The sequence below is a fragment of the Sphingobacterium sp. UBA1498 genome (genome assembly GCF_002325125.1).
Classification (GTDB): domain Bacteria; phylum Bacteroidota; class Bacteroidia; order Sphingobacteriales; family Sphingobacteriaceae; genus Sphingobacterium.
This window is the reverse complement of sequence record NZ_DCRG01000017.1, coordinates 57,672-115,342: the sequence shown is the minus strand read 5'-3', so window position 1 is coordinate 115,342 and position 57,671 is coordinate 57,672. Positions and strand designations below refer to the sequence as shown.

Annotated in this window: 50 protein-coding genes (2 of these 50 cut by a window edge); 33 read left to right on the top strand and 17 right to left on the bottom strand. The window is 38.9% G+C overall.

Annotated features, from left to right (window positions below; translation table 11 throughout):
- Positions 1–411, bottom strand: the 5' portion of a protein-coding gene (locus B3139_RS10110; RefSeq protein WP_293882495.1) for an NADPH-dependent FMN reductase. Its footprint begins 114 nt before the window's first position; 411 of the gene's 525 nt are visible here — the first part of the coding sequence; it begins with the start codon at positions 409–411; the stop codon falls past the left edge of the window.
- A gap of 519 nt (positions 412–930) precedes the next feature.
- Here B3139_RS10110 and B3139_RS10105 point away from each other — a divergent pair.
- From B3139_RS10105 to B3139_RS10090, 4 genes are all read left to right on the top strand, one after another.
- Positions 931–1,413 (top strand): hypothetical protein, encoded by a 483-nt coding sequence (locus B3139_RS10105; protein WP_293882493.1) that lies wholly within the window; start codon positions 931–933, stop codon positions 1,411–1,413.
- 226 nt (positions 1,414–1,639) lie between these two features.
- Positions 1,640–2,197: an RNA polymerase sigma factor gene (locus B3139_RS10100; RefSeq protein ID WP_293882491.1), complete on the top strand. Its 558-nt coding sequence runs from the start codon at positions 1,640–1,642 to the stop codon at positions 2,195–2,197.
- Positions 2,187–3,008, top strand: coding sequence for a hypothetical protein (locus B3139_RS10095; protein WP_293882489.1), 822 nt, complete (start codon positions 2,187–2,189; stop codon positions 3,006–3,008). The genes B3139_RS10100 and B3139_RS10095 overlap by 11 nt, the downstream gene beginning before the upstream one ends.
- Before the next feature lie 96 nt (positions 3,009–3,104).
- A complete protein-coding gene (locus tag B3139_RS10090) occupies positions 3,105–4,037 on the top strand; it encodes a DUF4097 family beta strand repeat-containing protein (RefSeq protein ID WP_293882487.1) in 933 nt (310 codons plus the stop codon).
- A gap of 27 nt (positions 4,038–4,064) precedes the next feature.
- On the opposite strand, the gene B3139_RS10085 is transcribed toward B3139_RS10090, so the two are convergent.
- The 3 genes from B3139_RS10085 to B3139_RS10075 all read right to left on the bottom strand — a co-directional run bounded on the left by B3139_RS10085 (position 4,065) and on the right by B3139_RS10075 (position 7,576).
- Entirely contained in the window at positions 4,065–4,766 is a 702-nt protein-coding gene (locus B3139_RS10085) for a class I SAM-dependent methyltransferase (RefSeq protein WP_293882485.1), read from the bottom strand.
- The gene (pncB, locus tag B3139_RS10080; RefSeq protein ID WP_293882483.1) at positions 4,759–5,940 is read right to left on the bottom strand and encodes a nicotinate phosphoribosyltransferase; all 1,182 of its coding nucleotides are present in this window, start codon (positions 5,938–5,940) and stop codon (positions 4,759–4,761) included. Before pncB ends, B3139_RS10085 begins: the two co-directional genes overlap by 8 nt.
- A gap of 160 nt (positions 5,941–6,100) precedes the next feature.
- A complete protein-coding gene (locus B3139_RS10075; RefSeq protein WP_293882481.1) occupies positions 6,101–7,576 on the bottom strand; it encodes a DUF6600 domain-containing protein in 1,476 nt (491 codons plus the stop codon).
- A 254-nt stretch (positions 7,577–7,830) separates the two neighbouring features.
- Between B3139_RS10075 and B3139_RS10070 the strand changes: the two genes are divergently transcribed.
- From B3139_RS10070 to B3139_RS10045, 6 genes are all read left to right on the top strand, one after another.
- The gene (locus tag B3139_RS10070; RefSeq protein ID WP_209579062.1) at positions 7,831–8,589 is read left to right on the top strand and encodes an MlaE family ABC transporter permease; all 759 of its coding nucleotides are present in this window, start codon (positions 7,831–7,833) and stop codon (positions 8,587–8,589) included.
- 6 nt (positions 8,590–8,595) lie between these two features.
- Entirely contained in the window at positions 8,596–9,369 is a 774-nt protein-coding gene (locus tag B3139_RS10065; protein WP_209579063.1) for an ABC transporter ATP-binding protein, read from the top strand.
- A 5-nt stretch (positions 9,370–9,374) separates the two neighbouring features.
- Positions 9,375–10,379, top strand: coding sequence for an MlaD family protein (locus tag B3139_RS10060; RefSeq protein ID WP_209579064.1), 1,005 nt, complete (start codon positions 9,375–9,377; stop codon positions 10,377–10,379).
- Between the two features lie 87 nt (positions 10,380–10,466).
- Positions 10,467–11,168: an RluA family pseudouridine synthase gene (locus B3139_RS10055; RefSeq protein WP_293882476.1), complete on the top strand. Its 702-nt coding sequence runs from the start codon at positions 10,467–10,469 to the stop codon at positions 11,166–11,168.
- 27 nt (positions 11,169–11,195) lie between these two features.
- Positions 11,196–11,459 carry a hypothetical protein gene (locus tag B3139_RS10050; protein WP_293882474.1) on the top strand — a complete coding sequence of 88 codons (264 nt, stop codon included), beginning with the start codon at positions 11,196–11,198 and terminating at the stop codon, positions 11,457–11,459.
- A gap of 31 nt (positions 11,460–11,490) precedes the next feature.
- Positions 11,491–11,919 (top strand): DUF983 domain-containing protein, encoded by a 429-nt coding sequence (locus tag B3139_RS10045; RefSeq protein ID WP_293882472.1) that lies wholly within the window; start codon positions 11,491–11,493, stop codon positions 11,917–11,919.
- 20 nt (positions 11,920–11,939) lie between these two features.
- Here the strand turns inward: B3139_RS10045 and B3139_RS10040 are convergent, their stop codons facing one another.
- On the bottom strand, positions 11,940–12,230 hold the full coding sequence (locus tag B3139_RS10040; RefSeq protein WP_209579067.1) for a DUF4286 family protein: 291 nt from the start codon (positions 12,228–12,230) through the stop codon (positions 11,940–11,942).
- A gap of 171 nt (positions 12,231–12,401) precedes the next feature.
- Here B3139_RS10040 and B3139_RS10035 point away from each other — a divergent pair, with 171 nt between their 5' ends.
- From B3139_RS10035 to B3139_RS09995, 9 genes are all read left to right on the top strand, one after another.
- The gene (locus B3139_RS10035; RefSeq protein ID WP_293882470.1) at positions 12,402–14,288 is read left to right on the top strand and encodes an alpha/beta hydrolase family protein; all 1,887 of its coding nucleotides are present in this window, start codon (positions 12,402–12,404) and stop codon (positions 14,286–14,288) included.
- Between the two features lie 12 nt (positions 14,289–14,300).
- The gene (locus tag B3139_RS10030) at positions 14,301–15,959 is read left to right on the top strand and encodes a sensor histidine kinase (RefSeq protein WP_209579069.1); all 1,659 of its coding nucleotides are present in this window, start codon (positions 14,301–14,303) and stop codon (positions 15,957–15,959) included.
- Between the two features lie 103 nt (positions 15,960–16,062).
- The gene (locus B3139_RS10025; RefSeq protein ID WP_293882468.1) at positions 16,063–16,761 is read left to right on the top strand and encodes a response regulator transcription factor; all 699 of its coding nucleotides are present in this window, start codon (positions 16,063–16,065) and stop codon (positions 16,759–16,761) included.
- Positions 16,762–16,904: 143 nt separating this feature from the next.
- Entirely contained in the window at positions 16,905–17,378 is a 474-nt protein-coding gene (gene greA, locus B3139_RS10020; RefSeq protein WP_209579070.1) for a transcription elongation factor GreA, read from the top strand.
- A 240-nt stretch (positions 17,379–17,618) separates the two neighbouring features.
- Positions 17,619–18,035, top strand: a complete 417-nt coding sequence (locus B3139_RS10015) for an HIT family protein (RefSeq protein WP_209579071.1) — start codon at positions 17,619–17,621, stop codon at positions 18,033–18,035.
- Positions 18,036–18,177: 142 nt separating this feature from the next.
- A complete protein-coding gene (locus tag B3139_RS10010; protein WP_209579072.1) occupies positions 18,178–18,828 on the top strand; it encodes a DedA family protein in 651 nt (216 codons plus the stop codon).
- Between the two features lie 7 nt (positions 18,829–18,835).
- The gene (locus B3139_RS10005) at positions 18,836–19,378 is read left to right on the top strand and encodes an inorganic diphosphatase (protein WP_209579073.1); all 543 of its coding nucleotides are present in this window, start codon (positions 18,836–18,838) and stop codon (positions 19,376–19,378) included.
- Between the two features lie 8 nt (positions 19,379–19,386).
- Complete coding sequence (locus tag B3139_RS10000; protein WP_209579074.1) at positions 19,387–20,700, top strand: hemolysin family protein; 1,314 nt, start codon at positions 19,387–19,389, stop codon at positions 20,698–20,700.
- Positions 20,701–20,717: 17 nt separating this feature from the next.
- Positions 20,718–21,434 carry a 16S rRNA (uracil(1498)-N(3))-methyltransferase gene (locus B3139_RS09995; RefSeq protein ID WP_293882461.1) on the top strand — a complete coding sequence of 239 codons (717 nt, stop codon included), beginning with the start codon at positions 20,718–20,720 and terminating at the stop codon, positions 21,432–21,434.
- 85 nt (positions 21,435–21,519) lie between these two features.
- Here the strand turns inward: B3139_RS09995 and B3139_RS09990 are convergent, their stop codons facing one another.
- From B3139_RS09990 to B3139_RS09980, 3 genes are all read right to left on the bottom strand, one after another.
- Positions 21,520–21,996, bottom strand: coding sequence for a hypothetical protein (locus B3139_RS09990; RefSeq protein ID WP_293882459.1), 477 nt, complete (start codon positions 21,994–21,996; stop codon positions 21,520–21,522).
- 177 nt (positions 21,997–22,173) lie between these two features.
- On the bottom strand, positions 22,174–23,574 hold the full coding sequence (locus B3139_RS09985) for an ABC transporter permease (RefSeq protein WP_293882457.1): 1,401 nt from the start codon (positions 23,572–23,574) through the stop codon (positions 22,174–22,176).
- Between the two features lie 46 nt (positions 23,575–23,620).
- A complete protein-coding gene (locus B3139_RS09980) occupies positions 23,621–24,262 on the bottom strand; it encodes an ABC transporter ATP-binding protein (RefSeq protein WP_293882455.1) in 642 nt (213 codons plus the stop codon).
- Positions 24,263–24,710: 448 nt separating this feature from the next.
- Between B3139_RS09980 and B3139_RS09975 the strand changes: the two genes are divergently transcribed.
- From B3139_RS09975 to B3139_RS09965, 3 genes are all read left to right on the top strand, one after another.
- Positions 24,711–27,503 carry a TonB-dependent receptor gene (locus B3139_RS09975; protein WP_293882453.1) on the top strand — a complete coding sequence of 931 codons (2,793 nt, stop codon included), beginning with the start codon at positions 24,711–24,713 and terminating at the stop codon, positions 27,501–27,503.
- Between the two features lie 85 nt (positions 27,504–27,588).
- A complete protein-coding gene (locus B3139_RS09970; protein ID WP_209579080.1) occupies positions 27,589–28,977 on the top strand; it encodes a hypothetical protein in 1,389 nt (462 codons plus the stop codon).
- Positions 28,978–29,092: 115 nt separating this feature from the next.
- Positions 29,093–29,530 carry a hypothetical protein gene (locus tag B3139_RS09965; RefSeq protein ID WP_293882451.1) on the top strand — a complete coding sequence of 146 codons (438 nt, stop codon included), beginning with the start codon at positions 29,093–29,095 and terminating at the stop codon, positions 29,528–29,530.
- 107 nt (positions 29,531–29,637) lie between these two features.
- Here B3139_RS09965 and B3139_RS09960 read toward each other — a convergent pair whose 3' ends face one another.
- Both B3139_RS09960 and B3139_RS09955 read right to left on the bottom strand, forming a co-directional pair.
- On the bottom strand, positions 29,638–30,837 hold the full coding sequence (locus B3139_RS09960) for a hypothetical protein (RefSeq protein WP_293882449.1): 1,200 nt from the start codon (positions 30,835–30,837) through the stop codon (positions 29,638–29,640).
- A 380-nt stretch (positions 30,838–31,217) separates the two neighbouring features.
- Positions 31,218–31,913, bottom strand: a complete 696-nt coding sequence (locus B3139_RS09955) for a hypothetical protein (RefSeq protein ID WP_293882447.1) — start codon at positions 31,911–31,913, stop codon at positions 31,218–31,220.
- A 101-nt stretch (positions 31,914–32,014) separates the two neighbouring features.
- Between B3139_RS09955 and B3139_RS09950 the strand changes: the two genes are divergently transcribed.
- Positions 32,015–33,865: a DNA polymerase III subunit gamma/tau gene (locus tag B3139_RS09950; RefSeq protein ID WP_293882445.1), complete on the top strand. Its 1,851-nt coding sequence runs from the start codon at positions 32,015–32,017 to the stop codon at positions 33,863–33,865.
- A 77-nt stretch (positions 33,866–33,942) separates the two neighbouring features.
- Entirely contained in the window at positions 33,943–34,731 is a 789-nt protein-coding gene (gene rlmB, locus B3139_RS09945) for a 23S rRNA (guanosine(2251)-2'-O)-methyltransferase RlmB (RefSeq protein ID WP_293882443.1), read from the top strand.
- A 60-nt stretch (positions 34,732–34,791) separates the two neighbouring features.
- On the opposite strand, the gene B3139_RS09940 is transcribed toward rlmB, so the two are convergent.
- Positions 34,792–36,555: an AMP-dependent synthetase/ligase gene (locus tag B3139_RS09940; protein WP_293882441.1), complete on the bottom strand. Its 1,764-nt coding sequence runs from the start codon at positions 36,553–36,555 to the stop codon at positions 34,792–34,794.
- A gap of 180 nt (positions 36,556–36,735) precedes the next feature.
- On the bottom strand, positions 36,736–38,568 hold the full coding sequence (locus tag B3139_RS09935; RefSeq protein WP_293882439.1) for a DEAD/DEAH box helicase: 1,833 nt from the start codon (positions 38,566–38,568) through the stop codon (positions 36,736–36,738).
- A 263-nt stretch (positions 38,569–38,831) separates the two neighbouring features.
- On the opposite strand from B3139_RS09935, the gene B3139_RS09930 reads away from it, so the two are divergent.
- The 6 genes from B3139_RS09930 (at position 38,832) to B3139_RS09905 (ending at position 46,730) form a co-directional block, all read left to right on the top strand.
- Positions 38,832–39,446: an RNA polymerase sigma factor gene (locus tag B3139_RS09930; RefSeq protein ID WP_209579088.1), complete on the top strand. Its 615-nt coding sequence runs from the start codon at positions 38,832–38,834 to the stop codon at positions 39,444–39,446.
- 128 nt (positions 39,447–39,574) lie between these two features.
- Positions 39,575–40,537, top strand: coding sequence for a FecR family protein (locus tag B3139_RS09925; protein ID WP_209579089.1), 963 nt, complete (start codon positions 39,575–39,577; stop codon positions 40,535–40,537).
- Positions 40,538–40,657: 120 nt separating this feature from the next.
- The gene (locus B3139_RS09920) at positions 40,658–44,053 is read left to right on the top strand and encodes a TonB-dependent receptor (RefSeq protein WP_293882435.1); all 3,396 of its coding nucleotides are present in this window, start codon (positions 40,658–40,660) and stop codon (positions 44,051–44,053) included.
- 215 nt (positions 44,054–44,268) lie between these two features.
- The gene (locus B3139_RS09915; protein ID WP_293882433.1) at positions 44,269–45,624 is read left to right on the top strand and encodes a hypothetical protein; all 1,356 of its coding nucleotides are present in this window, start codon (positions 44,269–44,271) and stop codon (positions 45,622–45,624) included.
- Between the two features lie 55 nt (positions 45,625–45,679).
- Positions 45,680–46,483, top strand: coding sequence for a hypothetical protein (locus tag B3139_RS09910; RefSeq protein ID WP_293882431.1), 804 nt, complete (start codon positions 45,680–45,682; stop codon positions 46,481–46,483).
- Positions 46,484–46,550: 67 nt separating this feature from the next.
- Positions 46,551–46,730, top strand: a complete 180-nt coding sequence (locus tag B3139_RS09905; RefSeq protein ID WP_209579093.1) for a hypothetical protein — start codon at positions 46,551–46,553, stop codon at positions 46,728–46,730.
- Between the two features lie 48 nt (positions 46,731–46,778).
- Here the strand turns inward: B3139_RS09905 and B3139_RS09900 are convergent, their stop codons facing one another.
- The 5 genes from B3139_RS09900 to B3139_RS09880 form a co-directional block, all read right to left on the bottom strand.
- A complete protein-coding gene (locus B3139_RS09900) occupies positions 46,779–48,137 on the bottom strand; it encodes a S41 family peptidase (protein ID WP_293882429.1) in 1,359 nt (452 codons plus the stop codon).
- Between the two features lie 181 nt (positions 48,138–48,318).
- Positions 48,319–49,644 (bottom strand): OmpA family protein, encoded by a 1,326-nt coding sequence (locus B3139_RS09895; RefSeq protein WP_293882427.1) that lies wholly within the window; start codon positions 49,642–49,644, stop codon positions 48,319–48,321.
- Between the two features lie 146 nt (positions 49,645–49,790).
- Positions 49,791–51,140, bottom strand: a complete 1,350-nt coding sequence (locus B3139_RS09890; protein ID WP_293882425.1) for an OmpA family protein — start codon at positions 51,138–51,140, stop codon at positions 49,791–49,793.
- A 90-nt stretch (positions 51,141–51,230) separates the two neighbouring features.
- Complete coding sequence (locus B3139_RS09885; RefSeq protein WP_209579097.1) at positions 51,231–52,073, bottom strand: universal stress protein; 843 nt, start codon at positions 52,071–52,073, stop codon at positions 51,231–51,233.
- A 12-nt stretch (positions 52,074–52,085) separates the two neighbouring features.
- Positions 52,086–52,934 (bottom strand): universal stress protein, encoded by an 849-nt coding sequence (locus B3139_RS09880; RefSeq protein WP_209579098.1) that lies wholly within the window; start codon positions 52,932–52,934, stop codon positions 52,086–52,088.
- A gap of 421 nt (positions 52,935–53,355) precedes the next feature.
- On the opposite strand from B3139_RS09880, the gene alaS reads away from it, so the two are divergent.
- The 3 genes from alaS to B3139_RS09865 all read left to right on the top strand — a co-directional run.
- Positions 53,356–55,971 carry an alanine--tRNA ligase gene (alaS, locus tag B3139_RS09875; RefSeq protein ID WP_293882421.1) on the top strand — a complete coding sequence of 872 codons (2,616 nt, stop codon included), beginning with the start codon at positions 53,356–53,358 and terminating at the stop codon, positions 55,969–55,971.
- 59 nt (positions 55,972–56,030) lie between these two features.
- Complete coding sequence (locus B3139_RS09870) at positions 56,031–57,128, top strand: TlpA family protein disulfide reductase (RefSeq protein ID WP_293882419.1); 1,098 nt, start codon at positions 56,031–56,033, stop codon at positions 57,126–57,128.
- Positions 57,129–57,231: 103 nt separating this feature from the next.
- Positions 57,232–57,671: the 5' portion of a response regulator transcription factor gene (locus B3139_RS09865; RefSeq protein WP_209579101.1), read on the top strand. The gene runs 256 nt beyond the window's last position; 440 of the gene's 696 nt are visible here — the first part of the coding sequence; the start codon lies at positions 57,232–57,234; the stop codon falls past the right edge of the window.

Below are 57,671 nucleotides of genomic sequence, written 5' to 3'. Positions count from 1 at the left end.
GTTTCTTTTTTCATCAATTTGGGCTCCTAATCCGCGCATGATGTGTTGCAGTTCGACGTGTGCATGTTCACCTTGTGCAGCGGCGGTGATGATACCTATGGGCTTATCGTTGAAAACTGTTGTTGCTGCGCACCACTCAAGTAGATTTTTTAATCCACTGGGCACACTGAAAATATATTCGGGACTGCTGATCAAAACAATGTCTGCTTCTTGAATAATTTGGCGTAATGCAATAATTTCAATAGGTGGATGGGACTGGCTCTCATCTGGATCAAAATGCGGCAGTTCTTTCAGACGATCAAATAGCGTGAAATGGATATCGCCATTAATCTCTTTTTGTAGGTGCTTTATAATATGATGATTGGATGAATGGGTACTGGCGCTACCTACAATTGCAAAAATAGTTTTCATGTGAGTCTAAATCTAATCAACGGTTGTGTATATCCGCTGTGTTTGTATTTTTCTTATATGCTGAATGAAGAAACTAAATTACAATATTCGATTCAAACGATTTACTTTATTCTCCGATTCGCTGTAATTTTTAGATTGGTTTGTTTTTGATCCAACTTTCCTCAGTAAGGATAGCCGATTTCAGGTGAAATTATAGAAGACGGTGATTGGATCAGAAAATAAAAAAAGGATGGTGGACCAACACCATCCTTCATTGAAAAAATGATTAATTAAAAGCATCAACATGCGTTATGCATTGCTTTATATTAATTTTAACCATCGCTAAAATAGGATTAAAAATTGCTTATTGCAAATGGGGGAATGGATATAGCATGCCTTGTTGATGGAGTATCCAGATGGAACTAAACTGAAGCTTGACTATTGGTGGTGTGTTTAGTTTGGTCAGCTAAATAATTAGCGTAGTTTGTTTTGATTGAGCCTGAACTTTTGTAGTTTGGCTGCTATAAACCTTTTATAAATATGATGAACCTAAAAAATCATTTGCTATTTGTGGTATCGACTTCCTGTTTGTTTTTTTCATGTAAAGGAAACGGGGACAAGAAAGAAATGCATGCGTTAAAATCAAAATCTTTGGCCGGTACGTATAAGTTAATTGACAGCAAGACAATTAAAGGAAAGGATACTGTGACAGCTTTTACAGACAGCAGCAAAACAGAGATGTTTAAAATGTTTAATGATGACCACTTTTCTTTTTTTAATCATGATAAGGAAAAAGGCAAAGGGAAAGAACCTTTGTTTGTAGCGGGCGGCGGGACCTATTCCTTTGATGGTGTTAAATATCAAGAAAGTTTGCAATATTGTTCTATACGTGATTGGGAAAGGAATACATTTAATTTTCAACTCAAGATAAAGGGGGATACATTGATTCAAACAGGCGTGGAAAATCTGCCAGAATTAGGAGTTCACCATACTATTGTAGAAACCTATCTTAAAGTCAGATAGTCAATATTGGTATAAAGGAGTTATAGCATCGGTATCAAGCTATTTTAATCATGCAGATACTTAAGATCATTGTTCTGTTTTTTTTTTGCAGTACAGGATCGTCTAAACGGCATTTTAGGTACTTTTAAAATTATTTGTAAAAAAAGTGAAATTATATTGCAACATTTTCGGGAGGGTGTCGACTACATAGTAGAAACATAAGAATTAACAGAATTAATTTTACAACGTGCAAAATCAGCTTAGCGATAAAGATTTATTAGCGATGTGCCAAACGGGTAATGAGTCTGGGTATGCGCAGCTTTATCATCGCTATGCAAAAAAGATCTTTAATTCTATTTATCGGATTTTGGCCAATCAGGAAGAGAGTGAAGATATTTTGCAGGAGACTTTTGTTGACTTTTTTTCAAGATCGGAAAAGTGGCATTTGGTTCTCAGTGTGGAAGCTTGGTTGAGAAGGATGGGCGTGAATAAGGCCATTTCACTGTTAAGGAAGAATAAACAGTATTTTACGTCGGTGGACGATTTGGAAATTCAGGATGATGGCGAAGATGAATTACTGGAAAAGGAATGGCGTGAATGTCGTTTAACGGATTTGGAGCAGGCGATCGACCAGCTGACGGGGGTGCCCAAGATGGTCATTAACCTTTATCTGTTTGAAAATATGAGCCATGACGAAGTCGCGGAAGCATTGGGAATGACAGCAGTTGCCGTCCGTAGCCAATACCATCGCGCAAAAAAGAAAATTTACGAACAATTGAAGGAAAGGTATAATTATGCGGGATAATTTAAAAGATTTTGTGAACGCTAATCGGGAATCATTTGATCAGAGAGAACCTTCGGCTGACTTATGGAATAAAATAAGACCGCAAGTAGTTCCACCTGTTCAGCAAAGAAAGATTAAGCCTCTTTGGAAGTGGGCTAGTATTGCTGCAGCGGTCTTATTGGTAGGAACAGCAGCATTTATCGCTTTTAACAGACCGGGCGACTTAATGACTGAAAAACCTGTGGCTGCTGTACGTCCTCATGTTGTTCGTGAAAATGAAGGCGATAAAAAAGCCGTTAACGAAACAGTAGGACGCGCTGATAACGATAATTCAACTAAATTGACTTCGTCTATGGCAATAGCGGGTAGGCAAACCAAAAGAAAGCAGTTGGCAACAGCAAACATAACGACCTCTGGTTTAGGTAAAATGCAAGAGAAAATTGATTACGTTGAGATGCTTCAGGATTCGAGTTCCGCAAGCGCACGTCTAAGTGCTGTCTTAGCGTTGAAAGATGAAGGTAGGTTAGATCGGAATAGTAGAGGAGCATTGGAAAGGACTGCTGTATCGGATCAAAATAGTAATGTGCGTATAGCTGCAATCGAAACGATATTAAGTGGACTGAGCCAAGAAGAACGTCAGCAGAAAGTTCAGGACTTCTTTGTGGTGCAAAATGATCCCACGTTGCAAATGGAGCTTATGCAAATGATGGTTCAGCAAGATGATCCAAAGATGAAAGCGACAACAAAAGAAAAGTTAACTGAAATTGTGGAGGATCCCTTCACCTTGAAATTTGTGAAAGAACAGGCGTATGCGGTATTATTAAATCAATAGATGAATAGATTCAAGAACGTCCACTTGTGTAGGCTCGCTTACGAGAAGGTAGAGCAGATGGCTTGGTTAATAATAAGGAAGAAAAAATAAATTGAGATGAAAAAGTTAAGGATAATGATGATTGGGATAGCACTTATTTTTGCAAGTGCATTACAGGCCCAGGTAAATGAAAGTGTGGAAGGAGTTGCTGCGCCAAAGCCTCCTAATCCTCCTAAAAAGGCTAGAGCGGTTTCAGGCGTTGCCGTAAGTAATAGTACTAATTTTACATTCAATTCTTCAGGATTCGGCGGTTCTAATGGACCCAAAAGCTGGAAGGAAATTAAAGTGCCTAATTTAGGAAGTAAACTCCTGTTAAAGTTGGATAATGTTTATATCGAAGGGTATAAGGGGAAGGATGTGCTGATTACCGCTAAGGTTGAGGATAATGAGGGAAATGATCGTGCAAAAGGCCTACGTGTCGTTAATGGTTCTGGATTATCGGATAATTCGGGACTTGGAATGAATATCAAAACAGAAGGTGGAGTGACCGAAATAAGCATGGTCGGGATGCCCCTAGAGGATTCTATCCGAATCAAGATACCTATGGATCTACCGTTGACGATAAAAGGGGGGCGTGGTGCGATGTTCAATGCTGGAGTGATCGAATTGAAAGATATGCGCGCTGAGGTGGAAGTTTCCAATACGATGGGAAATGTGAATTTGTTGAACGTAACGGGACCAATCAATGTGAAGGTTGCACAGGGAGATGTAACAGCCAAGTTTGTTCAACCGGTCAAAGGACCTATTTCTCTTGTCGCTGCAATGGGCGCTGTAGATGTTGCTTTTCCCAAGAATTTTGGGGCAAATGTGGATGTGAAATCAGCAATGGGAAATATCTATGCCGCAGATGAATTCCAATTTGAAAAAAGCGCTGAGGAGCCCCAGTCAATCCCTATGGGTAATGCAGTGAAGGGCAAAATGAACGGCGGTGGACAGGACGTGATTTTGAAAACATCCCTGGGAGATATTTATATCAGGACGCAGAAGTAGTAAAAGTAGCCTGTTGTAGATAACAGGCTACTTTTTTATTTCCATACGTACGAGATACTGATCATTCTCATCTTCATATAAAATTTGGACTACCCAACCCATTTCGTGCGAAATTTTAATCAATAAATCCTGATCTAAATACAGCCATTTGAAGAGATCGCCTCGGGAGCCTTTGTATTCATACTGATATTGGATTTCCCCGAAATAGTGGGCCGGCTCCTTGACGTTGTAATCTTTATACAAATAACTGATATCGGACGAATCAAAAATCAGCTGCCCATTTTCCGTCAATATTTCTTTACTATGCGCTAGTAGTTTTCGAAAGCCCTCCACATCTCCAGCAATACCAATCCCGTTCATCAGCAGCAAAAGCGTATCGTATCGCTGCCCTTTAAATTTATAAAAGTCTTCGCAGATAATATGTTGTACACCGCGTTGCTGCATGATATGGCAAGCGGTTTGGGATTGTTCCAATGCATCCACTTCAAAGCCTTTTTCTTGTAAATATAGACTATGGCTGCCTACTCCAGCGCCCACATCCAATACACGTCCATCGCAGAGCGATAGACCAATAAATTCTAGCTCAGGGAAATCATCAGGTTCCCGAAAGAAAATCTCTACCGGCATTTCGTCTTTATCGCCATAGCTGGTATGGAGTATGAGGGGGAATTTTTCTTCTTGATGTACAAAGTAATCATCAAGGGCTTCACCGTATACGTCTCTATGCATGGTCATCATCAATCATTAATACTTTCTTTGCAATATAAATGGAGTCTTCATCTCCTGTATGTTTCATCGGTTCGTCAGATAATTTGATGACGGGACTCCATTGATCATCTTCTGGCAAAGCATCTGTCATCTTGATGACAATATTCATTGGTTTAAGACCTACATCATTCGTAAAATTGGTGCCAACGCCAAAGGAATGTAAGATTTTACCCTCACAGTAGCCCGCAATTCTTTCGACTTTTTCATAGTCTAGGCCATCAGAAAATATAATGGTCTTTGAAAGCGGATTGATTCCATTTTTGTTATAGTGTGCAATAACTTTATCTGCAAATTCAAGAGGATCTCCACTATCATGTCGGACTCCATCAAATAATTTGGTTAACTTTTTATCGAATTGCTGAAAGAAGACTTCTGTTGTATAGGTGTCCGATAGTGCTATTCCGAGGTCGCCCCGATACACATCAGACCAATGTTCCAGTCCCAGGAGGTTGGCCATTTTGTAGCCATATTTAGCGGCGTGAAACATAAACCATTCATGGGCATGGGTGCCGATGGGCTTCGTTTCATATTTCATTGCTAAATAGACATTGCTGGTGCCAATAAATGTTTTTTCGCCATATTGCTTGAGTGTACGAACGACCAAATCATGCACTTCATGAGAATGGCGTCTTCGGGTGCCAAAATCAGCAATAGTAATATTGAGTTTTTTATATTTTTCGATTTTATCTTTCGCTGTGGCGATTACGTCTGCATCGGAGGAACGTTGTAAGCCCTGGGATTCATAAAAAAGTTCACAGATAAGAGACATCAACGGAACTTCCCAGAGGATAGTGCGATACCAGTACCCTTCGATAACGACTTCTAGATCGGGACCATCCTGAAATATTTTGACTTCTTCGGGATCATATCGGTAACCTTGGAGAAAGTCAAAATAGGTTGGGTCGATATAAGGACAAGTTCTGGCAAAAAAAGTCTTTTCGGCTTTTGTTAGTTTCAAATTAGCCATTTCGTTAACAGCCTGCTTCAAGAGGACATCAAAACCCTCAGGAAACTTGTGGTGTCCCCGATTGATAAAATGATAACGAGCCTTGGCCTTTGGAAACAACTTGACTACAGCATGCTGCATCGTGAATTTATAGAAGTCATTATCTAATATAGAGGTAAATGAAGCCATCCTTATCGATCTGTTTTTTTGTTTGAAGCGGTAAATTTACTAATTAACGTGAAATTGTGTGGATTGTTCATGATAAATATCAAAAGACACATATGTAAAAGGCGGGTGAAATTTGTTATTTCATCCGCCTTTTATGAATTATCATGTTATTCGGTCATCCTTATCTTGTTCTAGATCTTTCAGAACCTTGTGAAGAACGTCCGGAGCTACGCTCACCTGAGCTTCCAGAATTTCTTGATCGCGATACAGACGATGAATTATCTGTATTGGATCTGCTTCTGGTGTTTTCATAACTCCGATTTTGAGACGGTTGGGCCACTGGTTGAGACACCGGTTGGTTCGAACGCGTCCGGCTATCGGAATTTCGACTTTGTACCGGCTGAGACACGGGTTGGCCCGAACGTGTGCTGTTACCATCATAATTTCCGTTCCGTTGCGGTGCTGTTGTAGGTTGAACTACGCGTGGCGGTACAGTCTGATCGGAACCGTTCTGCCTCCCTCTACTGGTAGATGTAGGGTTATTGTTGTTTGGAGCATCCGATTGCCGACCTGATCGCGTCCTAAAATCATAGTTACTCGAATTAGGTTGTGTACCATTCGTATTTCTATTTGTCGCCCCGTTGTCTCCGCTTCTAGTGTTATTGATTGAACTGCGGCTCGAGCCTGTACTGTTGGCATCATTACGGGATCTTACAGAAGCATTTCCACTGTTGTCAATATACAACTCACGACTTCCAGATCTTGAATCGATGTTATCGCGGTTACTGATAACGCGATTGGTACGATCGGATATCTCGCTATTGTTATTCCGTGTTCGGGTAGAGGCATCCACTACCTTCGTTGGACGTGCAGACGACCGCGTATTACGATCTACAGCCGGACGGTACATACTGATTTCATTGCTGCGATTGCTGCTACTACGAACCGATCCAGGTCTATCCGCATTTGCTATCCTATTTACTGTGATGTTTCTTCCTGTTGAGCGCTCGATGTCTGCTCTTCGTGGGCCGCCAACATAATAGTTGTTGTTAATGATCGTTGTATTGTTGATAACTGTGGTTCTGTTATAAATGTTATTGTAATTTCTACGATTCACATAATAACGATCCATATCCCTGCTCATGAAATGATTGACTCCCACAAATGTCCAGAAGTTCATTGGAATATTGACGGATACATTGATATTCATACCTGGTCCCATGGGGGCCCAGCCGTAATAGTCGCTACTTTGACGCCAATTTACCCATGCCGGTCCCCATTCATAGTCAGGAACCCAGCCCCATCCATAGCGATCATTGTAATTCCAGCGACCGTAGTGAAATGGTGCCCAGCCCCAGTCATAGTTGGATACCCAGGTATTTCCATAGTCAGTCATCGTCCAATAACCATTTGTGGCATAGGGTTGAAAGTTAGGGCCAACGTCCGGAATCCAAACGTAACCATAATTCGGGTCATTAACCCATTGTCCATAAGGCGATAGTTGATCATAAAACAGCTGGAATGAGACGCCAGCGTTGTTATAATGGTCATAATTATTATATCCACCGCGTTGGGCCATCGAGGTGGCACAGCTTGAGAAAGAAGCGATACCAATAAACCCCAGTACCCAATATTTTATGTTGCCTAAATTTTTCATTTCTGTAATATTTTAAAGTGTGACAAAACTCTATGCCGTAGTCTTTGTTATTATGACAGCATAACGAATAAAATGGTTTAATCGGTACATTGGAAATCTGATTATTTTTACGTGAAAGTCAAATTGATGATCTTTTTACATAAACGACAATTTGGATACATATTTTTATTTACCTTTACCGCTCGAATTGCTACGTGTTTGTTCAGCATAAGACGTGTTTTAAGACACATTAATTTGAAATAGACATCATTTAAATGGCTAAAAAACTTCAGACTTTTTTTCTAGAATTCGCAAATATTCACCGTTTTTTGCTACGGTTTTGGCGCGAATTGGTAACTCCACCATATGAATTCAAAGAAATTGTCCGCCAATGCTATGAAATAGGCTACAAATCTTTGCCTTTGATCAGTTTAACGGGATTTATTGTGGGCTTTGTTTTTACAAAACAATCACGTCCTTCTTTGGAGGAATTTGGGGCAACTTCGATGTTGCCTTCGTTAATTTCGATCGCTATTGTTCGTGCATTGGCACCATTAGTTACGGCTTTAATAGCTTCGGGCAAAGTGGGGTCTCAAATTGGTGCGGAATTAAGTTCGATGAATGTTACAGAGCAAATAGATGCCATGGAAGTTTCTGGAACCAATCCTTATAAATATCTTATTGTAAGTAGAATATTGGCTACAACGATCGGAATTCCTGTGCTCTGTTTTTATGTTGCCGGCATCGGTCTTTTAGGTGGCTATCTCAGTATGATGAGTAAAGATGACTTGAGCTTTTTGAGTTTTTTTACACAGGTTTTTGAAACGATAGCATTTAAAGATTTAGGAGCTATGGTGTTGCGTGCTGTTATATTTGGTTTTACGATAGGCGCTGTAAGTTGTTATTGTGGTTATTTTTCTTCCAAGGGGACAGAGGGTGTTGGTAAAGCTGCCAATGCGGCCGTTGTGGCGTCGATGTTCCTTGTTTTTATTGAGGAAATAATTATTGTTCAGATTTTATCGTTCTTTGGATAGTGAGCTATGGAAAAGATTCAATCAAGCATTGACCATTCGAAGCCGGTCATTGAAATAAGGAATGTTAGCAAGTCTTTTGGTGATAACCATGTGCTTCGGGGCGTTAATTTGGATTTATATAAAGAAGAGAACCTTGTTGTATTAGGACGTTCGGGTACAGGTAAATCTGTGTTAATCAAATTAATCGCAGGATTGTTGAGGCCGGATGAAGGTACGATTAATGTACTCGGAGATTCTGTGACAGAACTAAATGATCGTGAACTGCGTGAATTACGGCTAAAAATAGGGTTTTCTTTTCAGAATAGTGCGCTTTATGATAGTATGACCGTACGTGAAAATCTAGAGTTTCCGTTGGTTCGTAATAAGCGTAATTTGACGCGATCTGAAATCGATCATGCTGTAGAGGAGGTGTTAGATGGCGTTGGACTTTCTCAGGCCATCAATCAGATGCCATCGGAGCTTTCTGGTGGACAGCGTAAGCGAATTGGTATTGCGCGCACGTTGATTCTGAGGCCAGAAATCATGATGTATGATGAGCCAACGGCAGGATTAGATCCGATTACTTGTCTGGACATTAATGGATTGATCAACGAAGTTCAGGAAAGATATAAAACAGCATCAATTATTATCACGCACGATTTGGCTTGTGCAAAAGAGGTGGGAGACCGTATCGTGATGTTGTTAGACGGTAAGTTTGAGAGACAGGGGTCTTTTGAAGAGATTTTTGATACAGAGGACGCTCGCGTAAGAGCGTTTTATAATTATAATTTTATTCTATAATATACATGAGTAAGGCAGAAAATAAAAGAGCAATCATTGTTGGTGTTTTTGTTTTTTTAGGCGTATTGATTTTATTGGCGGGTATTTTCATTTTGGGTAGCCAACAAAAGAAATTTACTAAAAATATCGAGATTACGACTTCGTTTCCTGACGTCGCTGGGTTGAAAGTAGGAAGTAATGTATGGTTTTCTGGAGTCAAAGTAGGTATTATTAAGAATATCCACTTTAAGAGCGTGCAGGATGTTGAGGTGGTATTAACGATTGAGGAAAAATCTGCTGAGTATATTCGGAAAGACGCTGTGACAAAGTTAGGCTCGGATGGATTGATCGGCAATAAGATTGTTGTTATCTCTGGAGGGTCGCAGAATGCCCCTACTGTTGAAACAGGTGATTTTTTGCGTTCAGCAAAAACCGCAGATATGGAAGCAATGATGGAAACATTGCAGGTTAACAATGAAAACCTGGCTAAGATTACCACTGACTTCGTGGAGATATCACGAGGATTGGCCGATGGCAAAGGAATGGTTGGTGCCATGTTGACGGATACCTCCATGGTGAATACTTTACGTGCTACACTATTGTCCATCAGTGCTGCTATGAATAATGCAAATAAGGCTTCTGCAAATCTAGTTACCCTGACAAATTCTTTAAATAGTAATAAGGGACTGATTCATGATTTGACGACTGATACCGCTATTTTCTCTAGTTTACGTCAATCTGCTGCACAATTACAGGGGGTCTCTCAGACAGCAAATGCATTGATAAATAATTTGAACAACGCTTCGGGACGATTAAATGATAAAGATAATGCAGTGGGCGTTTTGTTGAATGATCCTGAATCGGCAAATCAAATCAAATCAGCAATTAATAACTTGAATTCGAGTACATCAAAGCTGGATGAAAATATGGAAGCGCTGCAGCATAATTTCCTGCTGCGCGGTTTCTTCAAAAAGAAAATGAAAGAAGATGCGAAAAAGGCTGAACTGCTTAAATCAGATACAGCGAAGTAAGTTGAATGATAGAACTATGAAAAGGCTTTACGCTTGCGTAGAGCCTTTTTTTAATCATATTGGGGGAGCCCGTTTAGAATTGAAAATATGAATCACACTGAAATTGCAGAGAAGGACGTTATTTACGAAGACAATCACCTCATAGCGATAAATAAGAAGGCGGGGGATATTGTGCAAATTGATGAAACGGGAGATATGTCGATGGAAGATATGGTGAAAGCGTATTTAAAGAAGAAATATGATAAACCAAATGAAGCTTTTGTCGGTGTTATTCATCGTTTAGATAGACCGGTAAGCGGTATGATACTTTTCGCCAAAACGAGCAAGGCTCTTGAGCGGATGAACAAGTTTTTTCAGGATAGAGACGTGAAAAAAACTTATTTGGCAATAGTCAGACAGCGACCACGAAAAACCGAAGGGAAACTTATTAATTGGCTGATCAGAAATAGACAAACACGGGTAACCAAGGCGTTTCCACGCGAGGTGAAGGGAGGAAGTTATGCGGAGTTAGATTATACGTTGGTAGGTGAATTAAATGGTTTTTATTTATTGCGCGTAGAGCCGCTGACCGGTCGTACCCATCAGATTCGTGCCCAACTCGCTGCTATGGGCTGTCCTATTGTTGGCGATAATAAGTATGGATATCCAAGAGGCAGTTCTTTGGGGAGTATTTGCTTACATTCTCGTTCATTAGCGTTTACGCATCCAATCAGGAAAGATAAGATGGAATTGGTTGCTTTATTGCCTAAAGATGGCTTTTGGGATAAATTTGAATCTTTGGCGGGGTAGTGGTTAAAATTTCAGTATCTTTGTACTATGAAATGGTTTAAATATTTACTCCTGATATTTACCTTAAGCTGCTCAGCTACATCTGTTTCTTATGGACAATGTGCCATGTGTACGTTGAACGCTGAGAATGGAACGAAGGAAGGAAATATGCAAGGAAAGGGGCTGAATGATGGTATTTTGTTTCTGCTGGTCATACCTTATCTGGCAGCTGCAGGACTTGGCTATTTATGGTATAAAAAATACCGCAAGAAGAATCCTGTAACAAAAAAGTTTTTAAACGAAATAAAATAGATTTTTAATGCCTACATCTAAATTCCATGCAATGATACATTCCAAATGTCCTAAGTGTCATATTGGTGATGTATTTGTAGGAAAGGTATACAGCTTGCGCAAGCAGCACATGAATGATATATGCCCCTATTGTGGTGTTAAATACGAGGTCGAGCCTGGTTATTTTTATGCTGCAATGTATGTGAGCTATGCTTTGTCAGTCGCTGAGATTGTTACTGTATCGGTTGCTATTGCAATTCTGACAGGAAGCGAATCTCCCTGGTTTTATCTGATTGGCCTTGCGGTAACCATTTTGATCTTTGCACCTTTTAATTTTAGGTATGCGCGCTTAATTTTGCTTCATTTTTTAACGCCAAAAATTAGTTATGACCCGAGATATGAATTGGAGTTGGAGATACGTGAAAGGAATGAAGCGAACCTCGGTGAAGGTGGTCATGGTGTTAACGAAGAAAAAAAATAAAAGAGCTCGCAAGAGCTCTTTTATTTTTTTAGGTATTTCATCGTACTATCGAAAAGGAAAACCTTGTCTTTATATACTTCCGAAATAAGGTGTTGCAATGGGATGAGATGCACTTGCTGGAAGTTTACTATATGTTCTTCTGTTGGGAGTACAACCTGTATACAGTAGGTCATACCTTCGTGTGGAGACTGAAGCATTTCCAGAAAATGCACTTCGAATTTTTGGGATTGCACGATATTATCCTGAATCCATGAAACAACCTCCTGATGGATTGTTTCTTCTGCTATAACAGAGACATTGTATAAAAACATAGACAAAAATACGCTATTTTTCTACGATAAAAAAGATTCTTAGAGCAGGAAGCGCGAGAAGTTTGAAAATTACATTTAATTGGTATATCTTGTAAAAATAAGGTTGCATTGAATGAAAATTCGTATTTAATTGCAATATTTGGAATATATGATAAGGATGCATTTGGGATTATGAGGATGAAATTTTGGATAGGTTTACTTTTTTCTACCATGATCATGTTGGGGTGTCAACACCATAATGTTGAGCCTATTCCAATAAATCAATTTTTTTCTAAGCCTGAAAAATCAAACTTTAAGATTTCTCCAAATGGTCGCTTTATAGCCTATATCGGCCTCGACAATCATTGCAAAAATATTTACTTGATAGATTTGATTCATCAGGATAGCTCTAAGCAGCTTACTTATCAAAATGATATTAATGTAAAATCTTTTGCATGGAACGATAACTCTAAAATTTCGTTTTTGACAGAGCAATCCGCACAGGATAGTTTACGTTTATATGCGGTCGATATCAATACAGAGAAGATTTGGCCATTGATCAAGCCGATTCGTGGTCGGTTTCGATGGATTCATGCCATGACTACCGGGGGCAATAGTTTTATAGGGGCGATGAATGATCGAGATTCTTCATTTTTTGATCTTTATCGGATTTATTTAGACGGAAGACCCCGGAAGTTGATTTTGCAAAATCCAGGAAATATGAGTTCTTGGGTGGTATCTAATGATGGTCAGGTACGAATGGCTGTAGCCAACGATTCTGTTCAACAGTCGCTACTGTACCGAAGCTCCGATAACGAACCATTTAAGGAGATTATACGCTGTGATGTTGAAAGTAGTTTTACGCCATTGGGTTATAAGGATAATTCGAATGCTATCATCTATGCGTTATCGAATGTCGACCGCGATAAACTGGCTTTGATAAGCTATGATTTGGCAAATCACAAAGAATTAGGTGAACTTTTTAGCCACAAGGATGTTGACGTGAGCTCTGGGGGATATTTTACTGAACAGAATAAGCTGTTGTTTGTAAATTATACCACTTCGAGACAGCACAGGCATTTCTTTGATGAGACTACCAAACAAAAGTACGATCAATTAGCGAAGCAGATTGATGGCTTTGAATATCAGGTATTGAGTACTGACAGTTCAGGCAATAAGATTATCATTAAAACCTACACCGATGTCAACCCTGGAGGGATTTACTTTTATGATTTTTCGACACAAAAGTTGACAAAGTTAGCGGATAATAATTCTGATTTAAAAGATAAGGAGCTCTCTCCAAATGAATATATCACTTATACTGCGAGGGACGGTATTCAGATTTCGGGTTATTTAACTTATCCTATACATTCCAATCGCAAAAACCTGCCTATGGTTGTCCTTCCTCATGATGGGCCTAACGGACGTGAAGTTTGGGGCTTCGATAATGAGGCACAGTTTTTAGCGAATAGAGGCTATTTGGTTTTTCAAATGAACTATAGGGGATCCACAGGTTTCGGTAAGAAGTTTTGGACTGCTGGATTTAAAGAATGGGGGGGGAAGATTCAGGATGATATTACCGATGGGGTGAAATGGTTAATTAAGGAGGGTATTGCTGATCGCGAACGTGTTGCTATCGTAGGGAAAGGTTTTGGAGGTTATTCGGCGTTGCATGCCGCTTGCTTTAATTCTGATTTATATAAATGCGCCGTGTCTTATTCGGGTTATACCAATCTATTTACGTACTTCAGAGATATACCGCCCTATTTTAAATCTTATGTACAGAAAATGTATCAAATCGTTGGAAATCCTATCCGGGAGGGTGAATTATTCAAAAATATATCACCCGTCTTTCATTCAGACAAAGTAAAGATACCGGTACTATTGGTACAAGGAGGAAAGGACAGGTTTAGTTCGGTGACAGATGCAAATCAATTTGTACAGAAATTAAAGAATAATAACATTCCAGTGCAATACATCCTGAAAGAGGATGAAGATAGAACTTTTAAGCGCGATGAGAATGTCTTTGGTTATTATAATGAGTTGGAGCGATTTTTGGCGAAATATCTTGTGGACTAAAGGCTGGCGATTATGAAAGCAGAGAAATATAGCTATCGAAAGAACTACGGATTACTGTTGATGTTTTTCATCGTAATCAGTGGCTTGTATATATTTGCCTTATTTCTTTCTCGTAGCTATACAGAATCGCATATCAAAAATGAATTTACGAATAGAAAATCGGAGATATTTGATCAGACCTTGGTTCCTTTCAATGATTTTTTTCAAAATAGAATTCCTGAAGTTTCTTTTTATCAAGGTTTTTTGGACTCTGTTCAGGCGGGTAAATATGCTTACAGCATATTAAGTTCTTATCCGTTTGTCAGGGAGATTGGTTTTTTTGATTTACAATTCAATAATGATCATAATTTAAATTATGGCTTTATCGTTAATAACCTCAGAATTCAACCGAAAACGATTACTTTTTTTACTGTTTCCAGATCTGGGCTGCATAAAAATACCATACGAGATCGCGGTCAAATGGGGTTACATTCTGAAGAGATCAATAATATCGGCGTAAAGTTGGCAACGTATATTGATAAATTGCAACCGAATGCCAAACTTTCTGATAAAGATATCTTAAAGGTTTTTTATACCATAAGACCTGGTCAGATTACCTATCTCAATATTCCGAGGGTCAACGATTTAATTGTCTATAAGTCAATTATGGAAGGTAATTTGGATCATACCGTTGGCTACGAACAGGATATGTTTAATTTTCAGATCGATCCAATGTTCCTCGAGGTGAAAAATAGCTATTCTAATCTTTATGAGAAAGTGGAGATTGTTCCTTTGGTAGGTGCACCTATCACACCTGAAAATGACGAGATTTCAACAGAGATGCCTTTACCTGGAGCACTGGCCGACTATAAGCTCCTTTTTAGATCGAGCAAGAACTTTCTTTCCAAAGAAATAAATCGTAGTTTTTGGCCTGTTTTGGGTGGCGTATCGTTGATTTACATCATTTTAATTGCTATACTATATTTAATTTATAGAAATTTAGAAATTAACGGAAGACTTTTTAAATTGCAGTACGATTTCATCAATAATCTTACACACGAGTTTAAGACACCAGTGAGTGTGATTAAGATTGCTGGAAATAACATTAAGAGTGCGCAGGTGCTCTCTGATGAAGAACGTAAAATGTATGGAAATATACTGGATCAGGAGGCAGATCGTTTAAATAACTTGATGAATAAGCTATTATCTTTTAGCCAGATCGAAAATAAAACGATAAAATTAAATAAAGAAGAGGTTGACTTGAAGATGTTTACGGAAAATCTAGTAGCTTCGTCAAGAATAAAATATCCAGATTTCAAGATTAGCACAAAAATTGATGTAAGGACATCAATGCTTGCTGATCCGGTGTTATTAAGTAGTGTGTTTCAAAATATGATTGATAATGCCTATAAATATTCTAAAGCGGGGCATAAAATATTGGATATTGCGATACAACAAAATAAGAAGAATTTTGTTATCACTTTTAAGGATGAAGGAATAGGAATAGAGAAGGCGGAGTTTAACAACATCTTCAAAAAGTTTTATAGAATAAAAAGTCAATATAATCAGCAAGGAAGTATTGGTTTGGGATTGGCTTTCTGTAAAGAAATTACTGAATTTATAGGCGGTGATATTACAGTAAAAAGCCAATTGGGACAGGGAACCACCTTTACCTTGGTATTTCCGGTTTAAAAAATAAATTTAAATATGAAATATCCATGTTTAGAAAGCATTGAAAACTTATCGTTATAAACTGGATATTCCATAAGACATTTAAAAGACAAATTATTTACTTATGAATAAAGACATCACTGTTGCTGTTATTGAAGATGATGACAACTTACGGTTCTTGGTAAAACATCGATTGGAATCCGAAGGCTATCAGGTCATTCAAAGCGGAAATGGGAATGAAGCTGAAAGTTTGATTTTGGAAAAAAGGCCCGATGTTGTTTTGCTGGACTGGATGCTTCCAGGGAAAGAAGGCAACGAGATCTGTGAAGATGTGCGCAAAGCGGGGTTTGAGAATATTATCATCATGATGACAGCTAAATCTCAAGATGTGGACAAAATTGAAGCTTACAGTTTTGGCGTGACTGATTACATTAGTAAGCCTTTCAATATGGATGTGCTTATTGCGATGATCGATAACAAGGTGAAATTTTTCTTACCGAAAAACAGTCCCGAAGTGTACAAGTTTGGTCAGACGGAACATCATCCGAATATTCATTCCTTGATACGTGACGGAAGGAAAGTTGAGTTGACCATTTTGGAAAACCGCATCTTACTTCATTTCCTGCAGAATTTAGGGCGGGAGATTACACGTGAAGAATTAATGGAAGTTGTGTGGGGGTATAGCTCAAATGTCAACACGCGTACTTTAGATATGCATGTGGTTCGTTTACGGAAAAAGATCGAGACAAATCCGGACAAGCCACATTATTTACAGACTGTGCGTGGACTCGGCTATAAATTTGTTGACGAGGAGGAGATTTGATTATAATTAGCGGGTAAGAGTTTGTTTTGTTAAAAACAATTATTATCTTCGTATAGATTCGAAACAAGACCATGTTTCCCGAAGAGGGAAATATGGTCTTGTTTCTTTTTTAAAAAGTATAAAATAAGAAAAAAAATAAAATTATGGCAGAAGTAACTTATTTTACGGAAGAAGGATTGCGTAAGCTTAAAGAGGAATTGGCTTATCTGAAGACGGAAGGAAGATCAAAAATTGCCAATGCTATTGCAGAGGCAAGAGACAAGGGGGATTTGTCTGAAAATGCAGAGTATGATGCGGCTAAAGAGGCTCAGGGGCTTCATGAGGCTAAAATTGCCAATTTGGAGAACACATTGGCTACGGCACGTTTAATTGATGAGTCCAAATTGGATACATCTAAAGTTTTAGCCTTATCGATTGTTAAGATAAAGAACAAAAAGAATGGTGCTGAAATGACTTATCAACTGGTCGCAGAGTCAGAGGCAGATCTGAAGTCAGGTAAGATTTCTGTTAAATCTCCTATTGCCCAAGGTTTGTTGGGTAAATCTAAAGGTGATACAGCTGTTATAGAAGTACCAGCGGGTAAAATTGAATTCGAAATCGTAGATATTTCAAGGTAATATATGTCGGTTATGTGCGGTATGCCATAACCGCACATCTACAAATTAACTTTATATTAAGAAGGTCGTGATGTAGCAATCGCGACCTTTTTTGTTTATATTTGTTGAACAGTGGAATTACAGGGTGTGATAAAGCGGTAGTTAGATTTCTTTAATCGCCGACATACCAAGGGCTTAGTAGATTAAGTCTGTTGTTTGCTGATTATTTTTTAAAAAGATTTATTCCAAGATTAGAATAATATGTCGACAATTTTTTCAAAAATCGTTTCGGGAGAGATCCCAGCTTACAAAGTTGCTGAGAGTAATGATTTTCTAGCTTTTTTGGATATCAGCCCATTAGCTAAAGGGCATGTATTAGTGATACCTAAGAAAGAGACAGATTACATTTTTGATATCGAAGATGACGAATACATGGCGCTTTGGGTCTTTGCTAAGATTGTTGCTCAAGGTATTAAAAAAGTAATTCCATGTGTAAAAGTTGGTGTAGCTGTCGTGGGTTTAGAGGTAGCTCATGCACACATACATTTGGTCCCTATTAATAAAATTAGTGATTTAAACTTTGCTGGACCTAAATTGAGCTTAACTGAGGACGAACTCCATCAGATTGCGACCACTATCCGCGAGTCTATCGTGAGTATAACTGCTCAAAATCAATAATTAGAAAGATTATATTACACTTGATTTACGTTGGTTTTTTAGAAGAATACTATATTTGTACTTTGTTGTTTCAAAATTGTGCAGAAATAAGCGTGGGATTTGTTCTAAATAATGAACGCAACATTGATTTTTACTAAAGGTTATGCATGAACTTTTGTTGTCATTTCAACAATTATTGAACCCAGAGGAACTATTGAGTTCAGGAGGGTTTTATTTAGTTATCCTCATTGTATTTGCTGAGACTGGTCTATTTTTTGGATTTTTTCTACCTGGTGATTATTTATTATTTCTTGCTGGATTATTCTGCGCGCTGAATAAAATTGACGTGAATATATTCACGCTTTGTTTGGGCTTGTTTACTGCTGGGGTATTAGGTAATTTTACAGGATATTGGTTTGGCTATCGAGCGGGACCGATGTTATTTAAGCGAAAAGATAGCTTCATCTTTAAGCGCAAATATGTGGTCATGGCTGAAGAATTTTACCACAAATATGGTGGAACCGCTTTAATTATAGGAAGATTTGTTCCAATAGTTCGTACTTTTGCGCCTATCTTTGCCGGTGTCGTAAAATTAGATTTTAAAAAATTTGTGCTATATAATGTTTCAGGGGCTGCCATCTGGGTGGTAGTTTTGACGCTTTCAGGTTATTTCCTAGGTATCGAATTCCCTGGTATTATTCATTATGTAGAATATGTGATAGTTGGTATGATTGTCATTGCATTTTTGCCAATTGCCATAACGTTATTGAAAAAACGTATTAAGGATAAAAGAAACAAACAAAATATACAGTAAATAAAAAATGAGTAAACAAAATCCTTGGCACATGGTTTCTCCAGGTGAGAATGTGCCAAATGCCGTAAATGCTATCATTGAGATTACAAACGGATCCAAAGGAAAGTATGAATTAGACAAAGAAACTGGTTTGTTGCTTTTGGACAGAGTGATGAGTTCTTCTGTCGTTTATCCTGCCAATTATGGTTTTATCCCACAAACTTATTGCGATGACAAAGATCCGCTGGATATTTTGGTCATTTGTTCAGTGGATATTTTACCATTGACATTAGTTGAGGCACAGGTTATTGGCGTAATGAATATGGTAGATGGTGGAGAGCAAGATGATAAAATTATTGCGGTAGCTAAAAATGATCCTATTTTTAATTACATTAAAGATATTGATCAGTTGCCTCCGCATACAATGAAAGAAATTGTACAATTCTTTGAGAGTTATAAAGCGCTTGAAAAGAAGCATGTCGTTGTTGAGGGTGTGAAGGGACGTGATGAAGCGCAAAGAATCTTGATTGAGGCTATCGAATTGTACAAAACAGAATTTGTTAACAAATAACCCCCAGCATGGCGCTCGATTTATTTTGGACATTGTTTTTAGTACTTGCAAACGGCTTTTTTGTCGCCGCAGAGTTTGCTATTGTCAAGGTCCGAGTCTCCCAAATTGAAGTTCAGGCAAAAACAGGTAGCAAAGTTGCTACCATAGCCAAGAGTATAACGGAACATTTGGATGGTTATTTGGCTGCTACACAATTGGGTATTACACTCTCGTCATTAGCTTTAGGCTGGGTTGGCGAGGCTGTAATGACCCAAATTGTGCAGGGTGCACTGGGTTTTTTCGGTGTTGAATTGACTGGGTCGATTGCTACCAATGCAGGACATGTGTTGGCTTTTTCGATTATTACTGTGTTACACATTGTATTTGGAGAGCTTGCTCCTAAATCGATAGCGATTCAAAAACCTGTTGCAACAACGATGAAAATTGCGGTTCCGCTGCAATTTTTCTACTTTATCTTTCGACCAATTATTTGGGTTTTAAACGGTTTTGCTAATTTCCTGTTAAAGATTTTGGGATTTGAAGTTACCAAAGGAGAATCTGCCCACTCGTCGGAAGAATTACAGTATCTTTTAGATAAAGGTAAAGAATCGGGTGCTTTGGATATTTCCGAGCACGAATTGATTAAAAACGTATTCGATTTTAACGAACGTATCGTTAAGAATATTATGGTACCGCGTACTAGAATTGTGGCGGTGGAAGTTACCGCTGATGCTTCTGAATTGATTGAAACGATGACGGAAGAAGGGTACTCCCGTCTTCCAATCTATGATGATAATATTGACCAAATCGTGGGTATTGTTCATACAAAAGATATTCTACCGCTTTTAGCGAAAGGAAAAGAGGTTGTCATGAAAAATATTATGCGCAAACCCTATTTTATTCCTGAAACCAAGAAGATTAATGATTTGATGGCTGAATTTCAGCTGAAACGGATTCAGTTGGCGATCGTATTGGATGAATTTGGTGGAACGGCAGGTATGGTTACATTGGAAGATATCGTAGAGGAGTTGGTGGGTGAAATCCAGGATGAATATGATGAAGAAACTCCGGTTGTGGAGCGTATTTCCGAAACAGAGTATATGGTGGATGCTGGAGCCAGTATTCATGATGTGAATGAGTTTCTTCCAATAGAGTTACCTGAGAGTCAGGATTACGATACGATGTCTGGTCTTGTGAGTGAAATCTTCGATAAGATACCGGAAGTCGGCGAGCGGAAAGAAGAGTATGGTTACATATTCACCATCATTCGAAAAGCGCAGCAGAATATCGAATTTGTCAAATTGGAATTGGTCGAGTCTGCTGAAGATGATACCGAAGAATAAATAGTAGCGAGTAGCACATGCAGTTATTTTTTACACCGGATTTAAATCCTTCATCAGAAAATTTTATCCTTAGTGAGGAAGAAAGTAAGCACGCTATTCGTGTGCTTCGTATGGATTCCGGTGATCGTTTACATCTTATAGATGGTCGCGGAGGTTTGTACGAAGCTCAAATTATTGACCCACATCCTAAACGCACAGTTCTTGCTATTTTAAATGTGGAGGACGACTTTCAACATCCTCGCTACCATTTACATATTGCGGTGGGGCCAACAAAGAATATCGATCGCATCGAATGGTTTTTAGAGAAGGCAACGGAGGTAGGGATTCAGGAAATCACGCCCCTTATTTGCGAGCATTCTGAGCGAAAAGAGGTTAAATTAGATCGCTTAAACAAGGTGGTTGTTGCAGCGATGAAACAATCCTTGAAAGCTTATCTACCCAAACTTAATGCTGCTGTTTCGTTTAAACAGTTTTTGAAAAATATTCCAACTGAAGGCGTACAAAAAGCAATTGCACATTGTGTGGATGCGGAAAAGAAGTATTTAAACCAAATTTTTGAGCCAGCCAAACATTATATTATCCTTATCGGTCCAGAAGGTGATTTTTCGGACGAGGAAATAAAGCTGGCGATACAGATGGGTTTTCATCCAATCTCGCTAGGAGAGTCGCGTTTGAGGACCGAAACCGCTGCTTTAGCGGCCTGTATGGAAGTTTCCTTACTGAATAGACAGTAAAAATAATAGGGGATCCTGATCCATTAAATGGACTTTGATAGCTTTGTAAAATCCATTTTTTAGTTGTGTAGTAGTAAGCGTTAGTTTACTTTATCGGTTCAGCATCTACAATCTGAATTTCAGCATTTCCTTTCAGCGGATCCTTGGTAAAGATCATCTTTCCTTTTAATTTAATCGGATCTTCTGAGAACTTAATTGCACTACCCTTTAGGGTTACTTCGACCATAGGGGGGATACCATTAGAGCCACAGAATTGACATTGCATAACTGGCAATACCGACATCATAAAGTTTTTATGATTACGGCCACTATGAAGCGGAACCATGTAACCGGGCAGTTCTACTATTTTATTTTCAAGTGCTTTAAGTTCCTTCGGATAGAAAGGAGTATACACTTTCTTTGCACCGTTGTACGTGACCTTGTAGGCCATTTTATCAATCGCTTCCCACGTTTTGTTCATCATGGGCGTATGGTCGGGAATATCCGGATTGCTGCCAATCTGTGCCTGTAACTGTATGATGCCGAAGAATATGAAGAAGAATGCAGTGATAAGTTTTTTCATCTGTTTAATTTTTTCTTGTTGGGATGAAGCTATCCGATTTGTGTTGTTTGACGAATACATCTGATAGCTTCATCGCGGTTAATATTACATATATCGTATTGCTATTTTTTTATTGCAACTATAGGATTTACCAGCTCTGTGCCCCTATTTTTCACTTTAGTTCAGTTGCCAATTATTCTATTTGTTTGACAAAGTACCGGCAATACTTGTCCGATACGCTTTCACAGCAGGAATTAACGCTGCGAGCACACCAATTAGACAAGCGACAGTCAAAAATACCAATTCTTTTGGATGTAGCCTAAAAGCTTCGATAAAGTCGGCACTCTGGCTCGTTTGGTTGCTGATATAGTATAAGGCCAAATGTGCCAATAAAAGTCCCACCAATCCACCAATGATTGTTATTGTCAGGCCTTCTAATAAAACAATGTTGAATAACTTTCCTTTAGAGGCTCCAAGTGTACGCATAATGGCTAGATCATATTTACGTTGTTTCAACGCATTGTAGAGATTAATAAATACACTCAGGCCCGCAATGAGCATGATCACATACGCTAGGATAGCTAGAGAATCCATTCCTACTCCTAACAGTGAAAACAAGCGAGTACTTTCCATCGCTGGAGAAGCAGCTTGCATATCCGTTTGTTGGTCGATCATTTTAGGTAATATACCGATAGCTGCGGGGGATTGATATTTAATCAAAATAGCAGTTATTTCCAGTCCATTTTGCTTCACCATATCCGCGCCAATAGATTTTACAAATATACCTTCCTCTTCGTGTTGGTCTTGCTCATCGTGATCGTGGTCGTGATGATCTTTTCCGCTGGTTCCTAAAGCTGCGTTAGAGTTTTCTTCTAAATCTTCACCATGATGGTGGAGATGGGCTTTGACGGTTTCCTCCCTGTCTTCTTCGCGTTCACGGAGTTCTTTTTGTACTGCAGTTTCTTCGTGATCATGTGCGTGTGCGATTCCATGGACATCCCAGACACTTTCTAAGTTGGTTAATATCAGGTTATCAGTAACATTGTTATTGTGCTTTAAAATGCCGACAATAGTAAAAGGATGTTCATCATGATGATGGCCATCTTTGCTCAAGCCGTGTGAACTATGTATTTGATCACCGATTTTCAGTTGCTGTTTTTTTGCAACCTGGTCACCAATGACTACTTCAAAATTATTTTGCCAAATGCGGCCTTCACGAATAGAAGTCTCATAGATGGACAGGAAAGAGGAATCGGTTCCAACGATGCGATGCCCTTTGAAGTTATCACCTAGCGATAAGGGAACTGCTAGCTGCACAAGCGGATTTTGGCGTAATGGGTCCAGTTCGTCCAATGGAATGTTACCTGTTGGATTGTCGATGTGATAAACACTCGATAAGATCAATTGCAGCGGACTCCCTTTAGCACCAACGACTAAATCAATATTTTTGCTGTTATTGTCAAGCTGCTTTTCAAAAGATTCTCCAGTAATTGAAAGCACGGCAAGGATTGAAATTCCAAATGCCGTTAGCAAGATGCTTAGAAAGACCGAGCCAAACTGTCTACTTAAATTTTTCCAAACCAATTGTATCGTGTTCATAGCAAATTTTAATATCTAAAGGGTGACGCGTAAATAAAGTAAAAAATTATTTTAAAAGGTACATTTTGGAGAATTGATCTTTTATTCTCTTGTCATGGGTAGTTATCAGTAGGGTCGATCCAGCAGTTTCAGCTATCGATAATAGGAGTTCTAATACCCTATGGGTATTGTTGTCGTCCAATGCAGCTGTCGGTTCATCTGCAATCAATAGGGCTGGCTTATTGATAATGCTGCGCGCTATAGCGGCACGTTGCAGCTGTCCACGACTCAATTCGTTTGGGTAGGCATTACTTTTTTGATCTAATTGCAGCTGTTTTAGGATGAGTTCAATAGCGCTTATATCTACTTTTTTTCCGGCTAAAGACTGCGCCAATTTGATATTTTCAATTAACGTTAAATTTTTTAGAAGGTGGGCCTCTTGAAATATGAAACCAATATATTGAGACCTGAACTGATCCAGTTTGCTGTTGGATAACAACGATAAATTTTGACTATATATGTTGACCTGACCTGTTTCTGGTCGTGACAAACCACCTAATATATTTAATAGTGTTGTTTTTCCAGAACCTGAATCGCCTAACAATAGTGTATGTTGACCTTTTTCGATGTAAATATCTGGAAATTCAATTGGTGCTGAATTTGGATACTGGAATGATAACTGTGTAGTCGATACGATTGGAGTGTTCATGGGAATCAGATATTGAAATATATTCAAACTTAGATAAATTGCTTTTTATATGCAATATAATTGCAATTATATTGCATATAAAAAGCAATTCGTATTAGCGGGCTTAGTATTTTCGATGGAAAGGCTACTGATCTATTGGTTATCCTATTGTATCATCGATCTTTAGGTGAACTCGCTAGGGGCTGTACAACGATGCCAAGGATAAAAAGAACCAATTGTGTTAATAAATGTAGTGCTTAATAATTTACTTACACTTCATTAATATCATTTCCTTATAACAGGCTCAAATATGACGCTAATTCGCTATAAAAGCTCTTTTTTACTGAAAATCGAAAAATAACAACGATAGGTAACATTAAATTAACAGCGGATTGATGTAATGGTAATTTGTTGTTAATGTTAACCTAATATTCTGCTAATAGATTTGCAGAAACAAAAAACAAATAAATTGGAACCACAATTACAACTTAAAAGAATCGCTGCTGTCGTAACGCTAGCAGTAGCTGCGTCAACAACAGTTTATGCACAGGGCAGTGGAAAGGTGGCGGGTAAAGTAACAAATGTCAAAACAGGTGAAACAATTACAGGGGTGACAGTTAAGGTGCTCGGGACGGCGAGAGTGGGAAGTTCGGATGTGACTGGTAATTATAATATTCCCGCAGTACCTGCGGGTAAGTATACATTAGAATTTAGCTATGTAGGATTTGCTACTAAGCAAATTACAGATGTAGAGATAAAAGATAAAGATGTTACGACACTAGATGTAGTACTTGATAATACTGGGGGAACAGTATTGGATCAGGTTGTAGTAACAGGAACTTTTAAAAGAGAGTCGATCAATGCTTTGTACTCGCAACAAAAGAATAGTGCTAGAATTTCCAGTGGTATTTCGACTGAACAAATTAAGAGAAGCCCAGATAGAAATACTTCTGAGGCCATTAAGCGCGTAAGTGGTGCTAGTATTCAAGATAATAAATATGTTATTGTAAGAGGGTTGAGCGATCGCTATAATTCAGCTATGTTGAATAATGCGATTTTACCTAATACCGAAGTAGATAAACGTGCATTTTCATTTGATATTATTCCTTCGAATTTAATTGAATCGATCATTATCAACAAAACTGCAACACCAGATATTCCTGCTGATTTCTCTGGGGGTGTGGTTCAGGTGAATACGAAAGATTTTCCGGAGAAAAATTTCCTTGATGCATCAATTGGAACATCTTATAACACGCAATCTACATTTAAAAATTTCACTTCAGCAAAAAGAGCTGGAGGCGAAGTTTTTGGTTTTGCGAGCAGTGATCGTGAAATTCCTAAGAGTTTCCCTTCAACAAAAGATTTTCAAGCTTTACAAAATAATTCAAATGAAATTTTTGAGTATTCTAAATTATTTAAAAACAATTGGGGATATGATACGAAGAAATCAACACTCACTCCGAATTTTCAGTTAAACTACGGTTCTACTAAAAATTTCAAAGATGATTCTAAATTCGGAACTATTCTTTCCTTGACTTATCGCTATGACCAACGAAAAAGAGAAGCCGATCAAAAAGCGTATGTTGGGCAATCATTGCCGGAAGTATTCCATGATGATCAATATAGTTACAATACAAATTTAGGTGCTCTTGCAAATTTCTCATATTCTTGGAAATCAAATAAGATTTCATTTAAAAATTTATACAATAGGATCTTAGAGAATCAATTTACATTCCGAGAAGGGAAAGATGATTCTGGTAGTGAATTTTATCGTACAGGGGATTATTTATTGCAACGTTCTATTTTAACCAATCAGTTGTCTGGTGAGCATGTTCTTTTAGAGAAGAGTAAATTGAAATTAGATTGGTCATTGAATTACGGACGTACAGATAGAGATGAACCTGGTTACAAACGTATGGAATATTCTAAAGATGGTATTGCATCGATTTCAGCTACAAGTTCCTCCACAGCGGACAGGGCTGGTAATTTCAACTCTACAATGACTGAGAATTCTTACGGAGGAGCTTTAAATTTGACCTTGCCAATACGTTTGTTCTCGGAAAATGACAAATTGAAAGCAGGCTATTTCAACCAGTTACGTGACAGAAATTTTAATGCCAGGGTGATTGGATTTATTCGAAATGGAAACTTCGACGCGAGCTTACTAAAACTTCCACAAGATAAAATTTTTGATCAAGCTAATATTCGTCCAAATGGATTTATACTGAATGAAATAACTAATGGCGGTGATCATTATGATGCGAAAGCATTTTTGAATGCTGGTTATTTGATGTATGATGGAATTGTAATGGAGAAATTAAGGGTAATAGCAGGCGCTCGTCTTGAATCATATAATCTAAAGTTGAATAGTGAAGACAATGGTAATCCAGTAGGTGTTGATACAACGACAATCTCTTTATTACCATCACTGAATTTGATCTATAATTGGGATAGCAAACAGAGTTTTCGTTTTGCGGCGTCACAGACAGTAGGTAGACAAGAGTTTAGAGAGATGGCTCCCTTTCCATTTTATGACTTTAATAAGAATATGAATGTTAGAGGAAATCCTAATCTGAAACAATCGAAGACGTCAAATTTTGATTTGGGGTATGCATATTATCCGACTGCTGGAGAAGTACTATCGATAGGGGCATTTTATAAGTATTTTGAAAACCCGATCGAGCAAGCACTACAGTTAGGTAATTCAGGCCGTTCATTCAATTATACCAATTCAAAATCTGCAGATGTATTTGGTGTGGAAGCTGAGATACGTAAGAATCTGAAATTTATTGATGAGCGATTGGATAATTTTGTTATCAACGCTAACGGGTCATATATATATTCGAAAGTTATCGTTCCAACTACTGTAAACTCGACCGGTAAACGAAAATTACAAGGACAATCGCCCTATTTAATCAATGCTGGACTGTCATATACGACCAAAAATCCAAATACTACAGCGATTACACTATTATATAATAGAGTAGGACCAAGAATATGGGCAATTGGTAATGCGGAAGATCCAGATATTTACGAATATTCTAGGAATATTCTTGATTTGCAGCTGGCGCAAAAATTTGCGAACTCTAGGGCCGAAGTAAAATTAAACTACAGTGATATTTTAAACAATAAAGCCTATTTCTATCAAAAGCCAAAAGGATCAGATCCGAACGCAGCATTCAATAAAAACACAGATAATATCAATAGAGCGGAGCAATATGGATCAACTGTTTCTCTTACTCTTTCTTATAAATTTTGGTAGTATATTGTTAATTCATAAATCCTTAACATAGTATTAATTGTATCGTTAAATTAAATTATTCTTTTTGTATAAATAAAACATGAAAATGAAAACGAATTTAAACTTAAATCTTTTAGCTGTTTTAGCAGCAGGATTGACTGCATTTGCAAGCTGTAGCAAGAGTGATCCTGCAGTAATAGATCCTCCTGTTAAACCTGGTGATTCAAATGAATCACTTGCAGATTCATTCTTTGAGAAGGTAGCCTACAAAGGAGCGTTCGGTACTACTGACTGGACATCTGGATGGGTTAATTATGAGCCAAACAAAACGGCATATTCTACTGCTACAGAAGAGCTTTCAGGTGAAATAGCTACGGACAGAACTTTAGACGCTTCAAAAACATATTTGTTGAAAGGTTTTGTATATATTAAAAGTGGTGTTACATTAACAATTCCTGCAGGAACAGTTATTAGAGGCGATAAAAATACCAAAGCAACGCTGGTTGTCACTATGGGTGGTAAAATAAATGCTGAAGGAACTGCAGCAAAGCCAATTGTATTTACTTCAAATCAACCGGCTGGTACTAGAGCTCCCGGCGATTGGGGTGGGATAATTATCTTAGGTAAAGCTCCTAACAATATCCCTGGCGGCACGGGGCTGATCGAAGGTGGCTTGACAGCTCCATACGGAAACCACGGTGGGACTGCTGCGGACGATAACTCAGGTGTTCTTAAATATGTACGTGTAGAATTTCCTGGTATCGCTTATACGACCAATAATGAAATTAACGGAGTTACGTTTGGTTCAGTTGGTTCTAAGACAACCGTTGAATATGTTCAAGTGGCCTATTCTGGTGATGATTCTTTTGAGTGGTTTGGCGGTACAGTAAATGCTAAGCACCTTGTTTCTACAGCAAATATCGATGATATCTTTGATTTCGATAATGGTTACTCAGGAAAACTTCAATTCTTAGTAGGTCTTAGAGATCCGAAATTAGCGGATCAAGCGGGGCAATCAAATGGAATTGAATCCGATAATTCAGAGAAAGTTTTTGATTCTTCTCCAAGAACGCGTCCCGTAATCTCAAATATGACTTTGATAGGTCCAGGAAATACAGAGGTTGATGCAAAGCATGAGTACGCGAATTTGTGGAGAAGAGGAAGTAAGATGATCCTTGCTAACTCAATCTTTATCAACATGCGTTATGGAATTGATATACGTGATAAAGAAACTGGTGACGCATTGACAGATAAAACATCTTTGATCAAAAATAATATTTACCAATCATTTACGGCAGAAAGGGCTGTGATAGCCGATGGTTCAATACCTTCATTTGCTACCGTTGATTTATTAAAAACGTATTTGACAACAAATAACAATACATTCTTGGATGATGCGGCTGCTAAAAATCTTTTGGTTAACCCATATAGTTTAACAGCGCCAAACTTCATCCTGAAATCAGCATCAGTAGCTGCTACTGGAGCTTCTTTCTAAAAAAAAAGTTATTGTATAGTGAAATAGATAGAAAAATCCTGCCTTGAGCAGGATTTTTTTGTAGCATATGTATGAACTAATTCGTTGTAAAGAGAAATAAAATAAATCTTAAAATATGAAAAATGCGATCTACTTGGTTTTAATGGGTATTTTACTCCTTTTGGGCTGTAAGAAATCTGATAATACAACTGATTCAGAAACTACAGGGCTGAAAGTCGAAATAAAAGGAATTTCTGGCTGGGGTGAGTTTGTAAATATCAGTGTAGATCAAAATAAGACAGCGGTAAAGTATCCTGCAGAGACTAATGGAAGTCCTCAAACGGCAAGGGATAAAAGCTATAGAACCAGTGAAAAAACTTTTAGAAAGCTGTCGTCATATGTCGAAACTTACAACTTATTGGATGCTAAAATCCAAGAGTGTGCACGTTGTGTAGACGGGATGGATTATGTAATCACAGTAAGATCTGGAAGCGTGGAAAACACCGTAACAATAGCCGTAAACCGTACGGATGGTAAATATGCTGATGTGCTTGATTTTATAAGTAAGCTATAGAAAGCGCAAAAGCGCTGTCGTGAATCATTTATTGTTCAGCAAAATATTGATTTTAGCTAAATCATATACTATATAGCCAATATCGAAATGCGATTTACAAAGTAATATTATCTGGGCTCATAATGATAAACAATCTGATAAGACTGATTTTTAAGCTCCTCAGATAGTTGACCTATATCTAGTGTTTGCGCTTGTGGTGTAGGCTCACAGACCGAATAATATTTTCCATTGTACAAAATAGCGTTACCAATAGGATGTTCAAATTGAACGGCCATTGTCACATGTGTGGGATATAACAGGGTAATCATGGGTAGATTGTAAATTTCCTTTACCAGATAAAAAAATAAGGCTACCCGATCATCACAGTCACTGTATTTATTTAATAGGGTTTGTTCAGCCGAAAGACGTTTTTCAGCTCCAAAATTCTCTTCATCATTTTCATATAAAAAGGCATACCGGGTAAACCGCATTAAATAATCTACTCCTTCCTGTTGGCTCTTTCCACTTAAATTGTCCTTAAGCGCCGGAATAAGCGATTGATAGGTTTCTTTGCTTAGCGGAATATTGAAATAAGTTTCAAAATCCACACCAGGATAGTTTTTAAAAAGGTCACTGATATCGTCATTCAACTTGATGTTAAAATGGTAGGCTTTATGGCCATAATTGAACGCGATCTGCTTTTCCTTATAGTTTGCAGGTGCAAAATCAGGCAATTTTGTGATTTTATAACTGAAATCTTCGATAGCTTCCGGAATCTTTATGTTGACTGGAATGTAGGTGTCAGCTCGTTGAAACAATTTTCCGTAGTCATGGAAATTTAAACAGGTATATTTCTTGCCGTCAATTTCAAAAAATGGAATATCAGAAATATCTTCTTTGTTCTGAATGAAAAATATGATTTGATTATTACCAACAGCCAAGCGGGCGTCATAACCAGATTTACACATTAAAAACCATTTGTACAACGTGTAGCGTGTATAATTTTCAGCTTTCGGAGCAATCTGTTGTGCTGTACGGCGAATCAACTGATAATATACCCAATCATTCAAATGATGTTCATCTTTGTATTCGAGCAAACTGTTTACAAGTTGTATATAATCTGTCTGATCCGCTGTTTGATAGAATTTTTGTACATGCGCTATCGTCAAGCTGTCTTTGAATGGAATGTTAAAGGAAGTCGGAACATCGATGGATACCTTTCCGTCATAAAAATCGAAATCATGATGTTGCGCCCACAGCTGTTGTGAAGCGCAGGTCAACCATACGATGATGGTGAATAACACCCGATATATTTTTCTTGATCTCAATTCTTAACAATTTGATAACATTAGTGTAATATAAATTTAACAAATTGTAATTGCTTTTCGAAAAAATTGTAGAAAATATTTTTAGCCTACCGCAAATTGATAGTATATGTAAACTTATTCCAGTGTAAGACATAATCGTTTGCCAGTGCATGCTAGGGAGACTTTGTTCGCTAGCTTTTCGGTACTGATTCGTACCATCTTCGGAGTTCCCCCACTGCCTGCCCACTGATTCTCCACCTCGGGCCCACATAAACAGTGGGGAAAGAGTGGGGGATCAGTGGAGCGAGAGTGGACGCACGGCGAACAAAGGGCGAACAAAGGGCGAAGGAATTGCGAAGAAGCTATAGTTTAAAGACTCAGCTTTTCGATAAATTACGCGATTAGTAGGTGACTTTAGGTTTATTATTTTCACAAATTACACCCTTAGCTGGTTTGTCATTTGTCGTACTGCAATTTAAGCTTTTATCCAGCGTTCTTTTGGCATTGTCCAAATGGTTATATTGTTCTGCCATATTCCCAAACTCAGCAAAGTTCTCTTTGTCTGTATACAATATGGAAATAAACTCGCAGTCTTTACGAAAGGGGGCAATGTGCCATTTACTGGGGTCGTTGCAGGGAATGTCATCAAAAAAGGTCTGTAGCTTGGGGAGCAGATCTGCCAGTCGTTGGTTGATCTCTGATAGTTCCAAATCTCTAGCTGAGGCGACTTTCAGTTTGCCGGCAATGCAACGTATTCCAAAATGAGGAGGAAGATAGTTGGGCGAAACACTGGTGTCGTAAACAATAGGTCCTTTATATACTTTCTGTGCCCTTTCTCTGAGCGCTGCAGCTTCGGTAATTAATGTATTATAGGCTTGTTCAAAGCTCGGGTGTACGGGTACATAGGTGTAATAAAGCGTGTCAACCCGGCATTCCTTTAAATCACTGCAGGAAATATTTTCGGTTAGTTTAACCGCTTGTTGGATTTTAGCTGCTGCCAGACTTGTGAGTTCGTCGTAGCTGTCTTCTTTTTTACAGCCTACAAAGAGAAGTGTACTACATAAAAAAGCGTAGAATAGGTGTTTTAAGTGCTTCATAAATTGGTTTTTTTAAGCTTAACGAAAGCTTTCAGCTATCCGCTACAGTTGCAAATCAATGTGACGTGGAAAAATAGTATTAAAATTCGTATCTTCGTGCAATGGATAATTTTATTGTTTCTGCACGTAAATACCGCCCGATTACCTTTGATTCGGTTGTAGGTCAGCAACACATTACGGGTACCTTAAAGAATGCGATACACAACAACCAGTTGGCGCAGGCATTTTTGTTTTGTGGTCCTCGTGGTGTGGGTAAAACTACCTGTGCACGCATTTTAGCTAAAACAATAAATTGTGAAAATATCTTAGAGGGTACTGAGCCATGTGGCGAATGCGACAGCTGTAAATCTTTCCAAAACGGTAATTCATTTAGTATTCATGAACTGGATGCAGCATCGAATAACTCGGTCGATGATATCCGTAATCTTATTGAGCAAGTACGGATACCTCCACAGGCAGGAAAATATAAAATCTATATCATAGACGAGGTACATATGTTGTCTCAGGCGGCTTTCAATGCATTTTTGAAGACCCTCGAGGAACCGCCTTCTTATGCAATCTTTATTCTTGCAACGACAGAGAAACATAAGATTTTACCGACGATACTTTCGCGTTGTCAGATTTTCGATTTTAACCGCATCAAAGTGGAAGATATGGCTAATCATTTGGCTAGTATCGCAGATCGGGAAAGTATCGCTTATGATCAGGATGGATTGCATATCATTGCACAAAAGGCAGACGGTGGGCTTCGAGATGCGCTGTCGATGTTTGATCAGATCGTCAGCTTCTCCAATAAAAATGTCACCTACCAAGCTGTCATTGATAATCTAAATATTTTAGATTACGACTATTATTTCAAGTTAACAGATGCTATTTTAACCGAAGACGCAGCACAATCCTTACTGCTTTTCAATGAAATTTTGAACCACGGATTTGATGGTAGTCATTTCGTTGCAGGTCTGTCATCGCATTTCAGAAACTTGCTCGTTGCCAAAGAACCGTCAACTTTAAAATTGCTAGAAGTTAGTGATAGTATTCGTCAAAAATATCTGCAGCAAGCTCAAAAGGCTTCTCCGGGATTTTTGTTATCAGCATTGAATATTTCCAATCAATGTGAAATTAACTATAAGACGAGTAAAAATCAACGTTTGCAGGTCGAACTTTCACTTCTCAAGACCTGCCATATAGCACATGCGATCAAATTGAGCCAGCTTGGATCCGTCCAGATGTCTTCGGCCAGCGAGGAAGTAAAAAAAAAACTTCCTGAGCCAATAGCAGCACAGCCAAAACAAGGGGCTTCGGCTGTCGTTACACCTCCGATAATTTCATCAAGCAATGTTCCTGTTATTGAAAAACAGGTTGCGCCGCCACCTCCACAAGCTACCCCTGTAAATTATCAGGCTTCGGACGCAAAGGCCGAACCGAAAAAGGATCCTGTTTCGAATGTTCCTCCAAAAGTGAAAAAAGGAGGGTGGGGGGCTTCCGCTTCGGCAATTATTCCTTCTTTGCCCGACTTGAATACCATATACGATAACAATGCGGTTGCCAAAGAAGGGGACGAACCAGAATTGATACGTGGAAGCGAACAACGTGAGGTTTCATTCGGTCAATTTATTGCGGTTTGGAACAGTTATGCTGAACAGCTTAAAGCAGAAAACAAGATTAACCTATACACCATGATGACGGCCATGCAGCCCCGATTAAATGGTGTATTGATTGAAATTGATGTTGAAAATGGAGTTCAGATGGATGTATTGCAAAGTGCAAAGGTCGATGTACTGAATTATTTGCGTGTGAAGCTCCAGAATTTTTCGTTGGATCTAAAGGGGGTGATGATGGAGCATACTATTTCGCGCAAACCCTATACCTCACAGGAGAAGTATCAAGCCATGGTCAATAAAAACCCACTATTAGATACGTTGCGGAAGGAGTTCAACTTGGGGCTAAGCTAATTCGGAGACTTTAATTGTTTTTTATTTTTGTACATTTGCAATCTCTTCTATGAAGAGCAGAATATTTAGTTTTTATTATGCAAGGAAATTTTCAGAGACGTGATCGCGACCACGGCGAAAGACGTGAGGTGAATCAGATGGTATTTGGTATTCGTGCTGTTATGGAAGCAATCGATAGCGGTAAAGAGATTGAGTCATTGTTTATACAACGTGGTTTGAGTGGTAGTTTGATTCTAGAATTGAAAGCCTTGCTAAAAGAGCATAATATCGCTTTTCAACAGGTGCCGATCGAGAAGTTAAACCGGATAACACGCAAAAACCATCAAGGTGTAATCGCTGTCATTTCGCCAATCACCTATCACGATATTGAAGATCTTCTACCACAGATTTATGAAAAGGGTGAAACACCTTTACTTTTGATGTTGGATGGAGTAACAGACGTGCGTAATTTAGGCGCTATCGCGCGGACAGCTGAATGTTCGGGTGTTCATGCGATCATTGTTCCCAAAAAAGGCTCTGCTGAAGTTAATCCTGACGCGATAAAAACATCCGCGGGCGCACTTTATAAAATTCCTGTTTGCCGCCACGACAGCCTTTCAAAAGTAGGTAAATTTTTGATTGATTCTGGTGTACAGTTAGTCGCTAGTACAGAGAAAACGACGACGAGTATATACGATGTCGATTATACGTCGCCAACCTGTGTGATTATGGGGGCGGAGGATATCGGTGTATCCAATGACCTAATCCGTATTGCGGACAACCTTGCAAAGATTCCAATGTATGGTGAAATCAGTTCATTAAATGTATCAGTTTCTGCGGCAGTTGTGATCTACGAAGCAATTCGCCAACGGATTGCTAAAAAGTAACACCATACTTTATTGATAATAAAAAATCCTTTGTATTTTAACAAAGGATTTTTTTGTAAGCTAGATTTGATAAATTTGCTCGATCTCTCGTTCGTATTTTTGTAGGATAACTTTTCTTTTCATCTTTAAAGTAGGGGTCAATTCACCGGTCTCAATCGTCATTTCATTAGGGATGATGGCAAATTTTTTGATTTGTTCCCAGTTTCCAAAATTTTTATTGATACGGTTTAGTTCCGACTCGATTTTCTGCTTCAGTTCAGGGCTGTTTAGAAAATCTCGTCTAGAAAGATCTGCCAGGGAGGGAAATGCTGTTTTCGACCATTCTAAGAGATTTGTATAGTTGGAAAAAATCAAAGCTGCAGGAAACTTACGCCCTTCTCCAAGTACCATGGCCTGTTCGATAAATGGAGATTCTACCAGCTTCGATTCAATCTGCTGAGGAACAATATATTTTCCTCCAGAGGTCTTGAACATCTCTTTCTTTCGATCGATAATTTTAAGGAATTTGCCATCTACCCATTCGCCAATGTCTCCTGTGTACAACCAACCATCTTTAATTGCTTCTGCTGTAGCCTCCGGATTTTTATAATAACCGATCATATTATTTTCTCCTTTCGTCAATATTTCACCATCGGGCGCAAGCTTAATTTCGATATGAATTAATGGCAAGCCAACTGTTCCAATTTTCATACCTCTTCTATAACAGTTTACGGCGATACATGGTCCGGCTTCAGTAAGACCATAGCCTTCATAGATCGGAATTCCTGCAGCCATGTATAGACGGATTAACCTTTGCTGTAGTGCAGCGCTTCCAGAAGCAATTCCCTTGATATCATCACCGAAGGCCCTGCGCCATTTTGAAAAAACTAATTTACGGGCAATTTTCAACTGAAGATCATACCACCATGAGCGTCCCTCGAGTTTGTATTTTTCGCCGAGGTTTATAGACCAGAAGAATAGTTTCCGCTTAATCCCGGTTAGCTGTTCTCCCGTTGCCATAATCTTTTCATAAACTTTCTCCAAAACCCGAGGAACAGCAGAGAAAATATGTGGCTTTACAGATTTAAAGTCTTCACCTATTGTATCCATGGATTGAGCAAAGAAGATTGTCAAGCCTTTGTACATATACACATATTGGAACACGCGCTCATAGGCATGGCAAACTGGAAGAAAGGAGAGTGCCCGGTCGCCACGTTGAACAGGAAAGGAATATTCGCTACTATAAGTATCTGCCAATAAATTTTTATGAGACAACATAACGCCTTTTGGGTTTCCTGTTGTTCCAGAGGTATAAATGATGGACGCCAAAGCATCGGGTTTTATATGATTACGTAGCTGGTTTAGCGTTTCATCTGTAATAATCTCCCCACTTGCAACGAAATCCTTCCAATGGTTGAGATCATCTTCTTTTTCGAAGCTGTAGATCGCATTTAATTGAGGACAATCATCTTTTATCGTTAATATCTTTGTATAGAGTTCTTTTGAACTGACAATGCAGGTTTTAATTTCGGCATGATTGAAAATATAGGTATAATCCAACGTCGAAATATTGGGGTAAATCGCGACAACAACAGCGCCAATTTGTTGGGTAGCAAAGTCAAGTATATTCCATTCGACACGGTTTTCACTAATCAAGGCCACCTTTTCTCCAGGTTGCACCCCTAGTGCGATCAGACCTTTCGATGTCTGGTTAACTTGCTCAATAAATTCAGTATTGCTCAGTTTTACCCATTTGTTATCTTTTTTAAATGAAAACATAGGAAAGTCTGGTGCAATATCATATTGAAGATATGCTAAATCAAATAATCTCGTTGCTGTTGGCATAGTGAAAATCCAGTTCTTATAATACAGCTAATTTACGTTTTTTTATAGAGACCGCCGTATTCAATTCATGGATTAATGCGTATGTAAGAGGAGATGGTGGTATACAGAAAAAGACTCTGGTATATCAAGCTATGAGCTTTTATACCAGAGTCTTTAAACTCTATTTTAAATACTGTTTACTTAGTATTTACTTTTTGATTCTTTACGTTTTCCAGAGAAATCACGGAAGCCACCGCCATTGTTACTGCTACGCTCACGTCTCTCGCCGCTGAATCCGCCTTCACGTCTTCCACCGCGATCACCGCCACGATATCCACCTTCACGTCTTCCGCCACGTTCACCACCACGGCTTCTTCCGCCACGGTCGCTACGGCCTTCACTTTTTCCTTCACCAGATACTTCGATGCGTACTTGACGACCGTTGTAATCTACGCTCTGGAATCCTTGGAATACTTTCTCAACCTCAGCATCTTGAACTTCAAAGAATGTAAATACACCCTTTAAATCAATTTTACCAATAGATTTTCCTGAAATGTTCGCATTGTTACAGATAAAGCCCAACATGTCTCCACGAGAGAATTCATCTACTGAGCCTAAGTTCATAAATAAACGCGTGTAACCTTTTGAACCTTCACGAGAACGACCATCACGTCTATCACCGCGGTCTTCACGAGAACCGTCACGCGCTTCGATATTTAAATCTGGAGCGTTTTTGTAATAATCCAAGAAACGGTTGAACTCAAGAGAAGCAAATCTTTTGATGATATCTTCTTTGGAAAGAGATTCCAAATTTTCCATAATTGCTGGCAAGAATGGGCTGATTTGTTCATCGTTCACTTCAACATTTTCAATCTTTTTAACGATCGAAAATAATTGTTTTTCGCAAACTTCAGCACCTTGAGGGACTTGCTTTTTCTCAAAAGGCTTACCAATGATCTTTTCAAGATGACGGATTTTACTCAATTCTTTCACATTAACTAACGAAAGAGAAATACCAGTTTTACCTGCACGGGCGGTACGGCCAGAGCGGTGTGTATAGTTTTCTGTTTCATCCGGTAACGAGAAGTTGATTACGTGCGTTACGTCACTAACATCAATACCACGGGCAGCTACATCTGTTGCAATCAAGAGTTGTAAGCTACGGTCACGGTAACGTTTCATTACCTTGTCACGTTGTTGTTGAGATAAGTCACCATGCAGCGAGTCTGCATTGTAACCATCTTTAATCAACGCTTCAGCAATGTCTTGCGTCTCGATTTTTGTACGACAAAATACGATACCAAAGATATCAGGATTTGAATCTACAATACGTTTGAACGCCGCATATTTATCTTTTGCTTTGATCAAATAGTAATGGTGTTCAATGTTGGCATTACCCGTATTTTTTGTACCTACAGTAAGCTCAACAGGATCGGTCATATAATTCTTTGCAATACGACGCACTTCAGAAGGCATCGTTGCCGAAAATAACCAAGTTTTTTTCTCGTCAGGGGTTTCTGACAAAATGTTGTTGATGTCTTCTTTGAAGCCCATATTGAGCATCTCGTCCGCTTCATCTAATACAACATACTTTACATTTGAGAAATCAATCGCATTTCTGCCAATGATATCCAACATACGACCTGGGGTCGCTACTACAATTTGCACTCCACGTCTAATTTGACGTAGCTGGTCTGAGATATTTGCACCTCCATATACAGCAACAACATGTACGTTGTTAACGTATTTAGCAAATTTTTCTAAATCTTTTGAGATTTGTAAACATAATTCCCGAGTAGGGCAAAGGATTAATGCCTGTGGGTGTTTTTGAGAAAAGTCTAATTGCTCTAATAATGGAAGACCAAATGCCGCGGTCTTTCCTGTGCCAGTTTGGGCTAATCCGACAAAATCGTCGTTACCAGTCAATAAAACAGGAATGGCTTTTTCCTGAATTTCAGAAGGTTTTTCGAAACCTAATTCTGAGATGGCATTAACAACTTCCTCACGGATTCCCAGTTCTAAAAATGGGTTCATGAAATATTATATACAATAGGCACTATTGCCTAAGGCGTTGCAAAGATAAGAATAAAATCGGAATAAACAAATAATTTAAATAATTGATTTTTAATGAGATTGAAAAATCTCAAATCAACGTGTGAAATTTGACCAACGGGATAGAGATAATTAAGGGTTGAAAAGTATTGTTTTCATGGTAAACTATTTTGCTTTTTTTTTGTGCGTTCTTTATTCATTTATTAATAAAAACTTAATATCCCAACCTTATTTTTGATGTTAGTATGGATCAAATACCAATTATATATCAGCAGTGGCTAAGGGCTATTAAAGAACGGGATGATACTACTGCGTACGCTGCGTTATATCAATATTGTTGGAAAGATCTTTACCAGCACGCTGCCCGGCGTATTCGCGATTCCCAGGATGTGGAAGATATTCTTCAAGAACTGTTTGTTCAATTTTGGGAAAAGCGTCATACGATCGATATCCAGATGAACCTTCCTGCTTATCTCAAGGGAATGCTCAAATATAAAATTATAGATTTTTTCAATTCCAATAAAGCAAAAGATAGCCTACTGGATCATTGGAGCAAACATATTTTTGATTATGTACAGCATCATCCCGAAGAACTTGAAACTTACCTCCTACTAGAAAAGATGCTGGAAGATGAATTGGAAATTATGCCGCATAATATGCGGCAGGTACTTTTGCTAAAGTGGGAGCATTTATCAATTCGTGAGATCGCTTTACGCGTGGGACTTTCGGAGCAAACTGTGAAAAATAACCTTACCGAAGCATCCAAAAGACTTAGAAAAGCGATAGTTGATTATCAAAACGTTCAAAATGGTAGTTTTACTCTCTTGCTAATTTTTGTTTTGGACGAAATTTCCAGGTAAATAGCAGTTGTTTGTAAGTGATTGTGGACTAAAAATCGACTTAACAATTCTTTTATAAAACATTAACCATTTATTGAAGTACGTTCTGACATTTTTGAAGACTTGTATATAAACAGCAAGTAAAAAAAGTGAAAAGAAGAATTTTTGAATCCTTAATCTATAAATACCAGCAGAATAAAGCCGATAAGGCCGAAAGGTCCTTGATTGATCACTGGTATGATACGCTCGATCGACAGGAAATCCCTGAAGGAGAGGTTGATGAGGATCGGTTGTGGAATCGAATAGAGCAATGTATTATACAGACTAAGCCTAAGAAATCAGTCATTCGGAAGCTAAGCTATTGGAGCGGAGCAGTTGCCGCTAGCATGCTGTTGTGTTTTGGTGTTTTATTTTGGAAAAAGCAGCAAGATCTGAATTTCTCCCGAAACGAATTGAATTTAAAGCCGGGGTACAGAATTTTTGAAACCGGTGCGTCACAGCGTAAACGGGTGCTTTTAGTTGATGGATCTATTGTTGTGATGAATGCGTATTCCAAAATTAAATTGGATACGGTCTCCTACGACAGGAAGGATCGCGTTGTCGAACTTCTAGCTGGAGAGGCTTATTTTGAGGTCAAGAAAGATTCCACAAAAGCTTTTATTGTGAATGCCCGACAAATACAGACCAAGGTGCTGGGGACCTCTTTTACCGTGAAAAACTATGCGGAACTGGATGATATATCGGTGTCTGTATTTACAGGTAAAGTGCAGGTCATTGCCAATAATAATCCGCTGGGTGTGCTGACCCGTGGCGAACAGATCCGTTATACCAAAAATAACCACAATAGTAATCAGGAGACTTTTGATCTGACGACACGTAATAGCTGGATGGAGGGGAGAGTTTATCTTAAGCAAAGCAGTTTTGCAGAATTGGCACTGGCGGTCAAAAATATCTATGATGTGGATATTAAAACCGACGACCAGCGCATTGCCCAACAACGGTATAGCATGCCTATATCAAAGCAGCTGTCCTGGACGTCAACCCTAGAAAGTATCAAAGCAATTCATTACAACAAATCCAGGAAGGAGGGCAGGATAGTGCATATTTACTAGTTTGGGGATAAAAAAAGAGCTGACGACGGCCATCGTCAACTCTACATGATACACCATTTAGCGATGGTATAAATAACATATACAACAACTTATAGAGATATTATATACGCATACAAAATTATGAAATTTAAGCAATACGTTACGCAAAACGATATTAAGTTTATGATAAGGACATCGTTGGTAGGTTTACTTCTTTCGATCGTGTCTGCCGAAATGCTTTTAGCTTCGGGTGCATACGGCCAGTTACTCAATAAAAAGATTACAGTTTCTTTTAGTGAATCCACTATTCCGGCGGCTTTCGAACGTTTGGAATCCCAAAATATACATATCGCTTTCGATGCAGCGAAATATAATCTGGCAAAGAAAAAGGTAAATGCCAAAATCTTTAAAAGTAATAGTGTCCGCGATGTCATGCGTTATCTGCTCAGGGAGACTGACCTGATGGCTCATGACAACGGTGTCTATATTACATTGATCGAAAAACCAGTACAGCAGAATGGGTATATTTCAGGTAAAGTTATTGATGATCGCGGTCAGCCTTTGGCCAATGCCAGCATCAAACTGATCGGGGCCAATAAATCAACCCAGAGCGGTATCGATGGGAGCTATCTTTTAAATGCTGCACCAGGAACCTACATGTTGGAAGTCAGCTACCTGTCTTACCAGACTCAACGTGTTGAGGGGGTTAAAATACAGGGCGGACAACGGACGGGGTTAAACATTGCCATGAAGACGCAGGTAAATGCGCTAGAAACGGCTATTGTCAGTGTCTCGTTTAAAAAAGCTTCCGTAGCCGGATTGTACGCGGCGCAAAAAAATGCAGCGTCGGTGACGGACGGAATATCCGCCGAACAGATTGCCCGGACACCGGACAATGATATGGGGCAGGTTTTAAAACGTGTTACCGGATTGACCACCGTCAATAACCGGAACGTCATTGTGCGGGGGATGTCCGACCGCTACAATCAGGCCATGTTGGACGGTGTGGTGATTCCGAGTACTTCGCAGAATAGACGTGATTTTTCTTTTGATATTATACCGACGGAGATGGTGAGCTCGGTGGTGGTCAATAAAACGGCAACCCCGGATGTATCCGCTGAATTTTCCGGCGGACAGGTTTCGGTGAATACGATTGATATTCCTGAAGAGAATTTTACAACAATACAAATTGGATCAGGAAGTAATAGTCAAACTTTGGGGAAAGATTTTTACCGACTTGGAGAGCGACATACAAGTGAATATTTCGGTTTCTTTGACAAATCTTCAAAAATGCCCGATGGAATAAGAACCTGGCAATGGAACAGTAGGTCTTTACTATTAGATGCGCCCCCAGGTTATATTTTGACAGACGAGGAATTAAATAATACCCCTTTAAATCCAACTGAATTTGGCGATGCTGTGAAGTACAACGATTTGGACGCTATCGCACAGTCCAAACGCTTTAACAGTGATGCCATGAAGCAATATAAATATAAAGCTTACCCTAATCAGAATATGCGTTTGTCGCTTGGTCGCTTGTATCAGTTAAATAACGGAAATCGATTCGGCTTTGCAGCTTCGGTAAACTTTAGAAACGAGCAGAATATTGTTGCTTTCAATAATACGAGGGGGTCTGCATTAATTGGAGCGCACTATATAGATAGTACTGGTATCGGAGACAATGGTGCCGGCACCTCTTATCGCTTTAACAGTAACGCTGGATTGGTTGCAAATATGGGGTATCAAGCGGATGGATTTAAAGTTTCTTTACGAAATATATATGCACGTACATACGCTAATAATTACAATGAAAGTATTCGAAAAGTATACACTGACCCTGATCCAAAAGCAAATAGGCTGACGTATCAATTACCTGAGGCGATGTCGTTGCAGCAGCATCAGTTGATCGGAGAATATCAGCTGCCCTGGCAGGTAAAAGCGGAGGGAATGTTTACCATCAATAAGATTAAACAGCAAATATTAGATGAACGAAAGCTCTCCTATAGGATAACCACCACGATAGACGATCAACCTTATTTTCAAACACCTAATTTATTGACAACTGCTGGATTTTCTAATAAAGGGGCGGTAACTGATTGGCGAATGTGGACTAGTATAGATGAAACCGATTATAATTGGAGCGCTGCATTTTCTCGGAAATTTCAACGGGGGACAGGAGTATCAACTCTTGTAAAATTAGGTTACCAGGCTTGGACCAAAAAAAGAGCGTTGGATTTGTTTAAATTTTTACCTATGACACGATCGACCTTGGTTGGCAATGTTAGCATACCTGCCCCTCCAATTGAGTCGAGTTATGATAGATTATTTTCAAATGAAAATATCGGAAATGGAGATGGACAGGCATATTATTATGCAGAAGGTCTTGGCGGTAGATATTATAATGGAGAAATGAGTTCCCATGCACTTTTTTTAATGGCTGATCAAAGGCTATGGCAAAAATTGCGATTGGTGTATGGCGTAAGGGCTGAATATTTTGATCTTAATAGTAGACAGGAAGAACTATATAAAAGAAAGTATCAAAAGGGAGATACAAATGGTGCTGAAGCCTATGAACTTGGTGTAAAAGAAAATAACTGGCGGTTTTTACCATCTATTAATGCCACATTCAGTTTAACCAATACATTCAATATTCGAGGAAGTTATGCGCGTACGGTAATTCGTCCGGATTTTAGAGAGGTAGGTATGTTTGCGATGTATGATTTTGAATTAGATGGTTATGTGTCGGGAGAACAAGTGCAGAGTACTGTGATTGATAATCTGGATATGCGTTTTGAATGGTATCCGTCTTCCGGTGAAATAATATCCCTCACGGGCTATTATAAGTATTTAGACAAACCGATAGAGCTAGTACATCGAGGAGACGATAAGCGGAATTATACTTTTGCAAATATGGAATCTGCAAGGAATTTAGGATTAGAATTAGAAATTCGAAAAAACTTTGCCTTTATAGGCGATGAAGAATGGCTAAAAGATCTATTTATATCAGCTAATGGCACGCTTCTGAAATCAAAAGTCAATGTGTTATCCCATTGGGAAACTATTGATGGCGCCACCCCCGATGGACCTAAACGTCGCCAGTCGCGTTATCCGGGTCAAGATAGACCTTTGATGGGACAATCGCCATGGCTGTTAAATCTCGGGGTTGGTTATTGGGGCGATAATTTCGGAATTACGACAAGTTATAACCATAGGGGGTACCGGACAAATATCGGGAATTTTAACCTCTCAGCAGTTGAATATGAATTGGCTCCAAAGCAGTTGGATGCACAATTTTATGCACGTTTTTTAAATAAAAAAATGGAAGTCAAACTTAATTTAGCTAATCTGCTTGATGATTGGACACGCTATTATGAAAACACTGAAGGGTTTACGACTGCCAATGATCCTCAGACAGGTAACTATGTCACCACAAAAGTAAAGGGAGATAATAAATATAATAAAGCGGATGGGGATATAATAACCTACCGTAAAAAGGATGGAAGAAGATTTAATCTTTCAGTTACTTATAATTTTTAAATAAAATACCTGCGCGAGGCAGTTTCATATCACTCCTCAATAATGTACATAAGTTCCGCGTTTGTCCACGCCGCACAACAGGGAAATAAGACAGAAAAATACAGAAAACGGGTGATTGAAAACAACTATGCAACCTTATGAAATGCTATCCCATAGGGAAGCATAGTCTAAAAAATGATCTTGTGATGGCAAAACTAGTGATTATTTAACACAAAATGAAAAAAATCTTAACAGTAGCAAGCGTATGCGCAATCGCATTGGCTTCTTGTAACAAAGACAATGTAGGACCTAATTCAGATTTGAATGCTGGTTTGCCAAACAAACCTCAGGCAACAATCCCAACAGATGCTGCCGGTATTATTACGAAGACTACGCTATCTGCGGATACCGTATGGAAAATTGATGGAGTTGCTTTCGTAAGACCGGGTGCGACATTGACGATTCAAGCGGGGACTTACATTACTTCTGGTTTAACTAAAGCTTACGATGACCAAATCACCGGAATAACACAAAATATCAAAGGTGTTTTGGTTGTGCCTAAAACAGCGAAATTAATCGCTAACGGTACTGCTTCCGCACCAATCGTATTCACTTCTCCAAATGCGGCAGGATCTCGTAACCCTGGTGATTTCGGAGGGGTCGTATTGTTGGGTAGCGCAACGACCAATCAAGCTGCCACAAGGAGAATCGAAGGGATTCCTCAACCTGTGGGTGTAGACGTTACTTATGGTGGTACCAATGCTGCAGATAATTCAGGTTCATTGAAATATGTACGCATTGAATTTGCTGGTTATAACTTAACTGCTGATAACGAGATTAACGGACTAACATTGGGCGGTGTCGGTACTGGGACTACCTTGGAAAATATTCAGGTATCTTGGGGTAAAGATGATGCGTTCGAGTTTTTTGGGGGTACTGTTAATGCGAAATACTTAGTTGCATTATCAAATGACGATGACGATTTTGATTTTGATCATGGCTACACAGGAACAATTCAATATGCGTTGTCATTAAAAGATCCTAATTCGACGAATAGCACCTCTAGTGGTAGCTCGGATTCAAATGGTCTGGAGTCTGATAACGAGGGAACAGCACCATATTCTGCTACTCCTAAAACTCGCCCAGTATTGAAAAACTTTACTTTCTTAGGTATTAAGGATGCGACTGTGGCGAATACAAAACTGAAATTTGGTAACCGTTGGAGAAGAGCGTCAGAATACGATATCCAAAACTCAATTATCGCCGGTTATTCAACAGGTGCTGCATTCGAGGGTGGTGCAACAGATACGTTTACGGGTAACGTTGTACACGCTTATACTGCAGCTTTTAGTGGTGGTACTCCTACAGGAAACCAGACAAATGTTTCAACCGATGCAACAACGTATTTGAAACTGGCGGGTGCTGGAAATATCTTTTATCCTACAACAACTTTATTTAACCCGGCTTCCTTAAGGCCGCTGTCGACTTCGCCAGCATATGGTGACGGCACGACGACTTATAAAGGTGCTTTCCATCCGACAACTGCTCCCTGGACAGCTACTTGGACTCAATTTAATCCAAAAAATTATTAATATTTATTTGTTGAGTGAGCCATTTTTATGGCTCACTTTTTTAAGTTGCTTCTATATGATAAAAAATATATTTCTATATTTTGGCGCCCTTTGGATCGGGTGTATGTTATCCTCCTGTCAAAAAGGCGAGGTGGTTCAAATGCAGGATGAAATCGCACGCATTGCTTTTAGATCCTATAGTTCTGCGTCTGTGGATGTAAAAAGAGTAACGGTAGATGGAAAAGTTGCTAATCCAAGCGATGCTAATTTTATTTTTATACGAAATAAAGATGCCGATTCTTCATTGGTCGTTGCATTTAATAACAAGGATCAGGTGGTCTTAGCGCAACGACTGCCCCTCAAATCAGGATTAAATACCTTTGGTGTTCATAGTAAAAGTCCCATTGATCCTTCCTTGGTTGTTGGACCGAACCCTTTAGGTGATGATGTAAAGCCGATTCCGGGTGTGATACAGGTAAAGATATTGAATTATAACAGGACGATTTCACCAAAAGGCGAGCCGATTCGATTGGCGGTTTATCAAGGTAAACCTGTTTATGATGAAAGTTGGGGAATGGATTTGGTCAAATATGACGAAACTCCGATCCTGACTACTGGGTTGATATCGGATAAAATCACCGAAGAATTTATCAAGATACCAATTGATCCCCTTTTTGTAGCAAAGGCGCAGGTTTTGGATAGCGATTTAAAGCCAATCCTTGTGGATGGGCAAAATGTCTATTTGTTCTTTAATTTTTCGGTAGATGTAGGTATTGTATATCTTCCTCAAAAAGAATCCGATGCTTACTTAGATGTTGATGCAGTTTCTGAAATTGGCGGTATAGGCTATAGCTTGGAGAATATCTGGTTAAGAAAATAGGAGATTTGAAGAAATACAGCGAAGTCAATAATGAGGTTATAGGTAAATCAATTAGCATAAATTCATCATGAGAGGCATCAGCGATTTAAAACATCGAAAACTATTGGCGATCTCCTTGGAAATCCAGGGAGATCTGAAGCAGGTTGTAGATTCGGAAGTCCTTTACAAATTGCGTCGGGAATTTACCAATCTTAATGAACTCTCTTCCTCTTCGCAAGTTAGCCAAAAATGGGCAGACTGGAGCTGATCTACGTATGGTCATTACCTCATTGAATTCCTGCGCACACTGATAAAACTATTGTCCGGTCTTGTCCTGTGCACTCACGTCAATAGGTATTGTCTGATAACTACTGCCCATATATTTTGGAGTTAAAATATTCATTTTTTCTGTTGCATTGGCAAAACCCTTGGCTCCTGTAGTCTTATTGCTGATTGTTCGTAGTGCTTCCCGAATCAATGGATCTCTGGAATCACCTATCGGCACCAAAGGTAAAAAGGCAAACTCATCCGTTACTTTCTGCGGAGAAATTCCATTACTGTAATTTCCTTGTCCTGCTTTATTATATATTTTATAAATCATTGGGATCAAATGCCAGGCACGTTCAGCGCCATGAATTTCCTGGGGTGTAGTTAGTGTGGTCGATGCCATATCTTTTCCATAGGTTTTATTGCCAACCTGAACAACCTCCACATACGGAGCTAATCCATTCATTAACATTTCAGACGCAGATGCCGTGTTTGGCCCTGTAAGCATATAAATTCTTTTTAAATGTAAACCTTGTTTTAAAATGTCTTTCGCTGAAAATGAATAGCCATCAGGCTGACCTTGCAGTGCTGCTGCGAAGCTGTCTTCTCTATTTTTGATGTTTCTGTTACCTTGGTATCTGGCAAAAATGTCATTTTCTTTGATATCTGCTAATAAAAGTGCACAAAATGCAGCAAAAGCAACTTGTCCGCCTGGGTTGTAACGTAAATCGACAACCAGCTCCTGGACCTGTTGTGACTTGAAATGTTGGACAACTTCCAATAGTGAATAAGCGCCACTAAAGTCAAATTGGCTTAAAAAGATATAACCTACAGTGGGGGAGGTGGAGATAAGTTTAGCTGCATAGAGGACCGGTTGCGAAATATAGGAAGAGGGCAGATTGAATAGTTTACCATCGTTCCGCTTTAATTGCATCGTTGGTAACGGTAAGGATTTGTCTAGCAGTAATTGCATATTGCCTTGGTTTATGCGCTCATTGTTGATATGGCTTATGCTGTCGCCTCGCTGGAGACCCATTAAATATCCTTCGCTAAACGGAACAACTTGAGTAACCAGTTGGATGGTTTGATCAGTGGTTTGGACTTGTACCATATCGAATCCAAAGGTGTTTGTCAAGGTATTGCCATAGGTGTCGCTGTTAAGTGTCTGTAATATGCGGGAGTAATGGTCTTCTTGAAATAGGAGATTTTTAAAAAATAGATCGGGAGCTTGCTGATGATCATTTGTTTTCCCGATTTTATCGTTCCAATAATAGTATTGTTGCATCTGCTTTAACGTCCATTGATTGATCGTTGCATTTGACCCCGGATCGTTCAGCGATGGATCCTTTTCACAGGCGGAAAGAAGTAGTGAAAAAAGGGTTAAAACAAAAACGGTTGGTTTACGCATTTTTTAAGACTTAGCTTCATAAAAATACATATAATGTATGTATTGTTGGTGTTATCTTTTTGTTGTTCAGATGTTTATTTGTTATGAACACGAGGGAGATTTCAGGTTTAGTCCGTTAATGCCATAAAAAAAGGCATCCCTGGAGAGGGATGCCTTTGGGCTATATATCGAAGAATACCGATTAATAAAGTGTAAACTCTACGCGGCGGTTTTGTTGACGACCATCAGCAGTTTTATTGGATGCGATAGGTTGGTCAGGACCGTAGCCTGTAGCTTCAATGCGAGATGCATTAGCGCCTTGTGATACAAGATATGCTTTCACCGATTCAGCTCGTTCTTTTGATAGACGCATGTTCAATTCACGGGAACCTGTATTATCGGTGTGTCCAGCTAGTTTTAGACTGAAGTTTTTCTCGATTAACAGTTCTGCAACTTTATTCAATGTAGCGTATGAAGTAGGGCGTATTGTCGATTTTCCCAAATCGAATTCCAAGTTCTTAATGGCATCAGCAACTACTTTTCGGTCAGCTTCTGTCACAACAACCTTTTCTACAACTCTAGTTTCGTTTTTCACCACAATTGGACATCCAGAACCATCTACTTGTACACCTGAAGGAGTACCCGGGCATTTGTCATATTTGTTGGCAACACCGTCACCATCATCATCCTTCAAGTCACTGTTCAAACCATCCAATTGATTTTGTAGCGCTTGGTTCTTAGCATTTAAAGCATCATTTTGTGCTTTAAGGTCATCATACTTCATGGTGTAGTCGTTGACTAATGTCGCGACAGGATTTGAATTGTTTAAAGCAGGTTTGCTACCACTACCCAATGCAAATTCTAAACCACCATGGATGTAAGTAAACAAGTCATTTTTATATTGACCGCCTTGAATGCCATCAAAGTTTTGGTTAACCCAGTTTAATTGATAACCTAGCTCGAAGTTAATACCTTTAGCGACAGCAAATTTAAATCCCATATCCAATGGTACGTAAATTTTAGAAATGCCATCCGCTTCCTGAGAAGTTGATCCAGTTGTTAAGGTAGTTTTGCTATTCATCACACCCACACCGATCGATGCATAAGGCTTGATGAAACTGTTGAAAAATCTCCAGTTGGTGTTGGCCGCTTGGAATTCTCCCGACAAGGCCGCTGACCAAGGTGTTTTAGCTTCAAAAGATTGTGTTCCATCTTTAAACGCTCCACCAGTTTTACCACCAAAGTAGCTCGCTTTGATGCCAAAAGAAGGAGAAATTTGCTTTTTAATGTAGGCACTATATCCCAAGTTCCACGCTAAATCCTCGTAGTTTGCACGGTTGAAGCCAGCAATGTTCGTTTGATTTGTCACCCCGGCACCAATACCGATGGACCATGTTCTATATTGTGCAGCTGGTCCAAATGGTGTTGTTCCTTCAATGGATGATACTTTCGCATTTTGAGCATTTGCATTAGTCGCAAATAAACCCGCTGATGCGAGCGCGAGTACGAATTGTAATTTTAGTTTCATATAATTTGTGTTTGTATAAACCGCTGCAAAAATAATAGTTTGAAAATTAAATTTGCTAAACGCTTGTAGTTGAAATATGACAATCAGATAAATAAAAAGGTGTTTTAACTTAAAAACACCTTTTTATTTATCTGATTTATTAGTTATTAATAAAGGGTGAACTCAACACGGCGGTTTTGTTGACGGCCAGCTGCATTTTTATTCGTTGCAATTGGTTGATCAGGACCATATCCGGTGGCCTCAATACGTGAAGCATTTGCGCCTTGCGATACTAAATACGCCTTTACAGCTTCTGCACGTTCTTTAGACAAACGCATGTTTAATTCGCGTGAGCCTGTATTATCGGTGTGACCAGCGAGCTTTAAGCTGAAATTCTTTTCGATTAATAATGCGGCAACTCTATTCAATGTTGCGTAAGAGCTTGAGCGAATAGTTGCTTTACCTAAATCAAACTCCAAGTTTCTGATCGCGTCAGCAACAACTTTTTTATCTGCTTCTGTAACGACAACTTTCTCTACGACTTTGGTTTCGTTTTTAACAACAATTGGACAACCCGATCCGTCCACTTGAACACCTGAAGGTGTGTCTGGGCATTTATCATATTTGTTAGCCACACCGTCGCCGTCGTCATCTTTCAGATCATTGTTAAGACCATCCAACTGTCCTTGTAATGCTTGATTTTTAGCATTCAACGCATCATTTTGAGCCTTTAAGTCATCATATTTAACCGTGTAGTCATTGACAAGGGTTGCGACAGGGTTAGAATTGTTTAAAGCAGGTTTGCTACCACTACCCAATGCAAATTCTAGGCCTGCGTGAGCATAAGTGAATAAGTCATTTTTGTATTGTTGACCCACTGGGTTAGCGGTACCCATTCTGTTGTCAAAACGTTGGTTCGCCCAATTCAATTGGTATCCGAGTTCAAAGTTGATACCTTTTGCTACGGCGAATTTAAAACCAAAATCTGCTGGTACATAAATCTTAAAATATGAGTCACCATATTCTCCTCTGTCCCCGTTAGCGATTGCAGCGGTCTCGGCGTTCATTACACCAACACCAATGGATGCGTACGGTTTAATAAAGCTGTTGAAAAATCTCCAGTTGGTATTTGCTGCTAAAAACTCGCCCGACAACGCTACAGACCAAGGTGTTTTAGTTTCAAATCCTGTTTGTTTATCGCTGTTATCGTAGCCTGATGTTTTTCCACCAAAATAAGTAGCTTTCAATCCAAAGGAAGGGGAGATTTGCTTCTTGATGTAAGCACTATAACCCAAATTCCAATCCAATTTATCGTAACCACCGTTGTTAAACTTGGCGATATTTTGCAAGCTCGTTACACCTGCTCCCACACCGATCGACCACGTTCTATATTGTGTTGCCGAGCCTAACGGTGTTGTGCCTTCAATTGATGCGTCTTTTGTGCTTTGCGCAAAGGATGCGGTGGATAAAATTCCTGCCGCAACAAGTAATCCTGATTTTTTAAGGCTAATTTTCATAATGCGTGTTTGTAAAATTATCTACTATAATACTGTTGTTAAATTAACTCACTGAACACTCTTGCAATAAATTTGCCAAAAATTATTTGGTTACTCTACACGTCCAAAGAAGTTTGGCACTTCAATTTCAAAAGCCAGATGCTTAACAATATTTTCAGTAAAAATGTTTTGAAAAAAAGTTTTCCTGCTTTTGGTAATCAAAATAACATCAATGTCTTCGTCCCGGATAATGGTATGAATACCGTTAGCAATATTCTCTCGAGAACCGGCAAAATAACTTGGGGATTTGACAATGTATGAAATGTCTTCAATGCCAGTTTCAGTAATAATCTCTTCGATCCAGTTTTCTAGTTTTTTTCCTAACACTTTGATTTCTAATTCATTTTTATTGATGTGAATCAATTGAAGATGAAAGTCTTTTCCATATAATGGAATTGCTTGTTTAAGCACTTCAAGTTCGCCAGGTTTGAAATTTGTTAACAACCCAATGGTATCTTTTTTTAGCTTTATCGCATTTTTTGGAACAGCTAAAACAGGTATTTTGGACTCTTTAATAACATCATAAGTATTACTTCCGATCAAAACAGATTCGAGCCCTGTGACTCCTTTTGTACCCATAATAATCGTTTGGTATGTCTCTTTTATCTCTTGTTTTTCCAGCGTTTCGGCCAAAATGCCGTTGTCAAATAATGTAGAAATTTTAAGTGAAGGATATTCTTGTAGAAGTTCGGCTACAAGCTTCTCCATTTTCTGATGAGCTTCCACCTCCGTAGGGTCTACTAAATGCTTCGCATTTGCAAATTTATTGCTGTGGGATGTGAACGAATGAAAGAGTGTGATCTCATTATTTGACATCGCAGCCACTTGCGCGGCATAAAATGCGGCTACTCGTGCATTTTCGGAATAATCGACAGGTATTAATAGTTTAGACATGGCTATAAGGTATTATGCTTTTGTGAAAAATATCGGGATTAACGGATGGCTAAATAATGCTTTTGCGACCGAACGCGAAAAGACACGTTCAAAGAATGATTTTCTCGATCTTGTCACTAATAGAATTTTAATCTTTTCGTTATGGATCATCTCGTTAATGACTTCTGGAACTGTATCTAGATCCTCAATATCACCTTGGATCGAATCAACTTCTATTGCAATATTGGTTACGCCGATATGTTTTTTGATCTTATATTTCCATACTTCAAGCTTATCCTCGATTCTATTTTCTGATGAGTGATCGTAGTGTACATGCATAAGTTTTAACTCAAAATCTTTACCGATAATATTGACAAAGTCTTTTACTGTATGGATCTCTTCTTCTTTAAAATTGGACAGTAGGCCGACAGTATCTATAGGTGTATAATATGCTTCGTTTGGAATGGCTAATACGGGTATTTTGGCTTTTTTGCTAATGACATACGTGGTGCTGCCAATAAGCTTACTGTCCTCATTGGTGATGCCCTTAGTGCCCATAACTAGAAAATCAAACTGATCCGGAGTAGCAAGTTCAGGTAGCGTTTCTGTAATCATACCTCGCTCGCATTGTGTCGATATTTGAAGTGTAGGATGTTGTAGCTTTATTGATTCTGCCAGATCTTTGATAAGGATATCTGCTTTAAAAATTGGAGAGTTTGCGTCATTAGGGCTGTTTTCTTCCTCGAACACCGCAGAAGCAGAGGTGTAATTGTGATAAAGGTGGAGCGCATAACCCTTTTCCAGGGATAGGTTCACCGCATAATTAACAGCATTGATAGCATGAGCCGAAAAATCTACCGGTAGTAGAATGTTTTTTTTCATTAGAAGGAATTTAATCTACAAAATCTAATCTTATTTATTTTGCACTAGGGAATGTGCTTGAAAGTATACCCAATTCCCTATTTTACTATCAAATGTAATAAAACAAATGTAATTGTGGATGACCTCAGGTCAAATAGTTTTTATCGTTTTACATGTGAAAGCTGAGAAGCTTTGCACAAATATGAATAACGAATAACACTTTTAGAATGTTATATTTAATATCAATTTGTGATTGCTGTCACCAATAAAATTGGTATGTCTTAACTGGCTGAATGTTAGCATCTGAATTTTTTGTTTGAAAAGTCAAAGTCGCACTTTTCGTTGTTTAGAGAAAACGGTCGTTTCAAGGTCAATATATGGAATTCCACATTGCATAACCTATCAATTTTGAGTAAGTTTGCACATATTTTTAGATAATTAAATGACAAGTAGAGAAATTCGTCAGGCCTTTTTGGACTTTTTTAAAAGTAAGGGGCATCAAATAGTACCATCAGCACCAGTAGTTGTAAAAAATGACCCAACTTTAATGTTTACCAATGCGGGAATGAATCAATTCAAAGATTTATTTCTGGGTGAAGCACCCATTAAATTTCCTCGCGTTGCCGATACTCAACGCTGTTTACGTGTTTCTGGAAAGCACAATGATCTGGAAGAAGTCGGCATTGACACCTATCATCACACGTTGTTTGAGATGTTAGGAAACTGGAGTTTCGGTGATTACTTTAAGAAAGAAGCGATTGCTTGGGCTTGGGAACTATTGACAGTTGTATATAAGTTAGACAAAGACCGTCTGTATGTAACTATTTTTGAAGGAGATGCCAAAGAAGGCTTGGAGCGTGATATGGAAGCTTTCAATTTCTGGAAAGAATGGATTAGCGAAGATAGAATTCTCCTTGGGAACAAGAAAGATAATTTTTGGGAAATGGGGGAGACAGGACCTTGTGGGCCTTGTTCCGAAATCCATTTTGATATGCGCAGCACAGAAGAGCGTGAACAAACTTCCGGACAGAGTTTGGTGAATGCAGACCACCCTCAAGTCATTGAGATCTGGAATCTCGTATTCATGCAATTTAATCGATTGAAAGATGGCTCGCTTCAGTCGCTACCAGCTAAACATGTTGATACTGGAATGGGCTTTGAGCGTTTGGTGCGATGCATACAGGGTAAGACTTCCAATTATGATACCGACGTATTTACACCTACTATCGATTTTATCGCTGAAAAATCAGGTATAAAATATGGTATAGATGAAAAGGCTGACATTGCCATGCGCGTAGTTTCCGATCATATCCGTGCAGTAAGTTTTGCAATTGCCGATGGCCAACTGCCATCCAACAATAAAGCAGGCTACGTGATTCGCCGTATTTTACGCCGCGCGGTACGTTATGCTTATACATTTTTAGGCTTTAAAACCCCTTTTATTAACGAAATTGTGCCTGTATTGGCGTCTCAGTTCGCAGGCGTATTTGATGAATTGATTCAACAACAGGATTTTGTACAGAAAGTGATCTTAGAAGAGGAGGTTTCGTTCCTTAGAACCTTGTCCACTGGCGTACAGCGATTTGAAAATTATGTGGAGAATAACGTTGTCATTAAGGGGGATTTTGCTTTCGAACTCTATGATACTTACGGATTCCCGATCGACTTAACGGAATTGTTAGCACGTGAAAAAGGTTTAACTGTCGATATGGAAGGTTTCAGCCAAGCACTTCAAATTCAGAAAGATCGTTCTCGTGCTGCCACAGCGATTGATACAGGTGATTGGATTGAAGTAAATGAAGATGAAGGGTTTGAATTCGTCGGCTATGATACATTAACTGCCGTTACTGAGGTTGTTAAATACCGTAAAGTTGTAGCAAAAAATAAAGAGCAATTCCAATTGGTGCTTTCAGTTAGCCCCTTTTACGCTGAGGGTGGTGGCCAAGTGGGCGATTCTGGGGAATTGATTTCGGAATCAACAGGTGAGAAGATCTATATCACAGATACTAAAAAGGAAAATGGGCTATTTGTTCACTTTACAAACAAATTGCCGCTTGAATTGAAAGGTACATTTATAGCGCAGGTTGATAAAACCAAAAGAACCGATACCGAAAACAATCACTCAGCAACCCATTTATTACATGCAGCTTTGAAACAGGTATTGGGAAATCACGTGAACCAAAAGGGATCATTGGTTAACGCCGATACTTTACGTTTTGATATCTCTCATTTTGCGAAAATGACCGACGAGGAGATTAAACTGGTAGAGGATATTGTCAATGCTAAGATTCGCGAAAATATACCCTTGAAGGAAGAACGAAATGTTCCGTACCAACAGGCCCTTAATTCGGGTGTTACAGCCCTATTTGGGGAAAAATATGGCGATTTTGTGCGTGTGATTACTTTTGAAGATCAATATTCCAAAGAACTCTGTGGGGGTACACATGTCAAAGCAACGGGTCAGATCGGGTTTTTCAAAATTGTTTCCGAATCTGCTGTCGCCGCTGGTGTCCGTCGTATCGAAGCAATTACAGGAACGCGCTCAGCATCGGTTATCCGTGAACATTTCGAATTGGTTCATCACCTGAAAGAGCTCATGAATAATCCAAAGGATTTTGTGTCTGCGTTAGGTAAAATCATCGATGAGAATGGTGCCTTGAAGAAAGAAGTCGAGAAAAGTATCACAGAAAAATCGTTAGCCTTGAAGTCTGATTTAGAAGCAAAGATCCAGCAGGTTGGACCGATTAATTTCTTGTCTACCATTGTTGATCTTCCAAATGCTGAAGCTGTGAAAACATTGGCGTATGCTTTAAAAGGTGCTGTCACTAACTTGTTTTTAGTAATAGGTGCTGAATTTGATGGTAAGCCAAGCTTGACTGTTGTTTTATCCGACGAATTGGCTAAAGAAAAAGGATTAAATGCAAGTACAATTGTTCGAGAATTAGCTAAGGATATCCAAGGAGGGGGCGGTGGTCAGCCATTCTTCGCGACAGCTGGAGGTAAAAATCCTGCGGGATTAAAGGTCGCAATTGGGCGCGCAATAGACTTCTTGAAATAAACTCACGAGCAGTTAAATAAGGCTATTAAGGATAGGTATTAACAACTAAAAATAAACGGATGAAAAAGGCAGTGTTTTTTGCGGTAGGAATTGTTGGTTTGATGATGAGTTGCCAAAATAAGGAGCAGTTTACCATTGCAGGAAATGTCGAAAATCCTGGCAATGTCAAAGTTATTTCGTTATATGAAGGGGATACAAAACTCGATTCTATGTTTTTTGGCGACAATAACAAATTTCAGTTTGTAAGACCTGCTAGCCAATCCAGATTATTATCTTTGCGGGTAGGTAAAAATCGGTATGATTTGATCGCCTCTCCTGGGGAGACCATTACTTTTAATACAGACCTTCATAAGGATGTCAATGATTACCAGGTGGAAGGTTCTGAATTGTCAAAAACGATACAGCCCTTTGCCAAAGAACGGAACTATCGCGATTATGTGCAGGATTCCTTGCAAACGGTATTTTCTAAGCTAACTTCAAACTCGACAGCAGATGAGATTGAAAAGATTCGTGCAGAATATAAAGCCAAATTTGCAGCAGTACTACGTACATATACGAAGAAAGCGGTCGATTTTTCGAATAAACACAATGATTTGGCTGGATTTTATGCCATCTCCACCTTAGATCCCGAAGTGGCCGAAAGTGAAATTATTGCTTATGCCGATAAAATAAAGGATGAATTTACGGAGAATAGGTACGTGACCCAATTTAAAGAGGAAACCCAAAAGCTAAAAAAAATGGCGATTGGGCAGCCTGCTCCTGAACTGATATCCTTTACACCATCCAATAAAGAAGTGAAGTTGTCTAGTTTTAAAGGTAAATATACATTGGTCGACTTTTGGGCTTCGTGGTGTATGCCTTGTCGTCAAGAGAACCCTAATCTTGTTCGGTTGTATAATGCCTTTCATGGTAAAGGATTTGAAATACTATCTGTTTCATTTGACGACAATCCTGGTTCATGGATGCGGGCTATCGAGGATGATAAGTTGACTTGGACACATGTATCTGATTTGAAAGCTTGGAGCTCGCCTGTTGTTATCGATTACCGGGTTAAAGCCTTGCCTACTTCCTACATCTTAGATCCGAACGGTTTTATTATAGCGAAAAATCTACGTGGAGAGGAGCTGGAGACGTTTTTGAAGAAAACAATTAAGTAATCCTTGTGTTATTGTTAAATAGCATATTACTTAATAATTTGGTAACATAGGGTTAACTGATTGTTATCATTTTGTTTATAATTTAGCAAAAAAAATAAGACAAATGAGTTCTTCGAAACAAAAGATTTTAATTGTTGATGACGAAAAGGATATCTTGGATTTAATTGCATTCAACTTAAATCGTGAAGGTTATCAGGTCTCTACAGCGCAAAATGGGGAAGAGGCGATCAACGTTGCCAAACAGGTAAATCCTGACCTGATCATTTTGGATGTGATGATGCCCAAGATGGATGGAATTGAAGCTTGTCGCATTATGCGGGCAATGCCTGAATTTAAAAGCACATTCATGGTATTTTTAACTGCTAGAAGCGAAGAGTATTCGGAAATTGCTGGATTTCACGTTGGTGCAGATGATTATATTGCAAAGCCAATTAAGCCCCGTGCTTTAATGAGTCGCATCAATGCTATCTTGAGGAGAAATGCCACTGAAGAATCGGATGCCTCTGTTCAGGATAAAATTGAAATTTCCGACTTGGTTATTGA

Excerpts from the sequence above, each read along its gene's own strand:
- B3139_RS09980 (WP_293882455.1), bottom strand. The coding sequence starts at position 24,262 with ATGAACACTCCAATCGTATCGACTACACAGTTATCATTCCAGTATCCA.
- B3139_RS10090 (WP_293882487.1), top strand. The coding sequence starts at position 3,105 with ATGAAAAAGTTAAGGATAATGATGATTGGGATAGCACTTATTTTTGCA.
- B3139_RS09940 (WP_293882441.1), bottom strand. The coding sequence starts at position 36,555 with ATGCCAACAGCAACGAGATTATTTGATTTAGCATATCTTCAATATGAT.
- B3139_RS10040 (WP_209579067.1), bottom strand. The coding sequence starts at position 12,230 with ATGTTTTTATACAATGTCTCTGTTATAGCAGAAGAAACAATCCATCAG.
- B3139_RS09965 (WP_293882451.1), top strand. The coding sequence starts at position 29,093 with ATGAAAAATGCGATCTACTTGGTTTTAATGGGTATTTTACTCCTTTTG.
- B3139_RS09955 (WP_293882447.1), bottom strand. The coding sequence starts at position 31,913 with ATGAAGCACTTAAAACACCTATTCTACGCTTTTTTATGTAGTACACTT.
- B3139_RS10000 (WP_209579074.1), top strand. The coding sequence starts at position 19,387 with ATGGCGCTCGATTTATTTTGGACATTGTTTTTAGTACTTGCAAACGGC.
- B3139_RS09900 (WP_293882429.1), bottom strand. The coding sequence starts at position 48,137 with ATGCGTAAACCAACCGTTTTTGTTTTAACCCTTTTTTCACTACTTCTT.
- B3139_RS09970 (WP_209579080.1), top strand. The coding sequence starts at position 27,589 with ATGAAAACGAATTTAAACTTAAATCTTTTAGCTGTTTTAGCAGCAGGA.
- rlmB (WP_293882443.1), top strand. The coding sequence starts at position 33,943 with ATGCAAGGAAATTTTCAGAGACGTGATCGCGACCACGGCGAAAGACGT.
- B3139_RS10095 (WP_293882489.1), top strand. The coding sequence starts at position 2,187 with ATGCGGGATAATTTAAAAGATTTTGTGAACGCTAATCGGGAATCATTT.
- B3139_RS10060 (WP_209579064.1), top strand. The coding sequence starts at position 9,375 with ATGAGTAAGGCAGAAAATAAAAGAGCAATCATTGTTGGTGTTTTTGTT.
- B3139_RS10035 (WP_293882470.1), top strand. The coding sequence starts at position 12,402 with ATGAGGATGAAATTTTGGATAGGTTTACTTTTTTCTACCATGATCATG.
- B3139_RS09905 (WP_209579093.1), top strand. The coding sequence starts at position 46,551 with ATGAGAGGCATCAGCGATTTAAAACATCGAAAACTATTGGCGATCTCC.
- B3139_RS10010 (WP_209579072.1), top strand. The coding sequence starts at position 18,178 with ATGCATGAACTTTTGTTGTCATTTCAACAATTATTGAACCCAGAGGAA.
- B3139_RS09995 (WP_293882461.1), top strand. The coding sequence starts at position 20,718 with ATGCAGTTATTTTTTACACCGGATTTAAATCCTTCATCAGAAAATTTT.
- B3139_RS10015 (WP_209579071.1), top strand. The coding sequence starts at position 17,619 with ATGTCGACAATTTTTTCAAAAATCGTTTCGGGAGAGATCCCAGCTTAC.
- B3139_RS09890 (WP_293882425.1), bottom strand. The coding sequence starts at position 51,140 with ATGAAAATTAGCCTTAAAAAATCAGGATTACTTGTTGCGGCAGGAATT.
- B3139_RS10105 (WP_293882493.1), top strand. The coding sequence starts at position 931 with ATGATGAACCTAAAAAATCATTTGCTATTTGTGGTATCGACTTCCTGT.
- B3139_RS10085 (WP_293882485.1), bottom strand. The coding sequence starts at position 4,766 with ATGCATAGAGACGTATACGGTGAAGCCCTTGATGATTACTTTGTACAT.
- B3139_RS09935 (WP_293882439.1), bottom strand. The coding sequence starts at position 38,568 with ATGAACCCATTTTTAGAACTGGGAATCCGTGAGGAAGTTGTTAATGCC.
- B3139_RS09985 (WP_293882457.1), bottom strand. The coding sequence starts at position 23,574 with ATGAACACGATACAATTGGTTTGGAAAAATTTAAGTAGACAGTTTGGC.
- B3139_RS09885 (WP_209579097.1), bottom strand. The coding sequence starts at position 52,073 with ATGTCTAAACTATTAATACCTGTCGATTATTCCGAAAATGCACGAGTA.
- greA (WP_209579070.1), top strand. The coding sequence starts at position 16,905 with ATGGCAGAAGTAACTTATTTTACGGAAGAAGGATTGCGTAAGCTTAAA.
- B3139_RS09990 (WP_293882459.1), bottom strand. The coding sequence starts at position 21,996 with ATGAAAAAACTTATCACTGCATTCTTCTTCATATTCTTCGGCATCATA.
- B3139_RS10055 (WP_293882476.1), top strand. The coding sequence starts at position 10,467 with ATGAATCACACTGAAATTGCAGAGAAGGACGTTATTTACGAAGACAAT.
- B3139_RS10030 (WP_209579069.1), top strand. The coding sequence starts at position 14,301 with ATGAAAGCAGAGAAATATAGCTATCGAAAGAACTACGGATTACTGTTG.
- B3139_RS10065 (WP_209579063.1), top strand. The coding sequence starts at position 8,596 with ATGGAAAAGATTCAATCAAGCATTGACCATTCGAAGCCGGTCATTGAA.
- B3139_RS09870 (WP_293882419.1), top strand. The coding sequence starts at position 56,031 with ATGAAAAAGGCAGTGTTTTTTGCGGTAGGAATTGTTGGTTTGATGATG.
- B3139_RS10050 (WP_293882474.1), top strand. The coding sequence starts at position 11,196 with ATGAAATGGTTTAAATATTTACTCCTGATATTTACCTTAAGCTGCTCA.
- B3139_RS09930 (WP_209579088.1), top strand. The coding sequence starts at position 38,832 with ATGGATCAAATACCAATTATATATCAGCAGTGGCTAAGGGCTATTAAA.
- pncB (WP_293882483.1), bottom strand. The coding sequence starts at position 5,940 with ATGGCTTCATTTACCTCTATATTAGATAATGACTTCTATAAATTCACG.
- B3139_RS09950 (WP_293882445.1), top strand. The coding sequence starts at position 32,015 with ATGGATAATTTTATTGTTTCTGCACGTAAATACCGCCCGATTACCTTT.
- B3139_RS10075 (WP_293882481.1), bottom strand. The coding sequence starts at position 7,576 with ATGAAAAATTTAGGCAACATAAAATATTGGGTACTGGGGTTTATTGGT.
- B3139_RS09895 (WP_293882427.1), bottom strand. The coding sequence starts at position 49,644 with ATGAAACTAAAATTACAATTCGTACTCGCGCTCGCATCAGCGGGTTTA.
- B3139_RS10045 (WP_293882472.1), top strand. The coding sequence starts at position 11,491 with ATGATACATTCCAAATGTCCTAAGTGTCATATTGGTGATGTATTTGTA.
- B3139_RS10025 (WP_293882468.1), top strand. The coding sequence starts at position 16,063 with ATGAATAAAGACATCACTGTTGCTGTTATTGAAGATGATGACAACTTA.
- B3139_RS09880 (WP_209579098.1), bottom strand. The coding sequence starts at position 52,934 with ATGAAAAAAAACATTCTACTACCGGTAGATTTTTCGGCTCATGCTATC.
- alaS (WP_293882421.1), top strand. The coding sequence starts at position 53,356 with ATGACAAGTAGAGAAATTCGTCAGGCCTTTTTGGACTTTTTTAAAAGT.
- B3139_RS10070 (WP_209579062.1), top strand. The coding sequence starts at position 7,831 with ATGGCTAAAAAACTTCAGACTTTTTTTCTAGAATTCGCAAATATTCAC.
- B3139_RS09910 (WP_293882431.1), top strand. The coding sequence starts at position 45,680 with ATGATAAAAAATATATTTCTATATTTTGGCGCCCTTTGGATCGGGTGT.
- B3139_RS09920 (WP_293882435.1), top strand. The coding sequence starts at position 40,658 with ATGAAATTTAAGCAATACGTTACGCAAAACGATATTAAGTTTATGATA.
- B3139_RS09915 (WP_293882433.1), top strand. The coding sequence starts at position 44,269 with ATGAAAAAAATCTTAACAGTAGCAAGCGTATGCGCAATCGCATTGGCT.
- B3139_RS10005 (WP_209579073.1), top strand. The coding sequence starts at position 18,836 with ATGAGTAAACAAAATCCTTGGCACATGGTTTCTCCAGGTGAGAATGTG.